Raw genomic sequence first — 55,269 nt, 5'->3', positions numbered from 1 at the left:
GATCGGCACCATCTCGGCCAATGGCGATGCCGCCATCGGCAAGATGATCGCGCAGGCGATGCAGAAGGTCGGCAATGAAGGCGTCATCACGGTCGAGGAAAACAAGTCGCTCGATACCGAAGTCGACATCGTCGAGGGCATGAAGTTCGACCGCGGCTATCTCTCGCCCTACTTCGTCACCAACGCCGAGAAGATGACCGCCGAGCTCGAGGACGTCTACGTGCTGCTGCACGAGAAGAAGCTGTCCGGCCTGCAGTCGATGCTGCCGGTGCTGGAAGCCGTGGTGCAGTCCGGCCGTCCGCTCTTGATCATCGCCGAGGACGTCGAAGGCGAGGCGCTGGCGACGCTCGTGGTCAACCGCCTGCGTGGTGGCCTCAAGGTCGCCGCCGTCAAGGCGCCCGGCTTCGGCGATCGCCGCAAGGCGATGCTGGAAGACCTCGCGATCCTGACCGGCGGTCAGCTGATCTCCGACGAGCTCGGCATGAAGCTCGAGAGCGTCACCGTCAACATGCTCGGCCGCGCCGGCAAGGTGGTGATCGACAAGGAGAACACCACGATCGTCAAGGGCGCCGGCAAGAAGAAGGACATCGAGGCCCGCGTGACGCAGATCAAGGCGCAGATCGAGGAAACCACCTCGGACTACGACCGCGAGAAGCTGCAGGAACGGTTGGCCAAGCTCGCCGGCGGCGTCGCGATTATTCGCGTCGGCGGCGCGACCGAAATCGAAGTGAAGGAGAAGAAGGATCGCGTCGAGGACGCCCTCAACGCGACCCGTGCGGCCGTTCAGGAAGGCATCGTGCCGGGCGGTGGCGTGGCACTGCTGCGCGCCAAGAAGGCGGTCGGCCGCATCCATAACGACAACTCCGACGTCCAGGCCGGCATCAATATCGTGCTGAAGGCGCTGGAAGCCCCGATCCGGCAGATCTCCGAGAATGCCGGTGTCGAAGGCTCGATCGTGGTCGGCAAGATCCTCGAGAACAAGTCCGAGACCTTCGGCTTCGATGCCCAGACCGAGACTTACGTCGACATGGTCGAAAAGGGCATCATCGACCCGGCCAAGGTGGTGCGCACCGCCCTGCAGGACGCCGCCTCGGTGGCCGGCCTGTTGGTGACGACCGAAGCCATGGTCGCCGAACTGCCGAAGGAGCCGGCTCCGGCGATGCCGGGCGGCGGTGGCGGCGGCATGGGTGGCATGGGCGGCATGGGTTTCTAAGCCCGTTAAACCCTCAACACCCGCTTAAACAGATAGAAGGCCGCCTCCGGGCGGCCTTCTTTTTGGTGATGTTGCAGAGGTTTGCTACTTAAGCCCCACCGATTCTGTCGTTTCAGGGAATTTCAAATGCGCGCGCTGATGCTTTGCCTGTTCGGTCTGGTAACAGTCTCTCCGGATTTCGCTTTCGCCCAGATGAAACTCCCCGCCAAGACCGCGCCGGGCTCGACCGAAGTCCGCTACTTCACCTCGATCGACGGCCTGATGGACGGCAATGCCGACGTGGTCCTGAAAGAAACGCGCCAGGGCAAGGCCGTCACCGCGGCCGTGCTCGACGTCTGCTACCCCGCCGAAAAAGGCTCCGACCGCAAGGACCGCTTCGTTGCCAACCTCGCCGTCAACGGCCAGAACCTGACCGGCACGACGCAGACCACCGGCGACAAGAAGCCGGTGACGGTCAAACTGCTGCGCAAGCCGAGCGGCGACAGTTTCGAATTCCGCGGCCAGATCACCATCGGCACCAACGTCACCGAGGTGACCTCATCAGATAATTCCGATCTCAGCGAAAAGGAATTTCTGGACAACCAGACCAGCGACGACGGCATCACGCCCCAGCCCAAGGACTTTACCGAAGTGTCGCCAGAATCGGTCGGCGTGCGGGTCAAGCTGGAGGCAGCTCTCGACTACCTGAAGAGCCTCCGGGGCGAAGGCGTCGAAGTTGGCCTCGGCAGCCTCGCGATCACCTGCGACGCGATGCGCGCCGGCGAGCAGACCATCAACCTCACGGTGGATCCCGAGCGCGCCGCGGCGCTGATCGCCAAGACCAAGTCGGCGCCGGGCGTGACCGCCGTGGGCTGGACCTCTGGCGCCGTCGAGATGGACCGCACGATCCGGTTTGCCGCCGGCGAGTGGCGCGATGGCGACAAGATCAACAAGGACAAGATCGCATCGGCGATTTCGGGCGTGCTGAGCAGGACGTTGTCGGCCAAGCCGGCCGGCGCCGACTGGAACGCCAACACCGGCAAGCTGAAGCTGACCTTGAAGCGCCCGAGCCAGACCTATCCAGCCCTCGGCCTGACCGAGAGCCTCGAAATCACCGCGCTGGTTTCAACGGACAAACCCGGCGCTTCCGACCGGCTGATGCTGTGGATTTCGAGCCCCGTCATCACGACCACGGATGAAAACGCGGGTCCGAAGCTGAACCTGTCGGAAGAGGCCGCCGGCGACGAGGAAGGCGGCGATCCCAAGGATGACAACGGTTCGGTCGAGGCGCTGGCCAAGGAATTCAAGGGCCAGCGCTGGGACGCCGACAAGTCGGTCTGGAAGTAAGGCACTTCCGTCGTCCCTGGCCTGGAGCCGGCCGTGCGCCGGCTGAGCCCTGCGCCTTACGCGCACAAAACCCATGCACCAGCGCATTTGACATGCCGCGCCCGAGCGGCAATGAACGGTTGCGATAAGTGCATGAGTTGCCAAGGATTTCAGCTCGAATGGCGCGTTATGATGTCGTAGTGATCGGCGCCGGCCTCGGCGGGCTGACGGCCGGCGCGATCCTGGCGCGCGAGGGCCGAAAGGTGCTCGTGATCGAGCGCAGCAATTCGGTCGGCGGTGCGGCCTCCAGCTACAAATCCGGCGAGCTGTTTGTCGAGGGATCGCTGCATGAAACCAGCGACCCGCACCATCCCCGCGACCCCAAGCACGACGTGCTGACGCGTGCGGGCGTGATCGACAAGGTGACCTGGATTCCCTGCGGTGCGTTCTATCAGGCGCGCGGCGGCCCGCTTCGCACACCGTTCCTGATGCCTGATAATTTCGACGCGGCACGGCAGGCGCTCGCCGAGCGCTTTCCGGAAGCCCGCAAAGGCATCGACCAGTTGCTCGGCGAGATGCAACGGATCGTTGCTGCTGCGGCGACGGTTTCGCAAGGCAAGGACGTGCCGGAAGATCCGAGCGAGGCTTTGCTGAGGCTGATTCCGGATGCCGGCGACTGGAGTTTGTCGCTGTCGCAAAAGCTCGACCTTGTGTTCGGCGACAACGAAGCCATCAAATGCGTGCTTGCCGCCAACCTGTCCTATTTCCATGACGACCCCACCACGATGTGGTGGATCTATTTCGCTTTTGCGCAAGGTTGCTACCTGCAGGGCGGCGGCCGCTACGTGCAGGGCGGTTCACAGCGGCTGTCGAGCGCGCTGGCCCGCGCCGTCAAGGCCGCCGGCGGCGAGGTCCTGGTGCGGCGCGTCGTCAGCGGCATTGCGCTGGACGGCGATACAGGGATCGTCACCCATACTGCCAAGGACGGCAGCGATGCCAAGACCGTCGACTGCCGGCGGATCGTCGGCAATGCCGCGCCGGCGGCACTGGCGCCGTTGATGGCAGCGGACGCCGCGGAGAAACTGAGCCAGGGTTACGCGCGGCAAATCCCGTCGGCATCGCTGTTCGCGCTGACGCTCGGGCTGTCGAAGCCGCCGCGCGAATTCGGCGTCACCGCCTACTCCACGCAATTGCTGCCGCCCTGGATAAAAAAACTCGCCGACTACGGGCAGGGCGCGGCGCTGATGGCGGAAGAGCCCGGCGAGCGCATGCCGCCGATGTCGGTGGTCGATTATGCGGCAATCGATTCCGGCGTGCCGTCGCCGCCTTACGTGCTGTCGGTGCTGGGCCCCGATCTGCTGTCGAACTGGGACCCTTCCGACATGGAGGCCTATCGCGAGAAGCGCGGCCGCTGGCAGGTCGCGATCGTGCGCCACCTCTCCTCATATTATCCGGGGCTTGGCGACGCCGTGGTGGCGTCCTCGTTCAACAGCGCGCTGTCGGTCCGGCAATATCTCAACGCCCCCGACGGCGCCGTCTACGGTTTTGCGCCGACGCCGCCGGCCTCGATCCGGCAAAACCCGTTCCGCTCGCCGCGCACGGCGATACCAGGGTTTTATCTGGCCTCAGCGTATTCCGGGTTCGGCGGCTACACCGGCGTGATCCAGTCGGCCGGCGCTTGCGCCGACATGATTTTGCGCGAGAGTTAGGGAGTGTGCTTCTTAATCCAGTCAATGCCAGTGGGGTGGCGATCCCGTATATCCCCCAAAGCGATCATGCCAATTTCAGGAAATGCAAAGATGAAGTTTGATGACGTTATTCTCGGCCGGCGAAGCATTCGCGGTTACAAGCCCGATCCTGTCCCGCAAGAATTGATCAAGGAAGTCCTGGCGCTGGCAATGCGCGCGCCATCGTCGATGAATACCCAGCCCTGGAATTTCTATGTCATCACCGGCGAGCCGCTGGATCGCATCCGCCGGGGCAACACCGAGCGCAACCTGGCCGGCGTGCCGCACTCGCGCGAGTTTCGAATTGGCCAGCCGTTCGACGGGGTGCATCGCGAACGCCAGATTGGCGTTGCCAAGCAGCTGTTCAGCGCGATGGGTATAGCGCGCGATGACAAGCAGCAGCGGCAAGACTGGGTCATGCGTGGCTTTCGCCAGTTCGACGCGCCCGTGTGCGTGATCATCACATATGATCGCGCGCTCGCGTCCAGTGACGATACCGCCTTCGACTGTGGCGCCGTGGCCACCGCGCTTGTCAACGCGGCCTGGGCGCGGGGGCTTGGTGCCGTGATCAACAGCCAGGGGATCATGCAATCCCCCGTGGTGCGCGAGCATGCCGGAATCGCGGACGATCAGGTGATCATGAAGAGTATCGCCCTGGGCTGGCCGGATCACAGTTTTCCTGCCAATGCCGTCGTATCCGAGCGCAAATCGGTCGACGAAGCAACGACCTTCGTGGGATTCGAGGGTGGAGGCTAGAAGCCCTCCGAACAGGAAGACTGATGCCCTCGTTCGGGACAAAGCCTTATCGCGACCGCTGCGCCAGATAGAATCCGAACAACACCGTCGCCAGTCCCGCCATCTGCAACGCCGTCGGCGGTTCGCCGAGCAATAGCCAACTGAACAGCAGCGTCAGCGCCGGCACAGTCGCCGGGAAAATCGCGGCGCGGGCGGCGCCGAGGTGCTGGATCGAGGCCGTGAAAAGATACATCGCCGCGGGCCCGGACAGGATGCCTTGCGCCACCGCCTGCAGGGCATTCTCGTGAAGACCGAACGTCACGATGCGGCTTAAGCCACCCGACAGCGCGTAAATCGGAAACAGCAACAGCGACAGCACGCTGATGACGACGGCGACCGACACCGCCGAGACACGCCAGTAACGCACCAGCGTGCCGAAGCCCGCGAACATCATGCCGGTCAGCACGAAGATCAGGTCGCCGCGAACGCCGTCGAGCCCGATATGCGCGATCGACTCGCTGCCGATCACCCCGAGGCCGGCGACGATGACAAGCGCGCCGACAATGCGCGAAGGTGCGATGCGTTCATGAAGCAGGAACGCCGCAAACAGCAGGCCGCCGAGCGTCGCGCAAGACGGCTGGATCACGCTGCCATGCCCGAGCGGCACGAACAGGAATCCGGCATAGCTGATCAGCGACATCACCGGTCCGCCCAGCACCATCAGCACCAGGCCGCGGCTCCAGCCGATGCCGCAGAGATCGCGCAGACCTGCGCGAAACACGAACGGCAGGAAGACAAGTCCCGACCACACGAAACGGTGCATCAGGAGGTCAGGCGGCGTGAAGCCGACCTTCAGGCCGTGCCGGGTCGCCACGAAGCCGAGCGCCCAGAACAGCGCAGCGCCGAGGCCGCACGCGACCCCAAGCAGGCCCGGTGTCGTGTCTGATTTTTGGACGGAGGCTTTGGTGCCGCTGCTCGGCTCGTGCATCGTGGACGGTTAAGTCAGTTCACACAGCGGTTCAACCCATGGAGATGCAGGGCTGGGGATGCAGGGCTGGGAAGCGCAAGGCTGGGGAGCGCAAGGGCGGCGCTGGACTTGGCGCGCCATCGGATTAAAACTCCGGGTAGAAGGAGACAGGTCCAGCTTGCCCCAGTGACATCACAACGGAGGTTCGTCATGCCGGTTGCTGCTGAAATGAAGGGTCACGTCTACAAGATCCTGGAGCTCGTGGGATCTTCCGAAAAAAGCATCGAAGACGCCATCCAGAATGCCCTGGCTCGCGCATCGAAGACCATTCGCGACATGAAATGGTTCGAAGTCACGCAAACCAGAGGCCATATCGAAAATGGCGCTGTTGGCCATTACCAGGTCACACTGCGCGTAGGATTTACACTAGAGGAGTAAATCTCGGCAAACACGCAGAGGCGATTTTGAAGCGCTGCGATGCGTAGCGGCATGCGCATTTGCTTCTGCACCAATGCGAAGCGTCGCGATGTTGGCTGCACGGCAGCCGTAGGCGGTACGTTCGCAGCAACGTCGTGAGCCGGAACGCTGGCGATGGACGACCGCGTGATCGAATGAACAGCCTCCGTCCACGCTACGCATCGGAGGCGATCGGCAACAGGGAGTGATCCATGAAAGGTAACCCCAAAGTTATCGACTACCTGAACAAGGCGCTGCGCCACGAGCTCACCGCAGTGAACCAATACTGGCTGCATTATCGCCTGCTGGACAATTGGGGCTACAAGGTGCTTGCAAGGCAATGGCGCAAGGAGTCCATCGAGGAAATGCAGCATGCCGACAAGCTCATCGAGCGGATCATCTTCCTCGATGGCAACCCCAACATGCAGACCCTCGAATCCCTTCATATCGGCAAAACGGTGAAGGAGGTGCTTGACCGCGATCTAAAGGCGGAAATGGAAGCGCGGGCGCTTTACCAGGAAGCGGCAGCCCACTGCCACGGTGTGAAAGACTATGTGACGCGCGACCTGTTTGAGCAGCTGACGCACGACGAGGAGCATCATATCGATTTTCTTGAAACCCAAATCGACCTCGTCGCCAGGCTTGGCCTTGAGCTCTACGCCCAACATCATATTGGCGAGCTCGACCAGATCTGACGACGAATGCATCGCAATCACCGGAGCAACCAGAGCGGATGTTGCCTGGGCCGCTGGATTTGGGGATTCGGGCCTAGTTCGTATTGATGCGAAACCGCAGCGTCTTGGCGCCGACGAACGAGACGAAATCGCCCTGCCGCTTCCAGGTGGCGGCGTCGGTCAGCGCCGCGATCAGATCGTCATCGGCCTGCGCCCGGTCCGGTGCGCAGGTGCGGTTTTCCATCTCGCCGGCGACGAAGATCACGGTGTTGCCGGCCACCGAAAACTGGCCCTTGCCGCCCTTGCACCAGAGTTCGAGCACGACTTCGCCGGCGTCGCCGATCTCGATGTTCGGAATCCGCTTGGAGCCGGGCTGACGCCCGACATCGAGCGTCATTTCGGTGCCGAACGGAAAACCGTCATCGGCCTGAGCAAGACTGAAATTCGGGGCAGCCACCATCAGCAACGCCGTTGCGACGCCGGCCGGCTTCAATAAACGCGCGATTGAAATCATAGAGCCTCTCGAATATCCGGGCAGCCAAAACTGCGCGCCGTTCTATTGAACAACGACGTGATTGGCTAGAGGCTTATCGGTTCTGCTTTGCGCGAGATCGCAGCCCGCCGTTATGAATCGGCGCCGGGCAGGGATTCGATCCATTCCACGAGGCGGATGACTTCGGGATAAAACGTGAATTCCTGTTCTCCGACCGCGACCCCGAGGAAGGCCCGGCCTTTTTCATCACGCATCGTCCGCCTCAGGCGTCGTGCAAAAAGCAGCAACTGGTCATTGGACGGAATTGGTTTTGCGGACGCGCGATCCGTTCGCCTGTCGAGCCCGGATCTTCGCTCCCCAAGCAACTGCTTCTCGCTCTCCGGACGCGTGTCGGTTCCGGATCGTCTTTCGCGATTAATCATCGTTCAGCCTCCCGTCCAATAGCGGCCTAATCGAACGCGACACCGATACGAAACTCCCTGCGCCAGACCACATGACACGGCAGCTTCAATTTTTCCTCAGTCAGTATCAAGTTGAAGGTCGCCGGGACGATCCCGGTGAGTTCGGAAATCTCCAACGCAGCGCCGGTGACCGATATGTCACGGATCGTGCAAGGCGTTTTCATGCCGCCATATTCGATCTTGGCCGGCTTCATGACACGATGCCGAGGTGCAATTCGGGTTTCGACCATCCGCCCCATTCCCCTACCAAGATCATTATTCCGAGAAATCGATCCAGCCGAAGCTGACGCAATCGAGGGCGGCGGCTTCGGTACAGCGGAAGCAAAAGAACAATCAAATCAAGCGGCATGCCAGCGGCACGCAATTCGTGCGGCAATGTGAAATAGAATTATATCAATCATGCAACGAGAAAATTAACGCGGGTTTAACGCCTATATTTCGGTCAGGATTGATGTCCCAATCATGGGAGCAATCATCGCGGCTCCCCCGAAAATGCGTGGCGCAGTGCCGACAGCCGATCGAGAGCCGCTTGCGGCAGCGGGCCTTTGCGGACCGCATCCAGGGAGTCTTCGAATTGTTGCGGTGTCGCCATACCGACCAGGATGCTTCCCATCGCCGGGTGCGACAGCGCAAACCGCGTGGCGGCTTCGGTGAGACTGGCGGCGAAGCCTTCCTTGACCAGCGGCATCAGACGGCGGGCGCGATCGATATCGGCATCGTAGCTCATGGCCGAACCGATCGGCTCCGGCGCCGGACTCGCAATCGGATGACGCTCGGCCGATCCCGACAACGCGCCACCGGCCAGCACGCGGATGCCGACGACGCCAACGCCGGCGGCCTTGGTGTGGTCGAACAGCCGTTGATAATCCTGCGCCGGATAGTTCGCCGGCAATTCCACAGCCGCGGACGGATTGAGCATGTTGTAGACGACCTGCGCGCTGTCGAAGACGCCGGCATCGATCACCTGAAGCAGCGCCGCCGTCTCGCCGACAGCCGTCAGCCCGAGGAAACGAATTTTTCCCTGGCTGCGCAGCCGTTCGAACGCCGGCACCACTTCATCGAGCACCTGCCGTACGCTCAGCGACGTTCCGCCGCCTTGCAACGTCACCGGGTTGTGCAGGTGAAAGATGTCGACCCGGTCAAGGCCCAATCGCGCCAGACTGCCTTCGAGCGACGCCGTGATGGTGTCGGCGATGCGGCCGAAGTCGGCGGGCGGTAGCCGGACCTTGGTGCCGACGGCGGCGTTGGCCGGCTTCAACCTTTGCAGGACACGGCCGAGATTCTTTTCCGATTCGCCGTCGCCGTACTGCACGGCGGTGTCGAAATAATTGACGCCGGCCTCAAGCGCCCGCGCGATGGTGCGTTCCTGGTCGGCCGGATCGCCGCGCACCATGAATCCGCCGACCGCGCCGCAGCCGAAGCCCAGCACCGAGAGCTGCATGCCGGTGCGTCCAAAGTTACGCAATTGCATCGTGTTTCCTCGATTGGCCGATGTTGATGCGATGGAGCAAGCAAAAATACGGCGCTGAAACGAAATCCCCGCGGCACCGCCGCGGGGATCCTCGATGAAGCGTTTCGCCGGCAATCCTATTTCAGGACCATCAGCGTGAACGGATAGACATAGGCCTGCAGCGTCACGAACAGGCCGACAAGGCAGGCCAGAACGATCGAATGCAGGAACACGTAACGCAGGATCGAGCCTTCATGGCCGTACCAGTTGGTCACGGTCGAGGCGACGACGATCGATTGCGCGTCGATCATCTTGCCCATGACGCCGCCGGAAGAGTTGGCGGCAGCCATCAGGATCGGCGAAATGCCGAGCTGTTCGGAAGTGATCTTCTGCAGGTTGCCGAACAGGATGTTGGAGGCGGTGTCCGAACCCGTCAGCGCCACGCCCAACCAGCCGAGCAAGGTGCCGAAGAAGGGATACAGCACGCCGGTCGCGGCAAAGGCGAGACCGAGGGTGGCGTCGACGCCGGAGAGCCGCGTCAGCGTACCGATGGCGAGCATCGCCGAGATCGTGATCAGCGAGATCGCGCACAGTTTGAGGGTGCGGCCGTACTCACCGATCAGCCTGGCGGGACCGACGCCCATCAGGAAGCCGGAGATGATCGCCGCGATCAGCATGCCGGTCCCGGTAAAGGACAGATAGGTGAACCCGAACACCGCGCCTTGCAGCGTCGGCTTGGCGGACACCGGCGGCATCACGTTGATCATCTTGTCGAGTTCGGGCACCGCATAATTCCAGGTGAAGATCGAGTTCGCCCAGGTCTTGAAGGCGCCATTGCCCCAGATCAGCATCACGATGCAGACGATGATCCACGGCAGCAGCGCGCTCCACAGCTCGCTCTGGGTCAACGATGTCTTGTCCATCGGCTTCGGCGCCGTCATGGTCGCGGCCGACTCGTCGTTGCCGCGCAGCGCCGGCGACAACCAGAGCTGCTTCGGCTGCCAGACCTTCAGGAACAGGATCAGGCAGCCCATCGAGATCAGCGACGCACCGATGTCGACGATCCAGGGATTGATGTAGTTCGAGATCACGAATTGCGGGATCGCGAAGGAAAGTCCGGTGACCAGAATAGCCGGCCAGACGTCCTTCATGCCCTTCCATCCGGCAAACGCCCACACCACCCAGAACGGCACGATCAGCGAGAACACCGGCAACTGCCGGCCGACCATGGCGCCGAGGATATAGGGATCGAGGCCGGTAACCTGCGCGAGGCCCGCGATCGGGGTGCCGAGCGCGCCGTAGGCGACGGGCGCGGTATTCGCGATCAGTGACAGGCCGGACGCAGCCAGCGGCGAGAAGCCGAGGCCGAGCAGGATCGAGCCGGTGATTGCGACCGGGGTGCCGAATCCGGAAGCACCCTCGAAGAACGCGCCGAACGAAAACGCGATCAGCAGCAGCTGCAACCGCCGGTCCTCGGTGACGCCGCCGACCGCGCGCTTCAAGAGTTCGAAACGGCCGGTCGATACCGTGACCTGATAGAGGAAGATGACGTTCAGCACGATCCAGCCGATCGGGAAGAACCCTGAGACGACGCCGAGCAAGGAGGCGCGGATCGACATGCCCGTGGGCATGTGGAAGATCGCGACGGTGACGATGTTGGCGACCACCAGCGCGACAATGGCCGCGATGTGCGCCTTGACCTTGCCGCTGGCGATCAGCACCAGCAGTACAATGACTGGAAGTGCGGCGGCAATCGTCGACAACACGGCGTTGTCGAGCGGATTGTATATCTGATTCCACATGAGCGGACTCTCCCCCACGCTATTATGCGACGCGTCCGCCTGCGTGAACGGTCAGGCGCGTCTAGCGTGATCGCGGGAGTCCCATCTCGGAAACGGTGCAAGATCGCCTGCGAATTAGGCAGAGCCAAAATCGCTCACAAGCTCGCGAACTTGGGAAGGCCCCCCGCCCCTCGCCATTGCCGGCATGCTAGGGTTGACTCGAACATCGGGACAAGACGACGCTGCACATGATACCTACGACTTTAGTCTAGTAATCCCGCTGATTACCCCGCTTTTTCAGGCCTTTGAGGGCCGCCCCCCGGAGACGGTAAATCTGTGAACAACATCCGCTCGACGCTCGCCACCGTATGGCGCATCGCCAGCCCCTACTTCCGTTCCGAGGATAAATGGGCCGGCCGCGGCCTGCTCGCCGCGGTGATCTCGATCGAACTGGCGCTGGTCGCGATCGACGTGCTGCTGAACCAGTGGAGCAGCCGCTTCTTCAACGCGCTGCAGGAGTACGACTTCGACGTCTTCGTCCGCGAGATCGGCGTGTTCTGCTTGCTGGCGACCTGCTTCATCGCGCTGGCGGTCTACCAGCTCTATCTCAATCAGTGGCTGCAGATCCGCTGGCGGCGCTGGCTGACCCGGCATTATCTCGGCGAATGGCTGCACCGCGCCAATCACTATCGCATGCAGTTGCAGGGCGACACCGCCGATAACCCGGACCAGCGCATCTCCGAAGACGTCAAGCTGTTCATCGAGCGGACGCTCGACATCGGCCTGAACCTGCTCAACTCGGTGGTGACGCTGCTCTCCTTCGTCGTCATCCTGTGGGGCCTGTCGGCAGCGGCGCCGCTGCATCTGTTCGGCAAGGACTTCGACATCCCCGGCTACATGGTGTGGGGCGCGCTGATCTACGCGATCTTCGGTACGGCGCTGACGCAGTGGATCGGTTCGCCGCTGGTCCAGCTCGGCTTCCAGCAGCAGCGCTATGAAGCCGACTTCCGTTTCAACCTGGTGCGCGCGCGCGAAAATTCCGAACAGATCGCGCTGCTGAAAGGCGAGAGCGCGGAGCGACAGGCGCTCTGGCAGCGCTTCAACAGCGTGGTCGAAAACTGGTACGGCATCATGAGCCGGACCAAACGGCTGACCGCGTTCACCGCGAGCTATTCGCAGGCCGCCGTGATCTTTCCCTACGTCCTGGTGGCGCCGGCCTACTTCGCCAAGAAGATCCAGCTCGGCGGCATGACCCAGACCGCTTCCGCTTTCGGCAGCGTCCAGAAGGCGCTGTCGGTGTTCGTCACCATCTATCGAACGCTGGCGGACTGGCGCGCCGTCGTCGCCCGTCTCGACGGATTCGAAACCTCGATCGCCCGCGCCGCTGCGTTTGCCGGCGGCGCCGGCTCGATCGGCGTGACGTCGTCCAGCGGCGGCAAGGCGATCGACCTGCGCGCCCTCGAGGTGCGGCTGCCCGATGGCAAGCCGCTGGTCGCGGCCGACGGCCTCAGCCTGCGCAGCGGCGAGCGCACGCTGCTGACGGGCCCATCGGGCTCCGGCAAATCGACGCTGTTCCGCGCCATCGCCGGCATCTGGCCGTTCGGCGACGGGTCGGTCGCCATCCCGGAGAACGCCTCTGTCATGATGCTGCCGCAGCGGCCGTATTTCCCGATCGGAACGCTGCAGGGAGCGATCGCCTATCCCGGCGAAACCGAGCGCTTCAGCGCCGACCAGATCAGGGACGCACTAACGCTGGTGGGGCTGCCGCAGCTCGGCTCTCGATTGGCAGAAGAAGCGCACTGGAACCGGATGCTCTCGCTCGGCGAGCAGCAGCGCCTTGGGCTCGCGCGCGCGCTGTTGCACAGACCGGACTATCTGTTTCTCGATGAGGCGACCGCTTCGCTCGACGAGCCCTCGGAAGCCGCGTTGTACAAGTTGCTGGCTACGAGGTTGCCGCAGACCACCGTGGTCTCGATCGGCCACCGCTCGACGCTGGAAGCCTTCCATCAGCGCAATATCGGCATGGTCCGCGACGGCGATCACTTCGCGTTGCGGGACGGCAAGCCGGCCTAACTACAACCATCGCCGCGGCCAGTTCTGGCGCCGCACCCAGCGGTGCCAGACAACGGCGAAGGCGGTCAACAGCACGGCGCCGGCCAGCACCGGCGCGAGCAGAAACGTCGCCGGCAGATTGCCCGACACCACCAGCAGCGGGTTGATGCCCGCCGGCGGGTGAAAGGTTCCGGTGAGGTACATCGCCAGAATGGAGAGCCCGACGGCGGCGGCCGCCGCCCAGGCTTGCGGTCCTGTCAGCTTCAGCACGGCGAAGCCGACCAGCGCCGTCACGAGATGGCCGCCGATCAAGGCGCGCGGCTGTGCCGGCTCGACATCGGGCGATCCGATCACCAGCACGATCGAGGTCGCGAACGGAATCACGGCCAGCGGATAGTGCGCCTCGACCGAGAGCCATTCCATGGCGCCGATGGCGATCGCGCCGCCGAGGCCGGCGACCGCACCCGCCAGCCAATTGCGATGGTCGTTGCGGGAAATCGCCTCACCCAGCGCGCGCCGCCAGCCTCGTTCCATCCGGCTCACCCCAAACGAAAAGGGGCGGCAGATTGCTCTGCCGCCCCCTGGTCTTCGAGAGGAAGATCTTACTTCAGGTTGGTCATCGCGGTCAGGTCAGCCGAGAGCTTGACGATGCCGGTCGCGCCGCACCAGCCGGAGCCGAACGCCGTCACGCCGTTGCCGGGGTTGATGTTGGTCACGAAAGCAGCGCTCGAATTGGTGGTGCTGTAGTCGGAGGTGAAGGCGTTGCAGTTACCCTTGGAGAGGTTGGTGTCGGAGTAACGCAGATCCAGCGTGAACACCTTGTAGGTGAAGCCGACGCCGATGTTCCAGGTGTTGTAGCTGGGCTCAGGAATACCGCGCGGGAACGGTCCGCCGAACGCAGTTCCGATGGTGGTGCCGTAGAAGGCATCCGAGGTGCCGAGCCACTGACGGCCGAACTCGCCGGAGACGTACATGCCGACGCCGGAGGAGCCGAAGGTGGTCGAGGGCGCGGTCCACTTGCCGGTGATCGAGGCGTAGTTGCCCCAGGCGCCGAGGTTCAGGAAGTTCGGCGAATAGTACTCGTTGAAGCCGACGGCGAACTGGTCGTTCAGGGTGATGTTCACCTTGCCGTAGACTTCATAGAAGCTGGCGCTCTTCTTGGCGAAGTTGCCGTTGATCGGCAGGCCGGCGCCGCCGCCAAAATCGATGCCCTGGCCGAAGGCCGCGCAGGAGTTGGTTGCGCCCGGTCCGACGCCGCCGAAGCACTGTCCACCCGGATAGAGGTAGCCCCAGGCACCGAAGTCGAAGGCGAACATGCCGACGGTCGGGCGGATACCGGCGTAGAAGTCGACTTCAGCCGCGGCCCGGTTCGGGAACGAGATGCTCTCGGCGGACATGCCGGCGTAGAGCTGGACGTCCTTGGTGACGTTGTAGCGCGGCTCGAAATAGGCGGCCACGGAAGCCTTGTGGTTGGACTGGGTGATGCCGCGGAACACGTAGTCGCTCATGATCGCGCTGCCGAAAGCGACGTCCCACGGATCGAATGCAGCCACCGGCGGAGCCTTCACGGCCTTGACAGCCATATCCGCAGCGAGAGCCGAACCCGAAACCATTGCCAGCGCCGTTGCTAACAAAGCCACTTTCTTCATGACGATCCCCATCACCTTCTAAGACAGTCCCGTTCCGGCGCCCCCCAAGGGCAAGCGATAACCGACTGCAACTAAATTTCTTAACGTGATTGCAATCTGGAACGCGGCACCCGACGCGTGAAGCAAAAAAGTCAAGCATCTGCCGCCTTTTTAGGCGTTTGGACCGTTTCAAAAAATGTTGTCAGCGGGTGTTGCATTCCGGGCACAATTTCGGCGGTTTTCGTGCCCCTTCCGGATGCATCTGGAACCCAAAATCCAGCGGAGACCGCGGCTGTCAGACCGCGATGTCACCGAATCAATTCACCGGAGAAACCCGGGTGCTGTGCACAAGAGAGGCGCTCAAACGAGAAGGGCCGCAGCAGTGCTGCGGCCCTTCGAGCGCGTGTCGCTGGCAGTGACCTAGTGCTGGTCGCCCCCGTTGGACGAACCCCATGACGGGGCCGACGGCTCCGGGGTAGCCCAGCTCGGGGCGGGCGCGGGTTCCGGTGCGGGCGCCGGCGCCGGAGCCGGGGCGGCTGCCGCCGGCTTGGGTGCCGCCGCCTTCTTTTTCTTTGCCGGGCTCTTCTTGGCGGCCTTCTTCGGCGCCGCTTTCGCGGCGGCTTTCTTGGCCGATTTTTTGGCTGATTTCTTCACGGCCTTCTTGGCTGTTTTCTTGGCAGCCTTCTTTGCCGATTTCTTGGCGGCCTTTTTCGACGACTTCTTTGCAGATTTCTTCTTCGCCGCTACCGCCTTCTTGGCCTTTTTAGGCTTCTTGCTTTTCTTGCTCTTCTTCCCTTTAGCCATTCGTGGTCCTCCTGTTGCCGCTGGTCCATGAGCCTGTTGTTGTGTCGGTCGTCTGTTGTGGAACGTCTGGTGTTGTAGATCGTCTGGGCATGGTCATTTCGGAAAACGGGTGCCCGCTGTTCCGGATCATGCTCGGGGGCCGATCGATCGGTTCAACCCCGATCAGTTCAATCCTGCCCCGCTCAATTCAGGTCTTGGACCTCCTGTCGCCCAATCGAGAAGCTCAATGGTGTGCACCACTGGAACTGACGTACCGCCGGCAATTTGAACCATGCACCCAATATTGCCCGCAGCGATCATGTCCGGTTTGACTGTCGCAATATTGGCGACCTTTCGATCGCGCAATCTGCTCGCAATGTCAGGCTGGAGAATGTTGTAGGTCCCCGCCGAACCGCAACACAAATGGCTCTCGGGTACATCTTTCACCACGAATCCATTCTTGGAAAGCAATTCTTTCGGAAGCTGCGTGATTTTCTGTCCGTGCTGCAGCGAACAAGCCGAGTGATAGGCGATCGTAACGTCGCCTCGCTGCGTCGACGGATGGAGATCGAGGCCGGCGAGATACTCGGTGATATCCTTTGCCAGCGCGGATATTTGCGCTGCGGGGCGTGCGAATTCGCGATCCTCGCGCAGCATGAAACCGTAGTCCTTGATGACCGTCCCGCAGCCCGATGCGGTCACCAGGATGGCGTCCAGGCCGCCCTGTTCCGCTTCCCTTTGCCACACGCCGACGTTGCCGCGGGCCCGCGCCAAAGCGTCGGCTTCCTGCCCGAGGTGATGGGTCAGCGCGCCGCAGCATTGCTCGTCCTTGACCAGCACGACCTCGATGCCGTGACGCGTCAAAAGGTTGATGGCGGCCTGGTTGATCCGCGGCGCCAGCACCTGCTGGGCGCAGCCCTGCAGCAGCGCGACCCGTCCCCGCCGCTCGCCGATGGCCGGAAAAACGCTTCCGCCAACGGGCCCCGGCGACGGCAGACGGCCAGGTGCCAACGCCAGCATCGCCTTGATCCGCCGCAGCAGCGACGGGGTCGCAGCAGGCTTTGGCGCCGGCAACAAAGCCGCGAACGGCCGGCCAAGCCGCGCCAGGATCATGCTGGCGCGAAACAGCTTTGGCCGCGGCAGCACCCATGCCAGCACCGCCCGCAGCAGCCGCTCCGGCAGCGGCCGGGAGTAATCCCGCTCGATCCGGACCCGCGCCTGATCGACCAGATGCATGTAGTTCACCCCCGACGGGCAGGTGGTCATGCAGGCCAGGCAGGAGAGGCAGCGGTCGATGTGCTTGACCACCTCCTTTGTCGGCGGCTTGTCCTTTTCCAGCATCTCCTTGATCAGGTAGATTCGGCCGCGCGGACTATCGAGTTCGTCGCCGAGCAGCACATAGGTCGGACAGGTCGCGGTGCAGAAGCCGCAATGCACGCAGGCCCGCAGGATCTTGTCGGCTTCGGCGATATCGGGATCGGCAAGCTGGGCCAGCGAGAATTCGGTTTTCATGAGCAAGATCCCCGCGTCAGCCGGCCGCGGTTGAGAATGGTTTTGGGATCGAAGCTGTGGCGCACCCGTTCGCTCAACAAAGCCAGTTCGCCCGGTTGCGGTTGAAACACATCGACATTGGATCGAACCAGTTCGGAGGCCCGGATCAGCATGGCGTGGCCGCCGGCGGCCTCGACGCGCTCGCGCACCAGCGCCGCCTGCGCGTCCGGCCTGGGCGGCAATGCCGCCCAGATCAGGCCGCCGCCCCAGTCGTAGATCACGTCGCCCCCGGTATCGCGCGCCAGCGCCTGGCCGAGCGCGCCGCCCGCGGCCGGCGGACAGACGATCCGCCACACCGGCCAGGCGCCGAGCGAGCCGCTCGCCGCGAACGGCTCGATATCGCGGATCGCGCGCCAGGCCGCGGCCGAGGCCGCATCCTGCAGGATCTCCACCGCCCCAAAGGACGCGAGCGTTTTGGACAATGAGCCGGCGCGATCGGCGACCGAGGCGGCAATGCCCTCGAGCCGCACCAGCGTCACCGCCTGGGCCTGAGAACCCGGGCTCCTGGACCCAAGGTCCGCCAGCGCGCCGCTGGCCGGCCGGAACGTCGAATTTGGCAGATGCGCCGCGCCGGAGACGTCGAAGGGCGAGCCGAGGGCTGCCGTCATCGCCCGGTTCGCGGTCAGATCGTCGAGGGAGCGCAGCATCAGCGTCCGCTCGCTTTCGGGCTTCGGCATCACCTTCAGCGTCACCTCGGTCATGACCGCCAGCGTGCCCCACGACCCCGTCAGCAATTTGCAGAGATCGTAGCCGGTGACGTTCTTCACCACCTTACCCCCGGTTTTAAAACTGTCGCCGAAGCCGGACACCGCATGCGCGCCCAGCAGGTGGTCGCGCGCGCCGCCCGCCTTGATGCGGCGGGGACCGGCGAGGCCCGCGCCGATCATGCCGCCGATGGTGCCGTTGCCGGACACGCCTGTAAGCATGGAGGTATCGATCGGCTCGAACGCGAATTGCTGGTTTTTGGAATCGATCAGCGACTGCACGTCGGCGAGCGGGGCGCCGGCCTGCACCGTGATGATCAGTTCGTTCGGCTCGTAGGCGGAGACCGCATTCAGCGCAGACAGATCGAGCAGCGCATTGGTCGCGATCGGCTGACCGATCTGGCGCCGTGTGCCATGGCCGATGATCTCGAGCGGCTGCTCGCTGGCAATCGCCGCCCGCACCACCTGTTCGACGTCTTTGGCGTCACGTACCTTGAGGGTGTCCACGCGCCTTGCCTAAAACCTTGGAAGTTCGGGAAATGCCAGCTTGCCGCCGTGCACATGGACACGGCCGAGCTCGGCGCAGCGGTGCAGGGTCGGAAACACCTTGCCGGGATTGAGCAGGCCCTGAGCGTCGAAGGCGCATTTCAGCCGCTGCTGCTGGTTGAGATCGATCTCGGTGAACATTTCCGGCATTAGGTCGCGCTTCTCGATGCCGACGCCATGTTCGCCGGTCAGCACGCCACCGAGTTCGACGCAGCAGCGCAGGATGTCGGCGCCAAAGGCCTCCGCCCTGTCCATCTCGCCGGGCTTGTTGGCGTCGTACAAAATGAGCGGGTGCAGATTGCCGTCGCCGGCGTGAAACACGTTGGCGACGCCGAGGCCGTATTTTTCAGACAGTTCGCGGATACGCGCCAAAGCCTTTGGCAGCGCGCCGCGCGGAATGGTGCCGTCCATGCAGAGATAGTCCGGCGAAATCCGGCCCACCGCCGGAAACGCCGCCTTGCGGCCGGCCCAGAACAGGTTGCGCTCCATCTCCGACGTGGAGATTTGCAAGGTGACCGACCCGCAGGCTTTTGCGATGGTTTCGACCCGGGTGATCAGCTCATCGACCTCGACGCTCGGCCCATCGAGCTCGATGATCAAGAGCGCCTCGACGTCGAGCGGATAGCCGGCATGGACGAAGGCTTCGGCGGCGTGGATCGCGGGCTTGTCCATCATCTCCATGCCGCCGGGAATAATGCCGGCGCCGATGATGCGGGCCACGCATTCGCCGGCGGCCTCGACTTCCGCGAAACCGACCATCAGCGCGCGCGCGGTCTCGGGTTTCTGCAGGATCCGCACCGTAATTTCAGTGATAACCCCGAGCAGGCCTTCGGAGCCGGTGATGATGCCCATCAGGTCGTAACCGGCATTTTCAGCCGCCTTGCCGCCGATTTTCAGGATTTCGCCGGACATCAGCACGATTTCGCAGCCGAGCACGTTGTTGGTGGTCATGCCGTATTTCAGGCAATGCACCCCGCCGGAATTTTCCGCGACATTGCCTCCGATCGAGCAGGCGATCTGCGACGAAGGATCCGGCGCATAATAGAACCCGGCATGCGCCACCGCCTGGCTGATGGCGAGATTGGTGACGCCGGGTTCGGTGACCACGACGCGGTTGTCGAAATCGATTTCGCGGATGCGCTTGAATTTGCCCAAGCCCAGCAGCACGCCGTCGGCCAGCGGCAGCGCGCCGCCGGACAGCGAGGTGCCGGAGCCGCGCGGCACCACCTTGATGCCCTGCTCCGAGCAATATTTCAGGACTTGGGAGACCTGTTCAGTGGTGTCGGGCAGCACCACGACCATCGGCGGCTGCCGATACGCCATCAGCCCGTCGGACTCGTAGGGGAGCATTTCGGCTGCGCTGTCGATCACGCCTTCGCCTGGCACGATCGCGCGCAAGGCGGCGACGATCGTGTCGCGGCGATCCAGCACCGCCTGATCGGAAGCCGGCATCATGATGGCCATGCGCGTATTCCTCCGGGCTGCCGGATTCCAACCGGTTGGATTCCGAGCCCACGCGTGATCGATTTGTGATGCCAAATCAAGCACGTCTGAGCAAGTTTGGGTAGGCCACCAAGGTCGGATTGCGTCGCCCTGCTGCGATGAGTTCTCTCTGGGACAAGCCCGCCGTCGTGAGACCTGTCAGGGTTTCACGACTTGTCCTGTGGAAGCCGGCCATGCCACAAGCGGCTACCGCCACATCACCGAAGAGACGAAGAGCACCCCATGATGAAATTGACCTTGAGCGCGCTGATGGCCCTCACCTCCCTGACTCTGGCGGCGTCGGGCGCGCTGGCTGATGACGTCGACCTCGCCGCCGGCAAAAGCTCGTTCAACAAGTGCCTGGCCTGCCACGCCATCGGCGACGGCGCCAAGAACAAGGTGGGTCCGGTACTGAACGGGCTCGACGGCCGCAAGTCCGGCACCGTGGAAGGCTATTCCTATTCGGACGCCAACAAGAACTCCGGCATCACCTGGAGCGAGGCCCAGTTCAAGGAATACATCAAGGACCCGAAGGCCAAGATCCCCGGCACCAAGATGGCCTTCGCGGGCATCAAGAGCGAGAACGAGATCAACAATCTCTGGGCCTTCGTTTCGCAATTCGACAAGGACGGCAAGGTCAAGTCCAAGTAGTTCTGCAACCAGCCAAGGCTGCCTATGAAAAGGCTACCTAGGACAAGGCAGCCTATGAAGAGGCTGCCTAGGACAAGGCTGCCCGGCGATTCCGTAAGCGAAGCGGAATCGCCCGCTGCCCCGGTCTCTGCGCCTCTACGCCAGCGTATGCACGATCACCGGCCCGGCCACCGCCGTCGCCGGCCCAGTGAGCAGTTGCTCAAGATCGTGCTCGATCCAGGCCAGCGCGCGCTTGTTGGATTCCTCGGCGCCCGCAAAATTGTTGAACAGGCTGATCGCGATCACCGTGTCGTCGGGCGTATAGACCACGTAATAGCCCATGAAGCCCTCGACCCCGCTGATCACGGGAATAGCCCCCTCCTTGATCCGGCGTGTCAGCTCTTCGACCTTGCCGGCCTTTGCCTTGCCTTGACGTATGGCGGCGTACATGGCGCTCTCCCTCGCGGTCGGCTGCCCGTAAACGCAATCTATCACGCGGTCGCAGCCGGGCGGAACGAGCAGCGGAATCCCGCAACAGTCGCGGTAGCGCAACCGACAGGCTACGCCGATCCCGCCAGGATGGAAGACTGCGGAAGCGGATTTCGTCCGCCCTCGGCTGGCACGACGCAAGCTTCGAAAGCGGCATCGATGATCGCAAGCTTCACGGCCTGCGCCGCATGATATTCGCGGCGAAAGCCCGCCGACACCCACAGCGGCGATCTGCCCCGCGCGCCCGACCAGCCCAGGCTTCCGAACGCCTCGGCTTCGGAAAATTTCCGACCGAGATGGGTCCGCGACAGATTGAGATGCCGCGCCAGTTCGGAAATCGACGTCACGTCGGTCGTAATCCGCTCGTCGCCGGCGGCGTCCTGTCGGCAACCGACGATCAGGCGGTCCATCACCAGGCCGCCTTCGTCGATCCAGGTGAACAGTTCGAAGGTCTTGGGCGGCTTGCGAATGTCGCCCGAGCCGATCAGGCCGTCGGCGATCAAAGGCTGGATCGCGCCGAGCAAGGCCGGCCGCGCGTGGAACGCCACCACCCTGCCGCCGTCGTCCAGTCCATCAAGGGTCGCAAGATGCAGCGCGTGCCAGTGGAACAGGGCCATCAAAACCGCCGGTGCGGGCTCGAACGGTGGGTGGCGCCTGCCCTCGCTGCCCGCGACGAAACGAACCATTTCGTATTTGTGCATTTCCGTGAGAAAGGCCGACGCCGTGTTGCGGCTCGCGAGGTCATGGCGCTCGACGCGTTCGAGGAAGCGCTCGGCCAGCAACCCCGCGCCCGGGTTGTCGGCCTCATTGCGAAAATACTGCGCCAACGCCGCATGCGCCATCAGCCAGCGCTGCTGGGTGGCAAACAGCGAGGCAATCCTTGGGCTCGTGCCCTGAATCGACAGTAACGATTGCGCCTGGCTCCGAACGCATCGTTCGAGCGCCGGATGTGCCAGGATGTCGGCGGCGGTCATGGGCATCGATCGACTACTTCGCGTCTGCCATTTTCCCGCACAGGATAATGGGAGTCCGGAAGGAAGTCCGTGGCGTTGAAAGCACACTTTCCGGCGCGGCGAGGCCCTATCCTGCGCTGACCTAGTTCGCCGCCGTCGCCCCTGCGCTCGGCATGGTTCTGCCGATCATCGCCTCGATCTCGGCCATCACGCGATCGGGCGCGGCGTTCTGCACCATGTGGCCGACGCCGGGCAGCACGATCAATTTCGCATTCGGTGCCGTGGCCGCCAGCGGCTGCGAATGAATACGGGTCGAGACTGTCTTGTCGGTGCCATCGCCGGAAATGATCGTGACCGGCGCCTTGATCTCGGCATAGCGCGGCGCCTGTTCGGCAACGGCCGCCTTCAGCGTCGCCAGGTCGTGCGCATTGGCGAGAAATTCGCGCGGCCGCAGCAGCAACATCGTCGCGGTATCGCTGACATAGCCGTCCGGCATCGCCTGCGGGAAAAACACGCCGCGCGCGCCGGGCTCGGCCAGGAGGACACCGAGCGGCAGCGTGATGGTGTAGGCCAAAAGCTGCCCGATCACCGGCATGGCCACGATCTTGTTGTAGCGTCCGACGCCGCCGGGCCACGGATAGGCTACCGGCGCCAGCATCACGAGGCCCGCCACCGCTTGCGGATAATCCAGCGCCATCCGCGCGCCCAGCACACCGGCCCAGGAATGCACCACGAGGATCGCCCTGGTGACGCCAAGCCTGGTCAACGCCTCCGCGATCATCCGGCCCTGGATTTCCGGCGTCGAGTCTCCCAGCCGCTCACGGGTGCTCCAGCCGTGCCCGGGACGGTCGATCAGGATCACGCGGTGACTTTTCGCCAGACCGTCGCCGAGCGGCCGCCGCATCGCTTCGAGATTGGAGCTGGCACCATGCAGCATCACGATCGCTGGACCGGCCGCATCGCGCGGGCCGAGTTCGACGATGTGAAGGCTGGCGCCGGCAACCTCGACCATGACGCCTGGCGCGGGATGCGCCCGCTGCACCAACAGCACGCCAGCCTGCGTGACCAGCGCCAGAATCACGAGCGCAGCCGCCACAATCAACGCCGCCATGGAAAATGCCTGAATGATCTTTCGCACCAATGAGCTACGGCCGCGGCCCGCGCGGGGTTTCGGAACGGTTATCCACAGGACGCCCGCCCTGTGGATAACGGGGTCATCCAGCCGTCATCGCCACTTTATACGAATGCGTCGACACTTTCGCCATGTGTCGGCGCGCCTGATGGGTGCCGACGCCCGAGACTGTACCCAACTTCCACAGGAACAGCGGCGGCGGCCGAAAATTTGTTCCAGAGTACAATCGGAGAACTGCCATGATTTCGAATGCAAGCGAAGCGGCCATCGACCAGATCGTGGCAAACTGCAACGGCGACATTCGCGGTGCGCTGAAGGCGCTGTTGCTGGTCAATGAGCGGCTCGAGGCGGAACTGGCGGAGTTCTACGCAGCCGTCGGGCTCGACGGAATGGCCCGCGGCAGCAACGCCGTACACTGACCTTCAGGCTTCAGGTTTCAATCGTCAGTCGTCCGCTTTGTTCGGGTCCTTCGCCTGCTCCGGCGGTTCCGGCGGGCATTCGCGTATCGTCGAGCGCGCCAGCTTGGCGTCGTCGTTCGACCGGTAGGGTCCGCTTCCAAACGTGACGTTGCCGCCGACCTGGCTGTCGACGACCGGATTACTGGTGACGATCTCGCATTTGCCGCTCGCGCGGTTGCCGGTCACCCAATAGCCTTGCGCGAAGGCAATGTTTCCGGCCGCGATCAAACTCGCGCCGGCCAGCAGCAATGACTTCATGGCTACGCTCCCAGGACGCTGAGAAAAACACGCTGAAAAACGACGCTGTGACGCTGGATAATAGCGCGTTGGCGGCCTGTGTTCCCGCGCCCCGAAGGCTGCCCGGGATTTAGGTTAACCCGGCTCTCTCTAATTGGGCATGATCTTATCGGAAAACCGGTACCCACTTTTCCGGATCATGCCCGGAATCAGATATCGCGGCCTTCGACCTTTTCGGTCAGCGTCTTGACCAGTTCCGGCACCTTCTCAAGGTGCGGGTTGACGGTGAGCGCCTTGCGGAACGCGTCAAGCGCGCGCTTCTCGTCGCCGATGTCCTGCATGATCATGCCGAGGCCGGCCAGCGCGCCGAAATGGCGGGGTTCGCGAATCAGCACCTCGCGGATGTCCTCGAGCGAATGCGCATAGTCGTTCTTCAGATAGAACAGCGTCGCGCGCCGGTTCCAGGCCTCGACGTAATCGGGGCGCAGCTTGACCACGGAATCCAAGAGCTTGAGCGCGACATCCATCTGCTGCGCGTCCATCGCGGCCTTGGCGCGCAGCATCAGCAATGCCGCGGTGTCGCTCGGGGTCTGCATCCACATCGCCCAGATCCGCGCTTCGACATGCTTGGCGCTGGCTTCGTCGGGCGCGGCCTTCAGCGCACCGAACAGGAAATCCAGTCCGCGGCTGCGATCGGCGCCGACCCTGGGCAACTTGCTCGGAGCTTCCGGCAGTTTCTTCTGGCTTTTCGGCGGGGGGATAACCCGCGGATCGCTTGGAGAATCGCTTTGGGCAAAAGCCGTCAGCGGCACGGCTGTCAGAACAGCGGCTAGTATCGCAATCCGGCAGTCCGGGAATCTCAAAGCCATGAGCCAAGTCTAGACGTGCAAAATCGCGCTGCAAAGCAGCGCGTCGTCAAAGACCTGTGAAAGGAGGGGCGCGCGGAGGCAATCGGCCGGGGCTTAACCCTGGCGGGCCTTGAAGCGGCGCTGCACCTTGTTGATCACGTAAACCCGGCCCTTGCGGCGGACCAGACGGTTGTTGCGGTGGCGGCCGCGCAGCGATTTCAACGAGTTACGGACCTTCATGGGACAATCCTGATGCTTCGAAAGGCCGTGTTGAAGGCCGAACCTGAATACCTGCCCGAGTGTGGCAAATGGGATTAACCCCGCCAGCGGCGATCCGCCCGGGATGCGCGGTTTCTAAGCCATCGCGGGGCTGGATGTCAATCAACCCTGCGCGTGTGCCTTCATCCGCTCTGCGGTTCCGCTATGGAACTGATTTTCCAGCGATTTTTGTCAAAAGAAAGCGTCAATTAGCCTCAGATTTTGAACCCCGAAGCCGCTTCGAACCGTCTAAGTCTATGAGGAATCAGGGGCCCGCAACGCGTTGGCCAGACCTCCCACGAAATGGACCCATCCCGGAATGACGACCGCTCCCCGGCCGATCGCAAAAGCTGCAGTACTTGATCCCACCGGCCTTTCCCCATCCCTGCCCTGCTCCCTGACGAACTCCCGGCTACCGCTGCCGGCGGGCGTGCGGCCGTTTCAGCTCAACTGGCCCTACATCGTCGTGATCGGCGCCTATCATGTGCTGGCATTGCTGGCCTTCCTGCCCGGTTATTTTGCCTGGAGCGGTCTCGTCCTCGCCGTCGCCGGCACGCATCTGTGCGGGCTGTTCGGCATCAACCTTTGCTACCACCGGCTCCTGACCCATCGCGGCCTGAACTGTCCGAAATGGCTGGAACACACGATGGTCGTGATCGCGATGTCGTGCCTGCAGGAAACGCCGGCGCGTTGGGTGGCGATCCACCGCCGTCACCATCAATTCGCCGACGAACAGCCGGATCCGCATACGCCGCTGGCGAGTTTCTTCTGGAGTCACGTCGGCTGGCTCCTGGTCCACCAGCCCGAACTGTCACGGCTCGGAATCTACGAGCGCTATGCCAAGGACATCCTGCGCGACCGCTTCTACGTCGCGCTCGAGCGCCATAACGGATTGGTCTGGATCAACCTGCTGCAGATGCCGTTGTTCTTCGCCCTGGGCTTCGCCACCGCGTGGCTATCGGGACAAACCGCGGGTGATGCGGCGCAGACTGGCCTCAGCATTCTGCTGTTCGGCGTGTTCGTCCGTACGGTTCTGGTTTGGCATATTACCTGGGCGATCAATTCCGTGACCCACGTGTGGGGCTACCGGAACTACGAGACCGACGAGGACAGCCGCAACAATCTCATCGTCGGCCTGATCTCCAACGGCGAGGGCTGGCACAACAACCACCACGCCGACCCGCGCTCGGCGCGCCATGGTCATCGCTGGTGGGAAATCGACAACACCTGGCTCACCATCCGCTTTCTGGCGCGTATCGGGCTTGCCACCGACGTGGTGGCGCCGAACGCGCTTCTCCCCGGACGGCCCAAGGGCAGCCGGCTGACGACACGCGGAACGATGGGCGTTCCGGCCGAGTAGAGGGTCCCGACCAAAATATCGAAAACAACCCCATGCAAAGTAGACCCGCAAGGGGATATCGCGCCGGGACAGCCAAGCGGCGCGGGCGTCGCGCAGCGGCACGACGCCCGACGAGGCCTCAAGCCACCTTTGAGGTGGCGGTTGCGGCCTCGAACAGCACGTGCATCGCCGTGCCCTGCATCGGCACCGCGGTGTAGAACTCCGTCTGACCCTGGATATGGAAGATCGAGAACCGGTGCACGGTCGTGATGCCCTCGGCGGTGATATTCGCGGAGCCGAACAGCCCATCCGGCAGGTTGACGTTCGGCAGCAGCACGCTGAACGTCGTCGAACCGGAGTCGACGGTCATGTGGATCGTGACCGTCACCAGCATGCCGATGCTGGTTTGCAGCGTCGTGATCTGGTTGCCGGCGAAATTCTTGACCTGAAGCGCATCCTGGTAGGTGAAATGCGGTTGTCCGGCGATGCCGCTCGTCGAGTAGGTGATGTGAATTCCGCCGCCGGAGAGCTGGTACAGATTGGGTTGATTGGCCATGGTCCTTACCTCTTGGCTGTGAACTCGTCCCCCGGGCCGCATGCTGATACCACGCTCAAGACAACACTATGAACTACTTCACAACTAAAGCGGGAAATCGCAAACGCGCGAGTTCGTGATCGCGCGGACTGGCGATCGAGGGTGTCATGACCCTCTCGGATCAGTCGTTCGGAAATTCCACCATGGCCTCGCCGGTCGCGACCTTGTCGCCGGCCTGGTTGCGCACCATGACGTCGATCAGGACCCAGCGCGAACTCTTGGTGACCTGCTTCGACTTGACGATCCCGGTAGGCTGGATGGTGTCGCCGGGCCGCACCGGCTTGACCCATCTTGTTTCCAGCCGGCGATGGACGGCGCCGAGCGGATAGGCCCAGTCGGTGATCATGCGGGAAATCAGCCCGAAATTGTTCATCCCGTGCATGATGATGCCGCCGAAATTGGTCTTGCCGAAGCTGCCCTTCATGTAGTCGTCGTCGAGATGCAGCGGGTTGTAGTCGAGCGAGGCGTCGCAAAACAGCCGGATGGATTCTCTGCTGACCGCGAACTGCGGTCCATCGATGGCATCGCCGGCAGTGAGATTTTCGAACGTGGTGGTCATCGCGCCCTCCCTAAACCGGCCGGATCGTCCAGCCGCGGCCGGAACAGATCACTTCATTACGCTGGTTGAAAAAGACGTTGTCGTGCACCACGAACAGCCGCTCGCGCTTGATGAACTTGTCGAGCGCGCGGGCCTCGAGCCGGATCACGTCGTTGGGACGCGCCGCAATGTTGTAGCTCCAGGACTGCCCGGCATTGACGGTGCCCGGTGAGCGCATCCAGTCATCCGCCGGCGTGCAGGAGAACATCAGGAGGATATGGATCGAGGGCGGCGCGATCAGCCCGCCATAGCGCGTGGTCTTCGCATACGCCTCGTCGAAATAGATCGGATGATCCTCGCCGACCGATTTGCAGTACAGCTCGATCGCTTCCTTGGTCAGCGTGTAGGGCAAGGTCTTGCGCGGCGCGCCGGGCACGATGTCGTCCCACGCCTTGCGCAGATTGGCGTCTTTCCAGAAATCGGTCTCGAAGGCCTCCGATTGAGGCTCGCTCTGGGCCATGCCGCACTCCCTGTTTTCAGCGTTTTGCTTCTGCCGCCTTGCGGAATTTGTTATATAGTATAATCAATTTTCCAGACCCAAAAATCAAGCCGCCGGGAACCCTTAAAATGCCCAAGCTCAAACTGCCCGATATCGAAAAAGTCGTTGCCATCGACATCCATACCCATGCGGAAGAACCCTGCGGCATGCATGGCGACGACGGCTATGACGATTTCCAGGCGCAGATGGCCGACTATTTCAAGTCGCCGAACAAACATCCGCCGACCGTGCCGGAAACCGCGGCCTACTACCGCTCCAAGAACATTGCGGCCGTGATCTTCCCGGTCGACGCCGAGCGCGAAACCGGTTTTCGCCGCTACAACAATTACGAAATGCTGGAGGCCGCCTCCGAGCATCTCGACGTCCTGATCCCGTTCGTCAGCATCGATCCGCACAAGGGCAAATTGGGCGTCCGCGAGGCGCGCAAGCTGATCGAGGAATACGGCGTTCGCGGCTTCAAATTCCATCCGACCATGCAGGGCTTCTATGCCAACGACCGCATGGCCTACCCGCTCTATGAAGCTATCAACGAGGGCGGCGCGATCGCGCTGTTTCACACCGGACAAACAGGTGTGGGAAGCGGCATGCCCGGCGGCATGGGCATGCGGCTGAAATATTCCAACCCGATGTATATGGACGACGTCGCGGCGGATTTTCCGGACCTGAAAATCATTCTCGCCCACCCGTCCTTCCCCTGGCAGGAAGAGGCGCTGTCGGTCGCGACCCACAAGCCCAACGTCTATATCGACCTCTCCGGCTGGTCGCCGAAATATTTCCCGCCGATTCTGGTCCGCTACATCAACTCGATCCTGCAGGACAAGATGCTGTTCGGCTCGGACTGGCCGGTGATCACACCGGACCGCTGGCTGGCCGATTTCGCCAAGCTCGATATCCGCGACGAGATCAGGCCCAAGGTGATGAAGGCCAACGCGCGCAGGATTTTGGGTATATAATAGAGACATCGCCATCGACGGGGGCTGTCGACGCGATGGAGGTCCGTCATGTACCTCGTCAAAGCGGTTGCCTTCGTTGCGGCGCTGCTGGCCGGAAGCGCTTCCGCCATGGCCGAGACCTCGGCCAGCGTCGTCGATTTCGAGACGCCGCTTTCCCGGCTACAACCGTTGCAGGGCTACCTGCGGCAGCCGGCGGGCGCCGGCCCCTCTCCTGCCGTGGTGCTGCTGCACGGTTGCGCTGGCCGCGCCCGGCAGCTCGATGAGCACTGGGGCCGGCAGATCGCCGCCTGGGGCTACGTGACACTCACCGTCGACAGTTTTGGGCCGCGCGGCCTGAAGAACACCTGCAGCAGCGGCGCGCCGGTCGATCTCGCGCTCGATGCCTATCGCGCGCTGGGTTATCTGGTGCAGCAGCGATTTGTCGATTCCGGCCGCGTCGCCGTGCTCGGATTCTCGCAAGGCGCCTGGCAGGCGCTGACTTCCGTCGAGCGCGGCATCGTCGAGCAGGCATCGCCTAACAAATTCCGCGCCGCCATTGCCTTCTATCCGCACTGCCTCGGCTTCAAGGGCGACATGACGGTGCCGACGCTGGTCCTGATCGGCGAGCTCGACGATTGGACGTTGGCTGTGGAGTGCCGCAATATGGTAGACGGCCGCGACGACTGGGGCATATCACGGCAGAAGGACCAGGGCGTTCCGATCAAGCTCATCGTCTATCCCGGCGCCTATCACGCCTTCGACGCGCCGGGCTTGACGACACCGATGCAACTGCTCGGACACCATCTCGAATACAATCCGTCGGCGACAGACCAATCGATCGGCGCGGTGCGGGAATTTCTCAAGGCGACGATGACGAGATCAGGCCCAAGGTGATGAAGGCCAACGCCCAGAAGATTTCGGGTATATAAGAAGGCGTCCGTCGCACGGCGGACGGTTGAGCAAGATGGTGGCCTGTGACAAGCCTCGCCAAAATCGCTGCCGTCGTCGCCGTCCTCTTGACCGGAAATGCGGTAGAATGCATTGCGGCCGAACCGGCCCCGATCGTCGTCGAAATCGAGAGCCCGCTTGACAGTCCACATCCGCTTCAGGGGTATCTAAGACATACCGGCGTTGCTGGCCCCTCGCCCGCGGTCGTCCTGTTGCATAGCTGCAATGGGAATTGGCGGCGGCTCGACGAACGTTGGGGAAAACGGATTGCGTCCTGGGGTTATGCAGCACTCACCGTAGACAGCTTCGGACCGCGTGGCATCAAAAGCTGCGGTGACAAATATCCGAATGATCTGGCCGCCGACGCCTACCGTGCCCTGAACTTTCTGGTGCGGGATCCAGCAATCGATCCTGCTCGTGTTGCGGTGCTGGGTTTTGCACAAGGCGGTCGGATGGCTCTCATGTCGGTCGAGCACGGCTTCACGGAGCAAACATCTCCAAACAAATTTCGTGCTGCCATCGCCTTCTATCCACCATGCCATGGCTTCAAGGGCGACATGACGGTGCCGACGCTGGTCCTGATCGGCGAACTCGACGACTGGTCGCTGGCGACGGAGTGCCGCAATATGGTAGACGGTCGCAATGACTGGGGCATATCAAGGCAGAAGGACCAGGGCGTTCCGATCAAGCTCATCGTCTATCCCGGCGCCTATCACGCCTTCGATGCGCAGGGCCTGACGACACCGATGCAGTTGCTCGGACACCATCTCGAATATAATCCGTCGGCAACAGACCAATCGATCGGCGCGGTGCGGGAATTTCTTAAAGCGCAGATTGGCGGGAACTAGGCCGTGTGCGCGTAAGATCGAGATCCATTGGCGCGGCTTGACCAATGTCCGCTATCCCACGGTGGTCTCAACCGGTCGACGCAACACTTTATCTTAGAGGGAAAAGATGGAGTGTGGGATGGAACGAAGATTTCATAGAGGTTTTACTGCGGCAGAGAAAACGGAGTTATGGGATCGCTGGAAGCGCGGGGAGTCATTGAAGGCGATAGGGCGAGCTTTTGGTAAGCAGTCATCGTCGATCTATTTTCTGGTTGCCCCGCATGGAGGGTTTCGTCCTGCGGAGCGGCGTCGCTCCAGGTTGGCATTGACGCATGCGGAACGCGAGGTGATTTCCAGAGGTGTTAGCGCACGTCGATCGGCCCGGTCTATCGCCAAACTGCTTGGCCGCTCACCCTCGACGGTGAGCCGGGAAATGAGCCGCAATGGCGGCTGTGATCGCTACCGGGCGACAGTTGCGGACGAGAATGCCTGGGCACGATCGCGTCGTCCAAAATGTTGTAAATTGGCGATCAATTCGCGGCTTCGGCAGGCCGTGGCAGGGAAGCTCAGATTGGATTGGTCACCCGAGCAGATAGCCGGTTGGCTGAAGAGAACGCATCCTGAAGACGAGTATAATCAGGTGTCACACGAGACCATCTATCGCAGCCTGTTTGTCCAAGCGCGCGGCGTGCTCAAGAAAGAGCTGCTTTGCCATCTCCGATCGAAGCGCTCGATGCGTCGCTCCAGGCCGGTTGATCCGAATGGCGATAGACGGGGGCATATGAAGGATGCCGTCTCAATCCGTCAGCGACCGGCTGCGGTTGAAGATAGGGCGGTGCCTGGCCATTGGGAGGGCGATCTGCTGTCCGGGCCGAACAACACCTACATCGCGACCTTGGTCGAGCGTCAAACGCGTTACGTGATGTTGGCCAAGGTGGCAGGCAAGGACACCCGGACGGTAGTCACCGCACTCATCAAGCAGGCGAAGAAGCTACCAAAGGAGCTGTATAAGTCCTTGACCTGGGACCGGGGCAAGGAACTGACGGCTCATCGTCGATTTACGTTGGCGACCAACATCGACGTCTATTTTTGCGATCCGCAAAGCCCGTGGCAGCGCGGGTCGAACGAGAACACCAATGGCCTGTTGAGACAGTACTTCCCTCAGGGCACCGACTTGTCGGTGCATTCGCAAGCCCATCTGAACAAAGTGGCTCGTCAACTAAACGAACGGCCACGTGAGACCTTGCAATTTGAAACCCCAGCAGAGAGATTTAACGCCTGTGTTGCGTCGACCGGTTGAGCCGGCACACGCTTTGCGGACTTAAACCGGACATCGCCGCAGGTCCGAAAAGTGCCATGAACGGACTCATGCACCGCAGCAAAAACCCGTCACAACGCGGAGCGCGTCGCAACGGGGTACTACTTAAGGGGAAGCGCGGCCAAACAGCCGCTCGGCGTCTGCTCTATGCCAGCAAAACAGAGCTATGCACAGCAGCAACCTGCTCATGGTGTTTGGCCGGGCTGCTCTAGAGGGGCTGTCCGCCGATGCCGCGGGGCTTGGCAAGGTACAGCGTCACTTTCTGCTAGTTCAAATTGAGCCAACCGGCGCTTGGCAGGGGCCACGGTGGCTGGGCATTTTGCACGGGCTGGACCTGTGCTTGTGTATTTTGCACGGGCCGGACCTGTACCGGTGCATTTTGCTCGCGCCGCATCTGTACTCGGGCATTTTGGACGGGCCGGACTATTGCTCGGGCATTATGCTCGGGCCGGATCTCTGCCTGCGCATTGTGTGCCGGCTTGACGTGTCGGTGCTTTTGCACAGGCCGGACCTGTGCTCGGGCATTTTGCACGGCCTGTGCTTGGTCATCTTGGACTTGGGCTTGGGCTTGGGCATCTTGTACGGACTGTTCGGGCCGGACCTGTGCCTGTGAATCTTCCTCCGCCGCCCAAGCCTGGAATTGCTTCAACAAGGCTTCTGCTGGTGGCTCACGGATTTCGGTCTCGCTCTGAACGGCATTTTTAAAAGCGGCAGCAATTTCTTCGCCCGTCGGGGCTTCGCTTGCAGTCGGCGGCAAAGCCTGAGCGTCGGCCGTTGATTGAATTGTTGGCATCGACTGAGTGTCATCCTGAGACGCCGATGTGCCGACCAGGGAAGCCGTGACGTTCGCAAGGAGCGCAATTGGATTTCCAACTAAAATCGCGAAGACGATCGCTGCCGCCGTTACAACCAAAATACTCGTCGTGAGGATTCGGAACGAAATAGCCGCTCTGTCCCAAGCTTTTCCGATACCCGGCTGCTCGGGTTCCTCGGTCTGAACGGAGAGAAAGAGAGGAATCGGCTGGTCAAGAGGGACGCTGTCTTTCGTCGCCATGTTTGATGCCTCCACGCTACAACGCAACAATCGGGCATCCTGGCATCAGCTTCTTATTGTTCTTGTTGACCGGCACCCTGCCCTCGGACCCCAAAAAGCAAGAATCACCGACACGAGTTAGGAGAAATCTTGATTTCATTGGGGCGATCGATCAATGGGGCCATAAATCGGCCGCAACCCAGCGGCGGGGCTACGTTCGTGATGCCGAGCTGTTCACGGATCATGCCGGGGCCGGGCTGCCTTGAGATTATTTTCATGTCCGCTCTTGAGCGCGTAACGGACTCAAGTCGGACATCAGGCCATTTCCGTTTTGTGCCAAAGCAGACATCGGCACCTGATCGATCACCTCGTTAGCACGCAGCAGGAGCGATCCGAGCGCGTCGTTGACGACGTAAAGTGCATCCGCGCGACCACTGAGGAATGAGCGGCACCACGTGCCGCAGCGGCGGTTGAGGCCCCCTCGGCCCGCGGGTGCGGCAACTCCTGCCAACCACTCAACGGAAATTTACTGGTGCGCCCCTTCGGCGTCGGCGGTCGCGGTGCCCATGTATTTCGATTGGAAATGAGCAACCCGCTCTCGCCACATTCCGACGAACGCCTCCGACGTCAGCTTTTCCACCGATTTCCACGCCTCTTTGACGGTCGGAAGCGTATTGCCCCAGATCGCGCGCCTGCACCATTTTTCGCCCTTCTCCCTGCCTTCGCTGGTGGCGCACATCGATTTCCAGGCGATGCGATTGGGTTGGCTGAGGTGCTCCGCGGCGCCTTCCCAGCCCTGCTGATGGATCAGGTAGAGATCGTTCAAGTCCGGCTTCCTGTGCGTCACCCACTCGAACAGAATGCCTTCAGTAATGATCTTGTAGGCTGCCGCAACGGCATTATCGCGGGGATTGAGAATGTCTCCGGAGCCGAATTTGCCGAACTCGTATTTGCTCAGCTGGAACAGCCCGATATACGACCCGGTGCGTTGCTTGGGGTCGAAACCGGACTCGACCTTGGCCACCGCCTTCATGAAAGTGAAATCCAGACCGAAAGCGTCGGACGCGCGCTTGATCTCTTCCACCGGCGTTCCGACCGGGATGTCCTTGAACGAACGCAAGACGATCGCAGCCGGCTTCTCGGCAGGCGGCAGTTCGGACCAGACATAACAAATGAGATACCGGAAATCCTGCGGCCCCGAGTTGGAGGCACCGCCGGATGCACCGCACGTTGTCGGCGCCAGTTGCGCGGCATCACGGTGGCCCGGGTCCACCGATTTCTGCACAGGCGGTAAATCGGCCGACAGCGTCTGCGACGGATCGGGCAACGCGGCCACGACCATCGTTTCCGGCTTATCCGAGGCCACCGTCGTGTCTGTGGCCGTCCCCGCCGCGGGTTCGGCGGCCGTCGCCACTTCGGCGCTAGCGACAGCGGCGTTCGCGACAATGGCGTTGGCCATTGCGATTGCCTGCGGTTCATCTGCGAGCCTGGCGTTGGCGGCGAGAGAGGCTGCGCGGTCCTCGATTGGCACTGCGCCGGAGTTCTCGATACTGGCCGTAGCGAAGCCAGGAAGCCGGGCGACGACCCAGACTGCGAGAATGACCGTTCCGCACAACGCTGCCGCCACTATCGCAAATCGCCGCGTGTTCATGATGCCGTCGCCTCCATAGGCTCCACCGGAGCCGTGTAGAAAAGCCAAGCATGCGAAGAGCCTCATTCTTGGGATCAATATGGGTCGCGCAATGGCGCAAACGGCCGCTCGTCAATTTTTCCAAAACATGTTGCCCGATTGCAACGCGTCGATCGCAAGCAATTGCGCCGGTCTCAACGGCACACCGTAATTGTGAGTACGGTCCAATTTTCGACCCACTGCGACCAGATTTGAAGGAGAGGCTTGGCGCGCTGTCGGGATGACGCATCAGGCGTCGGCTTCGCGCATCGTCTCGAAACGATGGAATCGCGGCTATGGGACCGGGCGATGTTCGCTAAGGGATTACCAACAATGCAGCGCGCGATAACAACGGCTGTATTCGCCATTTTCATGATCCCTGCGGGGATCGCACACGCTCAATTTCTGTTTGGACCCCAACACACGTTCTGGCCAGGCCATTACGCTCCGTTCAAACACAAGCACCACCACCGGCAGACAAACTCTGAATCTGCGAAGAACGCTCGGCCCGAGGACCCTCCGAAGGGCCCGCTCCAGATCATCATCTCGATCGCTGACCAACGGGTCTCGCTTTTTGACAACGGGGCCCTGATCGCACGCTCATCGGTGTCCACGGGAACTCAGGGACATCCTACACCCCTCGGCGTGTTCAGCGTGATCAGCAAACAACGATGGCACCGTTCAAATATTTATAGCGCTGCCCCCATGCCCTACATGCAGCGCATCACCTGGTCAGGGATTGCGTTGCATGCCGGTGTCGTGCCTGGGCATCCGGCGTCACACGGCTGCATCCGTTTGAAAAATGACTTTGCCATTCGACTCTGGCATCTCACGAAGCGCGGCACGCGCGTGATCATTGCGCACGACGATGTCCAGCCGGTCGAGATAACCAATCCGCACCTCTTTGAGCCGAAAGCCGTGTCCGGTTCGCCGGAATTTCAGGCTGCCACAGTCGCGGGTAAGAGCATTAGCACAGCTGCGGCAACGCATGGATCACTGGTGTCCAAGGCCGAGACTCCAGAAACCACTAGTCTCCAGGTTCCAAGCTCGGCTCCCGCTGAAGGCGCACCTAGAAAGATGGTTCCGATCTCCGTCTTCGTGAGTCGTAAGTTGAGCAAGCTGTTCGTGCGTCAGGGCTTCTCGCCGTTGTTTGATGTCGCGGTCAAGATCGAAAATCCGGAGGAGCCCCTGGGAACGCACGTGTTTACCGCAATGGAATTCCAGAGCGAGGGAGCGGCTATTCGCTGGACTGTCGTGTCGATTCCCGACGAATTTCCTCGCATCGGGGGTGCCATGAAAGAGCGCGGAGCGCCCGTGAAGCAATCCGCCCTATCGGTACCGTCGCCCGATAAAGCCAACGCTGTCCTCAACCGCATCGAAATACCGCAGGATACCGTTGAGAGGATCTCTAAACTTTTGACGCCGGCCTCTTCATTGATTATTTCCGACAACGGATTTAGCCATGAGACGGGAAAAGACACGGATTTCATCGTGGTAACGCATTGATGCGGCGGCGCGACCCACCAACACACGATGCCACTGCGCAACCCGCTGGAATTGTTCGACCGCAATTCTGGTGCAAAATTCTTGGTGTCCGCACCTAAGCCAAAGCAGCGCGAGTCCGTTCTGGGTCAATCGCGTCGATTTTGCCATACCTGGGAAATGTCCGCTATCCGGCGCATCTCGGACCTGTAATCTCGATGTTGCGAACTGAGTAGGCGCGATTCAAGCTGTCGAAATCAGGCGCGATGCTGCTCGCAAATTGAGGATATGACGCAGCCAGATCGCGCCATGATCGGCACGGCGCGTATGCGGCGGTCGTCATCGGCGTGCCCGCGATCTCGCCCGGTATCCAGGCGCAAGGCGTCAGCGTCGCGGTGCTGGTGATTCTGGCAATCTGCGTTGCCGCCAGTTCACACCGGCGTGGTTCCGAAGTAAATTGGTACATACCGGCAAACGAAGCTGGCCGCGGCCAACCGCAGCGCAATCAGACAGAAGAGTATCACTCGTGACGATCAAAGCCGTCGTGTTCGATGCCTATGGCACGCTCTATGACATTCAATCCGTCGCCACCGTGACCGAACAGGCCTTTCCCGGCTACGGCGAGATCATCACGCAGATCTGGCGCATCAAGCAGCTCGAATATACCTGGCTGCGTTCGCTGATGCGGCGTTACGAGGATTTTTCCGTGGTGACGCGGGAGTCGCTGGCTTACACGCTGCGCTGCCTCGGCCTGAAATACGACGAGCAGGCGTTCGCAGGCATCATGGACAAATATCTGCACCTCGATCTCTACCCTGACGCACTTGCCTCATTGAGCGCGATGAAGGACAGGAAGCTCGCGATCCTGTCCAACGGCAGTCCCGCGATGCTGAATGCGTTGGTGAAAAATTCTGGCCTCGACCGCGTGCTCGATGCCACCATCAGCATCGACGCCAACAAGATCTTCAAGCCGAGCCCGGATGCCTACACGTTGATTGAATCCACCCTTCACGTTTCGCCTGATGACGTGCTGTTCATTTCCTCCAACCCCTGGGATGTCTGCGGCGCCAAGGCGTTCGGCCTCAACGTCGCCTGGATCGAGCGGGTGACGCCGGAAGCGATGGTGCAGGCTTGTAACAAGAGCGATCTCGTCGCGCCCTTGACGATGTTCAAGGCGATCCGTACGCAAATGGATGAACTCGGGTTCGCGCCCGATCACCGCATCCACGCCCTCTCCGAACTGCCCGCATTGGTGGCCAAATCCTGACCCACAGGTCCTGACATATGAGCATCGAGTCCGTTCGCGCCTTCTTCGCCGAGAAGGCGCCCGACATTGCCGTGATTGAATCGACCATGAGTTCGGCCACGGTGATTCTCGCCGCCGAAGCCTACAGCGTCGAGCCGGCGCGGATCGCCAAGACGCTGTCGTTGCGGGTCGGCGACCGCGTGGTGCTGATCGTGGCCGCCGGCACCTCGCGGATGGACAACAAGAAGGTGAAGGCGGCATTCGGGGTAAAGCCGAAAATGCTCGGGCTCGAGGAGGTCGCCGAAATCACCGGCCATGAAGTCGGCGGCGTCTGTCCATTCGGACTGAAGACGCCGCTACCGGTCTATTGCGACGTGTCGCTGAAGGCATTCGACGTCGTGGTGCCGGCCGCGGGCTCGACCCACAGCGCGGTCCGCATCACGCCGTCGCGGATGGCGGAACTGACCGCGGCCGAATGGGTCGATGTCTGCGAGCACAAGCCTTAGAGCGCCGCTCCGATTCGATCGGCACGGGGCTCCAAGATTCTTGTTTTGACGCGTTTTCTACACGCGAACCGGTGTCCACCCACGGATCAAGTCCGAGGGCATGCTTCGCTTGAAAACGCTCTGAGCGGCTGCGCTACTCGTCATTATTGTAGGACGGCCTCGGCGGCGCGAGCGGTGCCGGCTGCGCGGCGCGCGGCCGCTGCGCCGTTGTCGGTGGCGCGACGCGCGCAGGCGACTGATCCGCGCTGGCGCTGGATTCGAACACCGCGCGGCAGGAATTGCCAAGCGACGGCGTGTTCTGCCGCAGGCACGCCACGATCCGGTTCACGTCCGGAATCTGATCGCTGCATAGCCGCATCACGTCGGGGGTGCAGGCCATCTGCTGCTCCCAGGTTCCGCGATATTCTTCAGACCAAGCCGGACTTGCAGCAGCGATTCCGATCATCGTCGCAAGGCCCAAGGAAGAGTTCAGGACAATCCGTTGCGTTGGCATGGACGGGCCTTTCGTAAGCATGTGAATTGACGCGGCTGGTTCCGCGCGGCGATGGGCGCGAGCCTGCCAAGGGAATGCGGAAGGGAATGCGGCCATGCCACGTTAACGCATACAAAAAAATGTGAAGCGGGTTCCCTACTCGACCGCCGCGCCGGGCTAGACCAACCGTCATTGCGAGCGCAGCGACTTGTCCGTCGAAGCTCAACGAGCGAAGGCGGAAGCAATCCATCTTGCGGTGGAAGGAAGAATGGATTGCTTCGTCGCGGAGCCTGTCATCGGGCGCGCATTCGCGCGACCCGTTGGCTCCTCGCAATGACGAAACGCTCTACTCCACCTTGCCGATCTTCTTCACCGCCGCGACCAGCCGCGCGCTGTCTTCGGCGACGAACTTTGAAAATTCCGGCGCGTCCTGATACGCCACCGGGCTGCCGGCGGTGTCGAACGTCTTGACCACTTCGGGCGCCTTCACCGCCTGCGCCATCGCCTCGCGCAGCCGCGTCATGATCGGCGCCGGCAAATTGCTTTGCGCAAACAATCCGGCCCAGATGTAGAACTCGACATCCTTGTAGCCGAGCTCCCTGAACGTCGGCAGATCGGGGAAACTCGCAACCCGTTCGGCGCCCCAGTTCGCCAGCACCCGCATCTTGCCGTCGTCGACCTGCTGTTTCAGCGTGCCCGGCGCCGAGGCCAGCGCCTGTACCGTGCCTGACAGTAGCGCGGTCAGTGCCGGACCCGCGCCGCGGAACGGCACGTGCAGCAGTTTGATGCCAGCGCTCGCCGCAAACATTTCCATCGCGACATGCAACGTGCCGTAGGGGCCGGACGAACCGTAGGGAATTTGTCCCGGGCGCTGCTTGGCATCGTCGACGAAATCCTGCAGCGTCTTCCATGGCGCCGAGGCCGGCACCGCCAGCAAGGTCGGATCGGCGAGCACGCGCGCGACCGGCGCAAATTGCGAAACTTCGTACGATATCGGCCGGTCGAACAACCGGTCCGCTTCCGGCAGCACCGCCAACGACGACAGCGTCATCAGCAGCGTGTAGCCATCAGGCTCGGCGCGCGCGGCCTGCGCATTGCCGACCGACCCGCCGCCGCCGCCAGCGCGGTTGTCGACGATGACGGGCTTGCCGAGGATCCGCTCCAGCGCCTGCGCCACCGGACGCGCCGCGAGATCGGCCTGCCCGCCGGGCGGAAACGGCACGATCATTGTGATGTTGCGCGAGGGATAGGGGCTTTGGGCGAAGGCCGTGTTGGAGAGCGCGGTTTGTGCAAGCGGCAGCGCGGCGGCGGCCTTGAGAAGTTCGCGGCGGTTCATCGGCAGTCTCTCCCCGGTGATTTTGTTTTGGTTATTGGGGCTAGCCTAGCCTGAACTCCGTAGGGCGCGCAAAGGCACCCTTTGTCGCCAGAAAGCAACAAGCGGCTCTGCGCGTATCCGCAACCGCTAACCGCGAAATGAAAAGATCGCTCGGAGAGTAACTGCCAATAGTTGCTCAAAATCATGGACGCTTTAGGCAAATGTCAGGGAGCGACATCACAAGTTCTGGAGCGTTCGAGTTGACGTACACTTAGTCACCCTCTTTGGTTTGTTCTTCTTAAAGTCGTTATCAGACGGAGCGTTCTCCGGCCCCCTGAAACACGAATAGCGGTTCCATTTCTCGTCACGATTGACTCAATAATAAGTACAGGCTAATCATTAGCTATGACTGATTATCGCGTGAAGGCTCGATTGATCGATTTGAATAGCAGCCCACGGGCTTCGGTTAGCCATGGCCAAAGATAGCCTGCAACTAGCTGCCCTGGGCGATCCTACTCGCAGAAGGATATTCGAGTTGGTGGGAGCGCGGCCTCGCACTGTGGCTGACATCACGCGAGAATTGACGGTCTCACAGTCGGCCGTCTCGCAGCACCTCAAGGTGCTCCGCGAGTCTCGTTTGGTTCGTGCTGAGCCGAAGGGTGCCAGCAATGTTTATCACATCGATCCAGCAGGGCTTGGTCAGATGCGTGCTTGGCTCGACCGTTTCTGGAGCGGCACGTTGGCAGCTTACAAAATAGCCGTCGAAAAACCGCGGGAGGAATAACAATGAGCACACGTCTGTCGGTCGCGCCCATCAAGCAGTCTATTGTGGTGGAAGCGTCAATCGAGCGCGCGTTCAAGGTCTTCACTGAAGATTTCGGCAGCTTCAAGCCGCCCGAGCACAATCTGCTCACCGTCCCCATCGCGGAGACCGTGTTCGAGCCTCGGGTAGGTGGACACATCTATGATCGAGGCGTCGACGGCAGCGAATGCCACTGGGCGCGCGTGCTGGCATATGAACCGCCAAATCGGGTACTTCTAAGCTGGGACATCAGCCCGACCTGGCAGATCGAGACCAACCCCGACAAGACCAGTGAATGGGAAGTCTGGTTCATCGCGGAAACGCCAAGTCGAACGCGGTTGGAACTGGAGCACCGCCACCTCGAGCGACACGGCGAAGGCTGGGAAGGCGTCCGTGCAGGCGTTGAGGGCGATCAGGGTTGGCCGCTCTACCTTCAACGGTTTGCCAGGATTATCGCTGGCGAGGCTTGACGCTCGCCTGTCCCCTCGACCGCGCGGAGATTCCTATGACGGCGTACTCATTCAGCATCGTCGGAGTACTTTTTCTCTGTCTCCTGTCAATCGTACTGGCGGTTCATTCGGGATCGTCCAAAGGAAGAGCCGGCGCGCTGTCCGGGCCTGTCTTGCCACCCGACGACGATAACCTGCTCTACCGCGTCGATCGCGTGCACATGAACGCGGTAGAGGCGCTGACTCCATTCGCTGTCCCGGCTGTGCTGGCGACAATGGTAGGTGTGAGTCCAACCCTACTTGCAACGCTGGTATGGGTCTACGTCGCAATCCGCGTGATCCACGTTGCGGTCTATTTGCGCGGCGGCAAGGCCGCCAAAGGCGGCAGCTTCAGAACCGTTCTCTACGTTTCAGGGGCGCTCGTTACCGTCGTACTTATTGCCACAACGGCGCTAGCGACCATCCACTGAATCCGCGAGGGAATCCCAGCGAGAGCTGAAAGCGCCCGGTGTTGGCACTTTGCGGGACATGGAGGCATGTCCGACTTGGGTTCGCTGTCCACACTCTAGCCCCTACCCCCGCCCCTTCCCCTTCAAAAATTTCTTCGCCAGAAATTCCGCCAGCACCTCGACGCGGGCGGGGCGCGGGCCGCCGGGCGGGGTGACCAGATGCACCGCGCCTTCCGGCTGCTTCCAGCCTTTCAGGATCACCTCGACCTCGCCGGATGCAATGGCGTCGCCGATGATGAAGTCCGGCAGGTCGGCAATGCCGAGACCCGCAACGACCGACGGCAACAGCGCTTCGCCGTTGTTGACCCGCAATTGTCCCGCAGGGCGCACGCTGGCTTCTTCTCCGGCGGCGTTGGTGTAGTGCCAGAGGTTGGGCGTCGACAGATAGGTGTAGCCGAAGCACTTGTGCTGGGCGAGATGCATCGGATGCGTCGGCCGGCCGTGACGCTTGAGATAGGAAGGGGCTGCCACCGTATAGCGCGGCATCGCGCAGAGCCGCCGCGCGATCAGGGACGAATCCGGCAGCCGCGCGATGCGCAGGCCGGCGTCGAAGCCGTCGCCGATCAGATCGACGGTGGCGTCGCTGAGGTGAAGGTCGATCGAGACCTCCGGATAGGCTGCGAGGAATTCCGGCAGCAGCGGCGCCACCGCCTTAACCCCGAACGTCATCGGCACCGCGAGCCGCACCAGCCCGCGCGGCGCTGATGATTGCGACAACGCCTCGTTTTCGACCGCCTCGCCGTCGGCCAGCAGGCGCGCGGCATGTCCGGCGAGTTTTTGCCCGGCATCGGTCAACGCCAGCCGCCGCGAGGTGCGGTTGAACAGCCGAGCCCCGAGCCGCTGTTCCAGCCGGCTGACCGCTTTCGACACCGTCGCCTTGGACAGCGCCAGTTCGGCCGCGGCTGCGGCAAACGACCGTAATTCCACGACTTTCGCGAAGATCGCGAGCGCTTCGAAATCCGGGAGTTTGGACATGCAAGGCACCCCTATTGTCTTTTTTAGAAACAATGAGTTTCCATAGTTTCTATTTCTATACCACAGCCGGAGGCATATCCAAGCGTCATCGGAATTCAAGCAACGGAGAAATCCAATGACCAAGAAACTCGCAGGCAAGGTTGCCCTCGTCACCGGCGGTTCGCGCGGCATCGGCGCTGCCAGCGCCCGCGCGCTCGCCGATGAAGGCGCCAACGTCGCCATCAGCTACGTCGCCTCGCCCGACAAGGCCGAAGCGGTGGTCCGCGAATTGAAGGCCAAGGGCGTCGAAGCCCGCGCCTACAAGGCCGATCAGGCCTCCTCAGTCGAGGTCGAACAACTGGTGAAGGACGTCGCCAGGCAATTCGGCCGGCTCGACATCCTCGTCAACAATGCCGGCGTCGCCGTCAGCGGCGCGGTCGACGATGCCAATGCCGATACCGCAGCGCTTGCCCGCCAGGATGCGATCAACGTTCACGGCGTCATTACCGCAATCCGCACGGCGTCGAAACTGATGGGTGAAGGCGGACGCATCGTCACCGTCGGCTCCGGTATCGCCACCCGCGCCTCGTTCCCCGGGCTTGCCGACTACGCCGCCTCCAAGGCTGCGATCGTCGGCTACACCAAGGGCGCCTCGCGCGACCTCGGCCCCCGCGGCATCACAGTCAACGTGCTGCAGCCCGGATCGATCGACACCGACATGAACCCGAAGGATGGCGGCGACTTCGCCGAAGCCCAGCGCACGCAGCACGCGCTGCAACGCTACGGCACCGCGGAAGAGATCGCAGCCGGCGTCGTATTCCTCACCAGCCCGCAAGCCTCGTTCGTGACCGGCACGGTACTCAACGTCGATGGCGGCTTCGGCGCCTAACTCAAACCCCGATCGCCGGGCGCGCTGCGCCCGGCCGCTCCACAAAACATTCAACCAAGGAATATCCCATGATCGAACTCAGACCCTTTGCAAAACTCGGCGGCGCCGATCACGGCTGGCTGAAGGCCAAGCACCACTTCTCGTTCGGCAGCCACTACGACCCCGATAATATGGGCCACGGCTCCTTGCGGGTTTGGAACGACGACGAGATCGCGCCGAACACCGGCTTTCCCGCCCATCCCCACGCCAACATGGAAATCATCACCTATGTCCGCGAAGGCGCGATCACGCACCAGGACAGTCTCGGCAACAAGGGCCGCACCGAAGCGGGCGACGTGCAGGTGATGAGCGCCGGCAGCGGCATTCGTCACTCCGAGTACAATCTGGAGCCGACCAAGACCCGGATCTTCCAGATCTGGATCGAGCCGACGACGAAGGGTGGCCAGCCGACCTGGGGCGCGAAACCGTTTCCGAAGTCGGATCGCTCCGGCAAGCTCGTCACCATCGCCAGCGGCATTGCCGGCGACAACGACGCGCTGCCGATCCGGGCCGATGCGCGGGTGCTCGCCACCACGCTGAAGGCCGGCGAGAGCGCCGAATACGACGCCGGCAAGGCGCGCCGCCTCTATCTGGTGCCCGCGGCCGGCAGCGTCGAAGTCAACGGCGTGCGCGTCAACGCCCGCGACGGCGCTGCGATCCGCGATGAGGCGAAGTTGACCATCACTGCACTGGAGGATTCCGAACTGGTGCTGGTCGACGCGGCGTAGGGATCACCACTCTCACCGTCATGCCCGGCCTTGTGCCGGGCATCCACGACTTTACGCGAAGCAAGACGTGGATGGCCGGGACATCTAGTGCGAAGACGTGCTTCGCACTTCTGCCCGGCCATGACGGCGGATTTTTTGTCTCGAACAACTCACTCAATCCCAACACCACAGGAGAGCCATCATGGCCAAAGTACTCGTGCTCTATTATTCCGCCTACGGTCACATCGAAGCGATGGCGAATGCCGTCGCCGAAGGCGCCCGCGAAGCCGGCGCCACGGTCGACATCAAACGCGTGCCCGAACTGGTGCCCGCCGATGTCGCCAAGGCGTCGTATTACAAGGTCGATCAGGCGGCTCCGATCGCCAAGGTCGAGGAACTCCCCAATTATGACGCCATCATCGTCGGCACCGGCACCCGCTTCGGCCGCATGTCGTCGCAGATGGCCAACTTCCTCGACCAGGCCGGCGGCCTCTGGGTCAAGGGCGCCCTGCACGGCAAGGTCGGCGGCGCCTTTGCCTCGACCGCGACCCAGCATGGCGGCCAGGAGACCACGCTGTTTTCGATCATCACCAATCTCTTACACTTTGGTATGACGATCGTCGGCCTCAACTATGGTTTCGCCGGGCAGATGAAACTCGACGAAGTGACCGGCGGCGCGCCCTATGGCGCCACCACCATCACGGGCGGCGACGGCAGCCGTCAGCCGAGCGAGAACGAGCTCGCCGGCGCGCGCTATCAAGGACGTGTGATCGCGGAGACCGCGAAAAAACTGCATGGCTGATGCGATATCGGCGGCGTTCTCTTCGGAGAATGCCGCCATATCTGTCCGTCGGGGACGATGGACATCGGCATGATCGAAATTCTTTTTATGGCGCAGGCCGTGCGCAATCCGCTGCAGGCGATTGCGCGGCGCTGGTGGTGCTGGAGCCTCTTCCGCGCCACGCGCGGCCAGCGGCGTTGCGCTGGATGCACGAAATCGTGAGGCGCTAGCGCGCCGGGTCGTGGCCCGGCAGGCCTTCAGGCCGGCGCGGAAAATCCGTGATACGCTTCTGCCTTCACGATCAATACGTACGGGGTTCAGGCATGAGCAACCATCAGCAAACCCCGTGGCCGGAATTGCCGACCGCGGCGTGGCGTGACACCGCTGCGACGGTGCAGCTCTGGACCCAGATCGTCGGCAAGATCCGGCTGACCAAGTCGCCCTGGCTCAATCACTCCTGGCACGTGACGCTCTATGTCACCCCGCGCGGCTTGACGACCTCGCCGGTGCCGGATGGCACACGAACGTTCCAGATCGACTTCGATTTCATCGACCACGTTTTGCACATCGCGACCAGCGACGGCGCGCACCGGCAGTTCGCGCTGGCCGGGCACTCGGTCGCGAGCTTCTACGCCGCGACGCTGGCAGCGTTGGCAGACCTCGGCATCGCCGTCAGCATCGACGAGATGCCGAACGAAATCCCGGAGCCGGTGCGATTCTCGCTGGACACCGTGCATGCGTCCTACGATCCCGATGCGGTGCGGCGCTTCCTGCAGATCCTGGTGAATTGCGATCGCGTCTTCAAGCAATTCCGCACCGGCTTTCTCGGCAAGGCGAGCCCGGTGCATTTCTTCTGGGGCAGTTTCGATCTGGCCGTGACGCGCTTCTCGGGCCGCCGCGCGCCGCGCCATCCCGGCGGCGTGCCGCATTTGCCCGATGCGGTCGCCTGCGAAGCCTATTCGCATGAGGTCTCGAGCGCCGGCTTCTGGCCGGGCGGCGGCGCCATCGATTATCCCGCGTTCTATTCCTATGCCTATCCCGAGCCGGCGGGTTTTCGCGCCGCGAAGGCAAAGCCCGATGCGGCGTTCTTCAGCGAAGAACTCGGCGAATTCATTTTGCCCTATGATGCCGTACGCACGGCTGCCGATCCCGACAAGGCGCTGCTCGATTTCCTTGAGAGTACGTATCAAGCCGCGGCGGTGGCCGGAAAATGGGATCGCGATGCGCTGGAATGCGACCAGGGCCGGCCGGGCGTGGTGCGGCAGATTTAGCTTGGAGGTTTCGTAGGGTGGGTTAGGCGCAGCCGTAACCCACCAAGGCTTAAGCAAGACGGTGGGTTACGGCTGCGCCTAACCCACCCTACGAAGTAACGTATCAATGCTTGACGACCGTCTGCTTTATTTCCGCGCCGCAGTCGGCGCATTCATAGGTGAAGTCGATCTTCGCCATGCTCCAATGCGGCTCGACGTCGCGCACGAACATCGGAAGTCCGACGCAACTCGGACAAATGACGAAAGCCGGCTCGATGTCGTCGTGATGATGGATGTAGGCTGGCATGTCGGTTCTCCCCAAGGAAGCATTCACCAGTAAGCCCGTGACCCGACTCACAGCATACGCCCGCGCCGCAAATCCGATCATGAACTCTGGCGAACACAGGAAGAACGGCGGCACATTTCCGGTACATGTGACCGATTTGCACAACCGTGTCCGTGCAGCCACAGCGTGTTAACTCATTCTTAACCAGGCGCCGGGCTTGCGTTCAGCTCAACGTTGCCGGACCGCTGGAATTAGATCGAATTAACGGTGTCGGTTGAGTTCTCTCAGCCCGCATTGTCACTGTGGCCGAAACATGATTTGTTGCTTTTTTGTCGCACCACACATGTCGAACTGATCGCAGGCGCGGGCTCGTGCACGGCAAGGTATTGCTCCTATCGCAGCGCCGGATTTCCGATCTGGTCGCGTTCTGCCTCGCCTATGAGTTCGAGGATACGTTCCAGGCCGTGACAGGCGCCGAGCGCATCGACGCTGTCGATTTACCCGCCATCGAATTCTCCCGACGCGCCTACAAGCTGGCGCGCGCCGCGACCGGGTCGTCCCGCGCGGCACTTCGGCTTGCACCCTCGCCACGGAGCAAGGTGACGCTGGAGCGCGATTACGAACTGTTCTTCCCGGTGTTCAGCAACGCCTTCGAACTGTATGCGCTGGCGACTTTACCGAACTGGCGCCAGCGTTGCCGCAAGGCCGCCTGCTTCATCACCGAGGTGTGGACCGATCAGCTGCCGGAATATCTGCTCGAGCTGCTGTCCGAATTCGATCATATCTTTCTGGGCTTGCAGCATTGCGTCGACGACGTGGCGCGCATCACCGGCCGGCCCTGCAGCTATCTGCCGCTGGCGACGGACGTACTGCGTTTCGCGCCGGCGACGCTGGATCAACCGCGGCCGATCGACGTCTGCAACATCGGCCGCCGCTCGGAGATCACGCACCGCGCGCTGCTGGCGGACGCCGAACGACGGCAGTCCTTCTACTATTACGACACGGTGGCCGCGAGCGGCTCGGACCTGAAGCAGCGCACCTTCCGCGTCGACAACGCTGGGGAACATCGGCTGATGCTGGCCGCGATCCTCAAGCACAGCAACTTCTTCATCGCCAACCGCAGCCACGTCAACAATCCCGAGTTCACGGCCGGCCGCGACGAGATTTCCGCACGCTTCTACGAAGGCGTCGCCGCGGGCACGGCGATGATCGGCGAGGCGCCGCGCACCGATGAATTCAAGCGGCAGTTCGACTGGCCGGACGCGGTGATCCACCTGCCGTTCGATTCCCCTGATGTCGCCGATATCCTGGCCGACCTGAACCGAGACCCGGCGCGGTTGCAGACGGTTCGCGCCCGGAACGTCCGCGAAGCCGCGGGTCGGCACGACTGGCTGCACCGCATCCGCATCGTGTTCGATGTTCTCGGCCTGCCGCCTGCCGACGGCATGGACGCTCGCGCCGAGCGGCTCGACCGGATCGCGTCGCAGGGATAGCTCCATCTCTCGTTCAAATTCCGCCAACGCATGCGTTTTCGACGCAGCCTGCGCCGGAAAGTTAATGAACCCTCGAAACATATGGTTAACGAATTCGTGGAATTGTGGAGCAACGGACGGCCGGCTCCTTACTTCCGGTGACAGCCCCAATTTTCGGGACTGACACAGCCTCGACGTCCCTGTGTTTCTGGGGTTTGCCGTGAAGCGTAATCTGTACAGTGGCGGTCATCGCAGGCCGGGTCCCGAGGCTGACCTTCAGCAAGGGGCAACCGCGCCATATCGGCCAGCGCCGCGACGGCATCGGGCAGATCCTCAACGCCGCGAACTCCATGCCGCCGCTGACGAGCGCAGCCCGGGTGCGCAAGAGCGCAGCCCGGACTCCTTCTATTCCTATTCGTCAGATCGGCCGCGCCGCAACGGCGGCATCGAACACGACGATCAGCTTCGCACCGCCGAGCAGCATCAGAAGGTCGAACTCCAGCGTCTCCGCGAGGAGGTTCTCGATATCGCGCGCGAACTGAAGGGCATGCAGCGCCTCGACACCGGGCGTTCCGGCGCCAAGGGCTTTGATGGGCCAAGCGCGCGGGAGTTCGGGATCAGGACCAAGTCACCCGCTGTCTCGCACAACGTTCGCCCGACGCCATCCCAGGTCCGCCCGCCGGAGCTGCGACCGCAGCCGGCCCAGCCAGACCTGCGCGCCGGCACCGCCGAAGCGAAGACCAAGGCCGCGCCGGCACGCGCGAAAACGCCGCCGCCGTTGATCGTTCCCGGCGTCAGGAAACTCGCTAACAAGCCTGCCACCCGCGCCAAAGGCGTTCGCCTGAATCTCGCCGCCAAGGCCGCATTGGTTGCGGTGCTGATGCTGGCCGGGACCGCCTTCATCACCATGAAGCTTTGGGGCGAAATGCCCTGGCTGACGCCGGCGCGCCAAAAAGTCGCGGATATGCTGGTCCACGTCTCTTCGCAGGTCTCTTGGCCGGTGGCGAAGGCAGCGCCGGCGGCGCCATCGAGCGCCGCGCCGGTCGCCCGCCAGATGCCGGCATTCGCGGCTCCCGACACCTACGGCGTCTACGCCGTCAGCGACGGACAACTGACGCCGCTCGAACCGTTGCCGATCCGCGTTCCCGATGCGCGCGTGTCGATTTCGAGCACGATATCGAAACCGGCTCCGGCGCCGCTCGCCAACGGACACCTGTCGTTCGTCGTCTACCACCGTGAACTGGCTACCAGCGTCCCCGAAACCGCTTCGGTGCGCATCGTTGCAAAGGTCATGCAGGCGACGGCGTTCGCCGGCGGTAAGCCGAAGTCGATCACCGTCGAGGACACCTGGGCGGTGCGCGGCGGAGCCGTCGATCTGCGGATTGCGCCGGTGCCGGCAAACAGCGAGATGATCGTGATCCGGGCAGCCGATCCGAATTTCACGCTGTCGCCAGGGCGTTACGTTCTGATGTTCAAGAACCAGGCCTATGACTTCAGCGTCGCGGGCACGGTCAGCGACACCGCGCAATGCCTGGAGCGCGCCGACCTGCAGGACCGCTCGGTCTATTCCGAATGCCGCGAATTGCCGGCGCAGCCGGTCAGCTTTTAGCCAGCACTTGTTTTAGCAAGGACTTGCGCTTTTAGCTGCGGCGCTGGCGGCGCCGCATTGATCTTGCGCCAGATCAGAAGACCCGCGCCGCCACCCATCAGGCAGATCGCCGTCAACAGCCATTCGCCGGTTCGCAGCCCGCCGCTAACGGCCGCATAGGGCAACAGGCCGAGACCGACCCAGAACAGTTTTTGCCACTGGTAGCAGTCATATTTTTTTGCGATCTGGCGACGATCGAGCCAGATCTGTTTTGCCTCAGCTGAAAACGGCAAAGCCTTCCGCAGCACGGCCGGACCTACGCGAAGTCCGATCAACAGTGCGAGGAATAAAGCCAGGTCGATCCAGATCCGGTCAGCGCCCCCAGACAACGCGCGAAACAGCGGCGGAATGCACAGGCCCAGCGCCACGCGGGACACCGCGCCCGACGCGCCGCTGTCAAGGTCGACAAGAAATCGTTCGAAATGTTTCATCGGAATGCCCAACGTCTTGGATCAGGAACTAACGGGTGAACGAACGGCACGAAAGTCGCGCAGCACGGAAAGGACCAGCCGCAGCGGATCGGTGACCCTGAAGACACCGATCACCACGGCGAAATAGGCCACCGCGCAAACCATGGCGGAGAGGAAAACGCGCATGAACTGGGACAGCTCGCGGAGAAATTCCTGTTGCACCACGAAGCCCACGGCAACGGCGGTGAGCGCCGCGACCGTCTGGGGACCGACGGCCTGCAACACATCTTTTGTGCCGATGCCGACCGGACGTCCGGCATAGACCAGCGCCGGGACGAACAAGACAAACATTGCGATCGTATAGCTGATGGCGACACCGGTAACGCCGAACGGCAGACCGGCCGCCAGGGCCATCAGCTGGAACACGGCGCTGTAGACGCCCCACCACATCCAGCGGTCGGCGCGTCCGGCCGCGACATGAAGCCATCCCATGGTGCGCTCGACGCAATGGGCAATGCCGCGCACCGCGAAGATGCACAATAGCGGGCCGGCAGGTGCCCATTTCTGCCCCAGCAACAGCACCACGAAATCCTGCCCGGTCACCGCGAGCACCGCAAAGGCGGGCGCGGAAAAGAAGTTCAACGTCGACAGCGCCAGCGTCCAGGACCGCTTGAGTTCGTCGGCATCGTTGCGGAGCTTGCTCAGACTCGAGGCCGCGATGTTGTGCAGCGGCTCGGTGAGAATGCTGAGCAGGTTGCTGTAGATCGTGAACGCGTTCTGGAAATAGCCGAGCGGGCCTGCGCCGAGGAAATAGCCGATCGCAATCCGATCCGCCGATTTCGCCAGATAGTCGGTCATGGTAAAGCCGGTCACGCCCAGTCCGAAGCCGACCAGTTCCTTCACATCAGATGAGAAACGCGGCCGTCCGGGAACCCAATGGCAGCTCATCCAGACGAAGACGACGGTCAGCGCCGCGGTCACGATCGGCTTGGCGACCAGCGACCAGTAGCCCCAGCCGGTCAGCGCCATCGCGACGCTGACGATGCTGCCGATCAGATTGGCGGAGATATCGATCATCGCGATGTGACGGAACTGCATTGCCCGTCGCATCAGCGCGTAATGCTGGGTCGACAGCGCCGTCAGGATGAACGTGCCCGACAACACCAGCGCGATGCCGGTCAGGGACGGCTCGCCAAAGAACACCGCAACGGCGCTGCTGCCACCGGCGAGCAGAACGGTGAGGACCAGCGCTACCGCGATGTTGAGCCAGAACAGGGTACTGATGTCGGCCTGGGTAATGTGGGTCTTCTGCGTCGACGCTTCGCTGGTGCCGAGATCGATCAGCATCGGCGCGAAACCGACCAGCGCAATCACCATCGCCACCAGACCGAAGTCATGTGGACTAAGAATCCGCGCCAGCAAAATCGTCGACGCCAGTTGCACGAAGATATTGGCGCCGCGCGCGGCGATGAAGATCACGCCGCTGTGCAGCGACGCCCGGCCAAGGCCGGCATAGGCCTTGTTTTCCGTGAAATATTTGTCGGCGCCGGGCTCAGCCAAAACGATCGTTCCTTAAACGTTATCCGCCTTGATCGCGGTCTTGGGCACGCGCTCCAGCCAGATTTCGCGCCAATAGGGATAGATCGCGCGCGGACAGAAGCGGCGGCAGATCGCATAACGGGCTTCGCAGACGGCATCCTTGAGGATGATGGCGTCGGTCTTGAACTTGATCATCTTGCCGGAGGCTTCGTCGATGATCTGCTTCTGCCGGCGCTCCACTTCATATTCGCGCTCGGTGAACGGCACCATCTCGGCATCGAAATACAGGCCGCGGTTCCGATAGGTGGAATCCAGCGTTTTCAGGATTTCCTTGTAGGGCTTGACGCGAACCTTCTCGCCGACTTCGAGATCCAAGGTCGCGCGCGGCACCGGCGTGCCCTTCGGCACGCCGTAGGGGCGGATCGGATACGGCACGCCGCCGATCGCGCGCTGGAATTGATCGTAGGCCCAGCGCATCGCAGAACCGACGCCGACGCCGGCTTCCGCGACCGTACGGTACATCGAGTACAGCAGACCGATCGCGAGTTCGGTCAGGCGCACATTGCCCGAGGTGTAGTCCTCGATGTACTGGCGCACGTCCCACCAAGGCAGCGGTTGGGTGGCGAACTTGATCTGCGTGTTCTGACAGACATAGAGCTGATCGGTCTCGCCGGGCGCCATCGGAACCCGGATGCTCGAATGCAGCACTTCTTCGGTGCATCCGGCATTGCCGGTCGGTGCGAGCGGCGCTTCCGCAGCTTCAACCTTCGCCGGTTTGGACCCGATCGGATTGAGCCACTCTTCCTTCCAGAAGATCAGGCAGCCGGCCTCGCAGCCGTCATGGGCCGCGCCGTTGCAGCGGATGTTCGACAGATGGACGGTGTTGGCCATCTTGCGGCCGCCGATCCCGAGTGCGGGATCGCAGGTCTTGTGCGCGCGCTTGCCGACTTTCACCCGGGCGCCGCAATATTTCAGCATCTCCGGCATGAACGGCAGTTCGTCGAGCCGGCCATTGGCATCCAGCGTCGCCAGGATTTCCTCCTTCGACTTGACCTGGACCCACTCGTCGGCGTGGATCTGCGGGGAATGTTCGTTGCACATCGCGCTCTACTCGCAAAAAAATTGAGTCTCTGGGCATTTCACCAGCGCGAATTCCGCACCGGGACTTCAAATCAAGGCAAGCTTGCGTCCGAAAAAGGCTTCGGCGTAACGCTCCGGTGCGCAGCACTCCATGCCCCTGATCCGCGCCAAACCCCGAAAGGTCTCGTCGTCGAACCACTTCTTGGAACGCTGGCTTCCGAAATGCGAAATCAACAACTCGATCTTGCGCTTCAGCGCCTCAGCCGACACCGGCACGTAAACATTGGGCTGGCCGATATCGCCGTCCCACTTCGGAATTTCATATTCGAGGATCTGGTGATCCCGGAAAGTATTCCACGTCAGCTGGCAAACCTTGCGATGGTCCTGATGCGCATCGTCGCGCCGGTGAGTCAGAATCAGATCCGGGTTCACCCTGAGCTTCAGTTCCTCGAACCATTGCTTGATCGCCTCCCCCTGCTCGGGGAAGAAACCGTCACGGAACGACTTCACCTCGACCTCGGCCTTGGCGGCTTTGGCGAGAAAGTCCGCCGCGGATTTCCGGGCTTCGTCCTCTCGGATGCCGCCGCCACTCAGCACGCACCAGTGCACATCGAGCTGCACCCCGCGTTCCATCAAACTCAGCAGCGTGCCGCCGGCGCCGATCTCGATATCGTCCGAATGCGCTCCAAGACAGAGAACCGAGAGACGCTCGCCCGGTCTGGCAAGCTGCAGCCCTTTCATCACGCGGCCTTGATATCAGGCAGCGTCTGCTGAATCCGCCACGGCGTATCGCCACGCTCCACCATGTCCTCGAGGACCTGCCGGTCGCGCAGCGTATCCATCGCGCGCCAGAAACCTTCATACTTGTACGCCATCAGGTGGCCGCCCTCGATCAGGCGATTGAACGGCTCCAGCACCAGTTCCTCGCCTTCCTGGATGAAGTCGAAGATCTCCTTGCGGAAAATGAAGAACCCGCCGTTGATCCAGATGTCCGATTCCTGGCTCGAACGAATCCGCTGCACCGAGCCGTCTTCGTCGAATTCGGTCAGGTGGAAGCTGATCGGCGGATGGATGGCAATGAAGCAGGCGATCTTGCCGCTGGCCTTGAATTTCTCGATCATCTCCGGCAGCGGCGCGTCAGTCAGACCGTCGCTGTAGTTGGCGAGGAAGATTTCCTCGTCCTTGACCAGATGTTTGACCGCCATCAGGCGTTCGCCGATGTTGCGCCAGGTGCCGGTATCCACCAGCGAGACGCGCCAATCCGGCGGCCGGTCGCCAAGGATCTCGACCTTCTTGCCGAACTCCGAAATGACGCAGTCGCTGTTGGCGGTCTGCCGGTAGTTCAGGAAGTAGTCCTTGATGACGTTGGCCTTGTAGCCGAGGCAAAGGATGAAATCGTCATGCCCATACTGGCTGTAGTACTGCATGACATGGCACATGATCGGCTGATGACCGACCGGCACCATCGGCTTCGGAATGCTCTCCGAATATTCCCGGATGCGGGTACCAAGCCCGCCGCAGAACAGGACGACCTTCATTTCGAAAGCTCCTTGAATTCCTTTGATAGTTCCTTGGGATCGATGACGTGAACGGTCGGGACCGGCACGATGAACTTGCCGCCCCAATCGCCGATATGGCGCATCTGGGCGACGATCTCGTTCTTCAGGTTCCAGGGCAGAATGAAGAGATAATCCGGCTTGACCTCGTTGATGACCTCGACCGGATAGATCGGAATGTGCCTGCCCGGCGTGTAGCGGCCGTGCTTGTAGGGATTGCGGTCGACGGTGAAGTCGAGGAAGTCGGTGCCGATGCCACAGTAATTGAGCAGCGTGTTGCCCTTGCCCGGCGCGCCGTAACCGCAGATGCGGGCGCCCTTTTCCTTCGCCTGGATCAGGAACGACAGCAGCTTGCGCTTGGTGTCGTGAACGCCGGCGGCGAAGCGTGCGTAGGTCGCGATGTCCTCGAAGCCGATCTGGCGTTCGTGGGCCAGCAATGCGGTGACCTTCGACGTAACGGCATGCGCGGCATCGTCGCGGCAGAGATAAACCCGCAGCGATCCGCCGTGGGTGCCGATCTCCTCGACGTCGAACACCTTGAGGCCGTGGCGCTTGGCCATGCGGTCGATGGTAACCAGCGAGAAGTACGAGAAGTGCTCGTGATAGATGGTATCGAACTGGTTCTCGTTGATGAGTTTTTCGAGGTGCGGAAACTCCAGCGTGATCACGCCCTGCGGCGCCAACAGATGCGCCATGCCCGCGGTGAAGTCGTTGAGGTCAGGCACCTGCGCCAGCACGTTGTTGCCGATGATGAGATCGGCGGTCTTGCCTTCGGACGCCAGCCTCTCGGCCAGGCTGAGACCGAAGAACTCGACCAGCGTCGGGATGTTCTTCTTGCGCGCCACTTCGGCGACGTTGGCCGCCGGCTCGATGCCGGTGACGGGAACGCCGAGCGGCAGGAAGTGCTGCAGCAGGTAGCCGTCGTTGCTGGCGATCTCGTAGACCCGGCTGTTGGCGCCGAGCGCCAGGCGGGCCTTGATCATTTCGCAGTAGCGCCGCGCATGCTCGACCCAAGAGGTCGAGTAGGACGAGAAGTAGGCATACTCGGTGAAGATATGCTCGGGCTGGACGTATTCCTTGAGCTGCACCAGAAAGCAGCTATCGCA

General features: G+C 62.2%; 60 protein-coding genes (2 of these 60 cut by a window edge). 28 read left to right on the top strand and 32 right to left on the bottom strand.

The genetic code is table 11. The features are described from left to right. The 4 genes from groL to BLS26_RS24885 all read left to right on the top strand — a co-directional run. Positions 1-1,213 carry the 3' portion of a chaperonin GroEL gene (gene groL, locus BLS26_RS24900; RefSeq protein ID WP_092515236.1) on the top strand. The gene continues 437 nt to the left of window position 1, outside the view, so the window shows 1,213 of its 1,650 coding nt (coding positions 438-1,650); its start codon lies beyond the left edge, outside the window; it ends in the stop codon at positions 1,211-1,213. A gap of 126 nt (positions 1,214-1,339) precedes the next feature. Next, the gene (locus BLS26_RS24895; RefSeq protein WP_092515235.1) at positions 1,340-2,539 is read left to right on the top strand and encodes a hypothetical protein; all 1,200 of its coding nucleotides are present in this window, start codon (positions 1,340-1,342) and stop codon (positions 2,537-2,539) included. A gap of 158 nt (positions 2,540-2,697) precedes the next feature. Further along, positions 2,698-4,227, top strand: coding sequence for an NAD(P)/FAD-dependent oxidoreductase (locus BLS26_RS24890; RefSeq protein ID WP_092515234.1), 1,530 nt, complete (start codon positions 2,698-2,700; stop codon positions 4,225-4,227). Between the two features lie 90 nt (positions 4,228-4,317). Continuing rightward, entirely contained in the window at positions 4,318-5,001 is a 684-nt protein-coding gene (locus BLS26_RS24885; RefSeq protein WP_092515233.1) for a nitroreductase, read from the top strand. A gap of 46 nt (positions 5,002-5,047) precedes the next feature. Here BLS26_RS24885 and BLS26_RS24880 read toward each other — a convergent pair whose 3' ends face one another. Next, positions 5,048-5,968 (bottom strand): DMT family transporter, encoded by a 921-nt coding sequence (locus tag BLS26_RS24880; protein ID WP_092515232.1) that lies wholly within the window; start codon positions 5,966-5,968, stop codon positions 5,048-5,050. A gap of 207 nt (positions 5,969-6,175) precedes the next feature. On the opposite strand from BLS26_RS24880, the gene BLS26_RS24875 reads away from it, so the two are divergent. Together BLS26_RS24875 and bfr are read left to right on the top strand one after the other, a co-directional pair. Continuing rightward, positions 6,176-6,385 (top strand): dodecin, encoded by a 210-nt coding sequence (locus tag BLS26_RS24875; protein WP_092518532.1) that lies wholly within the window; start codon positions 6,176-6,178, stop codon positions 6,383-6,385. Positions 6,386-6,615: 230 nt separating this feature from the next. Further along, the gene (gene bfr / locus BLS26_RS24870) at positions 6,616-7,098 is read left to right on the top strand and encodes a bacterioferritin (protein WP_092515231.1); all 483 of its coding nucleotides are present in this window, start codon (positions 6,616-6,618) and stop codon (positions 7,096-7,098) included. A gap of 73 nt (positions 7,099-7,171) precedes the next feature. On the opposite strand, the gene BLS26_RS24865 is transcribed toward bfr, so the two are convergent. The 5 genes from BLS26_RS24865 to BLS26_RS24850 all read right to left on the bottom strand — a co-directional run bounded on the left by BLS26_RS24865 (position 7,172) and on the right by BLS26_RS24850 (position 11,283). Next, positions 7,172-7,591 (bottom strand): META domain-containing protein, encoded by a 420-nt coding sequence (locus BLS26_RS24865; protein WP_092515230.1) that lies wholly within the window; start codon positions 7,589-7,591, stop codon positions 7,172-7,174. A 110-nt stretch (positions 7,592-7,701) separates the two neighbouring features. After that, positions 7,702-7,992, bottom strand: a complete 291-nt coding sequence (locus BLS26_RS35970; protein ID WP_157676584.1) for a hypothetical protein — start codon at positions 7,990-7,992, stop codon at positions 7,702-7,704. Between the two features lie 26 nt (positions 7,993-8,018). Next, positions 8,019-8,261, bottom strand: coding sequence for a PilZ domain-containing protein (locus tag BLS26_RS24860; protein WP_092515229.1), 243 nt, complete (start codon positions 8,259-8,261; stop codon positions 8,019-8,021). Between the two features lie 242 nt (positions 8,262-8,503). Further along, complete coding sequence (locus BLS26_RS24855) at positions 8,504-9,502, bottom strand: aldo/keto reductase (protein WP_157676583.1); 999 nt, start codon at positions 9,500-9,502, stop codon at positions 8,504-8,506. A gap of 116 nt (positions 9,503-9,618) precedes the next feature. After that, entirely contained in the window at positions 9,619-11,283 is a 1,665-nt protein-coding gene (locus tag BLS26_RS24850; protein ID WP_092515227.1) for an L-lactate permease, read from the bottom strand. Between the two features lie 315 nt (positions 11,284-11,598). Here BLS26_RS24850 and BLS26_RS24845 point away from each other — a divergent pair, with 315 nt between their 5' ends. Then, positions 11,599-13,335, top strand: a complete 1,737-nt coding sequence (locus BLS26_RS24845; protein WP_092515226.1) for an ABC transporter ATP-binding protein/permease — start codon at positions 11,599-11,601, stop codon at positions 13,333-13,335. On the opposite strand, the gene BLS26_RS24840 is transcribed toward BLS26_RS24845, so the two are convergent. Together BLS26_RS24840 and BLS26_RS24835 are read right to left on the bottom strand one after the other, a co-directional pair. Continuing rightward, positions 13,336-13,848 (bottom strand): HPP family protein, encoded by a 513-nt coding sequence (locus tag BLS26_RS24840; protein WP_092515225.1) that lies wholly within the window; start codon positions 13,846-13,848, stop codon positions 13,336-13,338. Between the two features lie 68 nt (positions 13,849-13,916). Further along, complete coding sequence (locus BLS26_RS24835; RefSeq protein ID WP_092515224.1) at positions 13,917-14,963, bottom strand: TorF family putative porin; 1,047 nt, start codon at positions 14,961-14,963, stop codon at positions 13,917-13,919. A 418-nt stretch (positions 14,964-15,381) separates the two neighbouring features. Here BLS26_RS24835 and BLS26_RS35965 point away from each other — a divergent pair, with 418 nt between their 5' ends. Continuing rightward, positions 15,382-15,777 carry a hypothetical protein gene (locus BLS26_RS35965; protein WP_157676582.1) on the top strand — a complete coding sequence of 132 codons (396 nt, stop codon included), beginning with the start codon at positions 15,382-15,384 and terminating at the stop codon, positions 15,775-15,777. A 131-nt stretch (positions 15,778-15,908) separates the two neighbouring features. On the opposite strand, the gene glcF is transcribed toward BLS26_RS35965, so the two are convergent. Genes glcF through BLS26_RS24815 form a run of 3 tightly spaced genes read right to left on the bottom strand, consistent with a single transcriptional unit; the run spans position 15,909 to position 19,990 of the window. Beyond that, positions 15,909-17,237 carry a glycolate oxidase subunit GlcF gene (gene glcF / locus BLS26_RS24825; protein ID WP_092515222.1) on the bottom strand — a complete coding sequence of 443 codons (1,329 nt, stop codon included), beginning with the start codon at positions 17,235-17,237 and terminating at the stop codon, positions 15,909-15,911. Next, a complete protein-coding gene (locus BLS26_RS24820) occupies positions 17,234-18,487 on the bottom strand; it encodes an FAD-binding protein (RefSeq protein WP_092515221.1) in 1,254 nt (417 codons plus the stop codon). The genes glcF and BLS26_RS24820 overlap by 4 nt, the downstream gene beginning before the upstream one ends. A gap of 9 nt (positions 18,488-18,496) precedes the next feature. After that, positions 18,497-19,990, bottom strand: a complete 1,494-nt coding sequence (locus BLS26_RS24815; protein ID WP_092515220.1) for an FAD-linked oxidase C-terminal domain-containing protein — start codon at positions 19,988-19,990, stop codon at positions 18,497-18,499. A 261-nt stretch (positions 19,991-20,251) separates the two neighbouring features. Between BLS26_RS24815 and cycA the strand changes: the two genes are divergently transcribed. Next, positions 20,252-20,659: a cytochrome c-550 CycA gene (cycA, locus tag BLS26_RS24810; RefSeq protein WP_092515219.1), complete on the top strand. Its 408-nt coding sequence runs from the start codon at positions 20,252-20,254 to the stop codon at positions 20,657-20,659. Positions 20,660-20,794: 135 nt separating this feature from the next. On the opposite strand, the gene BLS26_RS24805 is transcribed toward cycA, so the two are convergent. The 3 genes from BLS26_RS24805 to BLS26_RS24795 form a co-directional block, all read right to left on the bottom strand. Then, complete coding sequence (locus tag BLS26_RS24805; protein WP_074823716.1) at positions 20,795-21,088, bottom strand: antibiotic biosynthesis monooxygenase; 294 nt, start codon at positions 21,086-21,088, stop codon at positions 20,795-20,797. Positions 21,089-21,198: 110 nt separating this feature from the next. Continuing rightward, a complete protein-coding gene (locus BLS26_RS24800; protein WP_092515218.1) occupies positions 21,199-22,107 on the bottom strand; it encodes a hypothetical protein in 909 nt (302 codons plus the stop codon). A gap of 115 nt (positions 22,108-22,222) precedes the next feature. Next, a complete protein-coding gene (locus tag BLS26_RS24795; RefSeq protein ID WP_092515217.1) occupies positions 22,223-23,191 on the bottom strand; it encodes an alpha/beta fold hydrolase in 969 nt (322 codons plus the stop codon). A gap of 260 nt (positions 23,192-23,451) precedes the next feature. Here BLS26_RS24795 and BLS26_RS24790 point away from each other — a divergent pair, with 260 nt between their 5' ends. Beyond that, entirely contained in the window at positions 23,452-23,631 is a 180-nt protein-coding gene (locus BLS26_RS24790; RefSeq protein ID WP_074823710.1) for a hypothetical protein, read from the top strand. A gap of 24 nt (positions 23,632-23,655) precedes the next feature. Here BLS26_RS24790 and BLS26_RS24785 read toward each other — a convergent pair whose 3' ends face one another. From BLS26_RS24785 to ykgO, 3 genes are all read right to left on the bottom strand, one after another. Beyond that, the gene (locus tag BLS26_RS24785) at positions 23,656-23,928 is read right to left on the bottom strand and encodes a hypothetical protein (protein WP_092515216.1); all 273 of its coding nucleotides are present in this window, start codon (positions 23,926-23,928) and stop codon (positions 23,656-23,658) included. A gap of 188 nt (positions 23,929-24,116) precedes the next feature. Continuing rightward, positions 24,117-24,776, bottom strand: a complete 660-nt coding sequence (locus BLS26_RS24780; protein ID WP_092515215.1) for a tetratricopeptide repeat protein — start codon at positions 24,774-24,776, stop codon at positions 24,117-24,119. Positions 24,777-24,869: 93 nt separating this feature from the next. Continuing rightward, positions 24,870-24,995, bottom strand: a complete 126-nt coding sequence (gene ykgO / locus BLS26_RS24775; RefSeq protein WP_002718645.1) for a type B 50S ribosomal protein L36 — start codon at positions 24,993-24,995, stop codon at positions 24,870-24,872. Positions 24,996-25,332: 337 nt separating this feature from the next. On the opposite strand from ykgO, the gene BLS26_RS24770 reads away from it, so the two are divergent. Beyond that, the gene (locus BLS26_RS24770) at positions 25,333-26,373 is read left to right on the top strand and encodes a fatty acid desaturase (RefSeq protein ID WP_092515214.1); all 1,041 of its coding nucleotides are present in this window, start codon (positions 25,333-25,335) and stop codon (positions 26,371-26,373) included. A gap of 118 nt (positions 26,374-26,491) precedes the next feature. On the opposite strand, the gene BLS26_RS24765 is transcribed toward BLS26_RS24770, so the two are convergent. From BLS26_RS24765 to BLS26_RS24755, 3 genes are all read right to left on the bottom strand, one after another. Further along, positions 26,492-26,908, bottom strand: a complete 417-nt coding sequence (locus BLS26_RS24765; protein ID WP_197681277.1) for a hypothetical protein — start codon at positions 26,906-26,908, stop codon at positions 26,492-26,494. Positions 26,909-27,068: 160 nt separating this feature from the next. After that, positions 27,069-27,506: a MaoC family dehydratase gene (locus tag BLS26_RS24760; protein ID WP_092515212.1), complete on the bottom strand. Its 438-nt coding sequence runs from the start codon at positions 27,504-27,506 to the stop codon at positions 27,069-27,071. Between the two features lie 10 nt (positions 27,507-27,516). Beyond that, entirely contained in the window at positions 27,517-28,005 is a 489-nt protein-coding gene (locus tag BLS26_RS24755; RefSeq protein WP_092515211.1) for a MaoC family dehydratase N-terminal domain-containing protein, read from the bottom strand. Positions 28,006-28,112: 107 nt separating this feature from the next. Between BLS26_RS24755 and BLS26_RS24750 the strand changes: the two genes are divergently transcribed. The 4 genes from BLS26_RS24750 to BLS26_RS24735 all read left to right on the top strand — a co-directional run bounded on the left by BLS26_RS24750 (position 28,113) and on the right by BLS26_RS24735 (position 32,051). Next, positions 28,113-28,997, top strand: a complete 885-nt coding sequence (locus tag BLS26_RS24750) for an amidohydrolase family protein (RefSeq protein ID WP_092515210.1) — start codon at positions 28,113-28,115, stop codon at positions 28,995-28,997. 48 nt (positions 28,998-29,045) lie between these two features. After that, a complete protein-coding gene (locus tag BLS26_RS24745) occupies positions 29,046-29,870 on the top strand; it encodes a dienelactone hydrolase family protein (RefSeq protein ID WP_092515209.1) in 825 nt (274 codons plus the stop codon). Between the two features lie 80 nt (positions 29,871-29,950). Further along, positions 29,951-30,772, top strand: a complete 822-nt coding sequence (locus BLS26_RS24740; protein WP_092515208.1) for a dienelactone hydrolase family protein — start codon at positions 29,951-29,953, stop codon at positions 30,770-30,772. 118 nt (positions 30,773-30,890) lie between these two features. Next, complete coding sequence (locus BLS26_RS24735; protein WP_092511988.1) at positions 30,891-32,051, top strand: IS30 family transposase; 1,161 nt, start codon at positions 30,891-30,893, stop codon at positions 32,049-32,051. A 283-nt stretch (positions 32,052-32,334) separates the two neighbouring features. Here the strand turns inward: BLS26_RS24735 and BLS26_RS35960 are convergent, their stop codons facing one another. Both BLS26_RS35960 and BLS26_RS24725 read right to left on the bottom strand, forming a co-directional pair. Further along, complete coding sequence (locus BLS26_RS35960; protein WP_157676581.1) at positions 32,335-33,123, bottom strand: hypothetical protein; 789 nt, start codon at positions 33,121-33,123, stop codon at positions 32,335-32,337. A gap of 505 nt (positions 33,124-33,628) precedes the next feature. Continuing rightward, positions 33,629-34,753, bottom strand: a complete 1,125-nt coding sequence (locus BLS26_RS24725) for a transglycosylase SLT domain-containing protein (RefSeq protein ID WP_244541680.1) — start codon at positions 34,751-34,753, stop codon at positions 33,629-33,631. A gap of 327 nt (positions 34,754-35,080) precedes the next feature. On the opposite strand from BLS26_RS24725, the gene BLS26_RS24720 reads away from it, so the two are divergent. From BLS26_RS24720 to BLS26_RS24710, 3 genes are all read left to right on the top strand, one after another. Next, on the top strand, positions 35,081-36,277 hold the full coding sequence (locus BLS26_RS24720; protein ID WP_244541679.1) for a L,D-transpeptidase: 1,197 nt from the start codon (positions 35,081-35,083) through the stop codon (positions 36,275-36,277). Between the two features lie 502 nt (positions 36,278-36,779). Then, positions 36,780-37,520, top strand: coding sequence for a haloacid dehalogenase type II (locus tag BLS26_RS24715; protein WP_092515204.1), 741 nt, complete (start codon positions 36,780-36,782; stop codon positions 37,518-37,520). 17 nt (positions 37,521-37,537) lie between these two features. After that, entirely contained in the window at positions 37,538-38,005 is a 468-nt protein-coding gene (locus BLS26_RS24710; RefSeq protein WP_092515203.1) for a YbaK/EbsC family protein, read from the top strand. Positions 38,006-38,138: 133 nt separating this feature from the next. On the opposite strand, the gene BLS26_RS24705 is transcribed toward BLS26_RS24710, so the two are convergent. Both BLS26_RS24705 and BLS26_RS24700 read right to left on the bottom strand, forming a co-directional pair. After that, positions 38,139-38,384, bottom strand: coding sequence for a hypothetical protein (locus BLS26_RS24705; protein WP_371360664.1), 246 nt, complete (start codon positions 38,382-38,384; stop codon positions 38,139-38,141). 439 nt (positions 38,385-38,823) lie between these two features. Then, a complete protein-coding gene (locus tag BLS26_RS24700) occupies positions 38,824-39,813 on the bottom strand; it encodes a tripartite tricarboxylate transporter substrate binding protein (RefSeq protein WP_092515202.1) in 990 nt (329 codons plus the stop codon). A 451-nt stretch (positions 39,814-40,264) separates the two neighbouring features. On the opposite strand from BLS26_RS24700, the gene BLS26_RS24695 reads away from it, so the two are divergent. From BLS26_RS24695 to BLS26_RS24685, 3 genes are read left to right on the top strand one after another with little or no spacing between them, the layout of a single operon-like run. Next, the gene (locus BLS26_RS24695; RefSeq protein WP_092515201.1) at positions 40,265-40,576 is read left to right on the top strand and encodes a helix-turn-helix transcriptional regulator; all 312 of its coding nucleotides are present in this window, start codon (positions 40,265-40,267) and stop codon (positions 40,574-40,576) included. A 2-nt stretch (positions 40,577-40,578) separates the two neighbouring features. Then, positions 40,579-41,064, top strand: a complete 486-nt coding sequence (locus tag BLS26_RS24690) for an SRPBCC family protein (RefSeq protein ID WP_092515200.1) — start codon at positions 40,579-40,581, stop codon at positions 41,062-41,064. 35 nt (positions 41,065-41,099) lie between these two features. After that, entirely contained in the window at positions 41,100-41,513 is a 414-nt protein-coding gene (locus tag BLS26_RS24685) for an MAPEG family protein (RefSeq protein WP_092515199.1), read from the top strand. 102 nt (positions 41,514-41,615) lie between these two features. Here BLS26_RS24685 and BLS26_RS24680 read toward each other — a convergent pair whose 3' ends face one another. Next, on the bottom strand, positions 41,616-42,527 hold the full coding sequence (locus tag BLS26_RS24680) for a LysR family transcriptional regulator (RefSeq protein ID WP_092515198.1): 912 nt from the start codon (positions 42,525-42,527) through the stop codon (positions 41,616-41,618). 115 nt (positions 42,528-42,642) lie between these two features. Here BLS26_RS24680 and BLS26_RS24675 point away from each other — a divergent pair, with 115 nt between their 5' ends. From BLS26_RS24675 to BLS26_RS24660, 5 genes are all read left to right on the top strand, one after another. Beyond that, complete coding sequence (locus BLS26_RS24675; RefSeq protein ID WP_092515197.1) at positions 42,643-43,395, top strand: SDR family NAD(P)-dependent oxidoreductase; 753 nt, start codon at positions 42,643-42,645, stop codon at positions 43,393-43,395. A gap of 68 nt (positions 43,396-43,463) precedes the next feature. Further along, positions 43,464-44,162, top strand: a complete 699-nt coding sequence (locus BLS26_RS24670) for a pirin family protein (protein WP_092515196.1) — start codon at positions 43,464-43,466, stop codon at positions 44,160-44,162. A 181-nt stretch (positions 44,163-44,343) separates the two neighbouring features. Beyond that, the gene (wrbA, locus tag BLS26_RS24665; protein WP_092515195.1) at positions 44,344-44,943 is read left to right on the top strand and encodes an NAD(P)H:quinone oxidoreductase; all 600 of its coding nucleotides are present in this window, start codon (positions 44,344-44,346) and stop codon (positions 44,941-44,943) included. Positions 44,944-45,000: 57 nt separating this feature from the next. Then, complete coding sequence (locus BLS26_RS36355; RefSeq protein WP_172804509.1) at positions 45,001-45,144, top strand: hypothetical protein; 144 nt, start codon at positions 45,001-45,003, stop codon at positions 45,142-45,144. A gap of 101 nt (positions 45,145-45,245) precedes the next feature. Continuing rightward, complete coding sequence (locus tag BLS26_RS24660; RefSeq protein WP_092515194.1) at positions 45,246-46,193, top strand: DUF5996 family protein; 948 nt, start codon at positions 45,246-45,248, stop codon at positions 46,191-46,193. Positions 46,194-46,296: 103 nt separating this feature from the next. Here the strand turns inward: BLS26_RS24660 and BLS26_RS24655 are convergent, their stop codons facing one another. Further along, positions 46,297-46,479 (bottom strand): hypothetical protein, encoded by a 183-nt coding sequence (locus tag BLS26_RS24655; RefSeq protein WP_092515193.1) that lies wholly within the window; start codon positions 46,477-46,479, stop codon positions 46,297-46,299. A gap of 350 nt (positions 46,480-46,829) precedes the next feature. On the opposite strand from BLS26_RS24655, the gene BLS26_RS24650 reads away from it, so the two are divergent. Beyond that, positions 46,830-47,951 (top strand): glycosyltransferase, encoded by a 1,122-nt coding sequence (locus tag BLS26_RS24650; RefSeq protein WP_092515192.1) that lies wholly within the window; start codon positions 46,830-46,832, stop codon positions 47,949-47,951. Positions 47,952-48,150: 199 nt separating this feature from the next. Continuing rightward, a complete protein-coding gene (locus BLS26_RS24645) occupies positions 48,151-49,539 on the top strand; it encodes a hypothetical protein (RefSeq protein WP_157676580.1) in 1,389 nt (462 codons plus the stop codon). On the opposite strand, the gene BLS26_RS24640 is transcribed toward BLS26_RS24645, so the two are convergent. The 6 genes from BLS26_RS24640 to BLS26_RS24615 all read right to left on the bottom strand — a co-directional run. Continuing rightward, positions 49,536-50,009: a hypothetical protein gene (locus BLS26_RS24640; protein WP_092515190.1), complete on the bottom strand. Its 474-nt coding sequence runs from the start codon at positions 50,007-50,009 to the stop codon at positions 49,536-49,538. The genes BLS26_RS24645 and BLS26_RS24640 overlap by 4 nt on opposite strands. 21 nt (positions 50,010-50,030) lie before the next feature. Then, positions 50,031-51,548, bottom strand: coding sequence for a lipopolysaccharide biosynthesis protein (locus BLS26_RS24635; RefSeq protein WP_092515189.1), 1,518 nt, complete (start codon positions 51,546-51,548; stop codon positions 50,031-50,033). Between the two features lie 12 nt (positions 51,549-51,560). Next, on the bottom strand, positions 51,561-52,628 hold the full coding sequence (locus BLS26_RS24630; RefSeq protein WP_092515188.1) for a hypothetical protein: 1,068 nt from the start codon (positions 52,626-52,628) through the stop codon (positions 51,561-51,563). Between the two features lie 66 nt (positions 52,629-52,694). Next, entirely contained in the window at positions 52,695-53,348 is a 654-nt protein-coding gene (locus BLS26_RS24625; protein WP_092515187.1) for a PIG-L deacetylase family protein, read from the bottom strand. Further along, positions 53,348-54,145 carry a sugar phosphate nucleotidyltransferase gene (locus BLS26_RS24620; RefSeq protein WP_092515186.1) on the bottom strand — a complete coding sequence of 266 codons (798 nt, stop codon included), beginning with the start codon at positions 54,143-54,145 and terminating at the stop codon, positions 53,348-53,350. The genes BLS26_RS24625 and BLS26_RS24620 overlap by 1 nt, the downstream gene beginning before the upstream one ends. After that, positions 54,142-55,269 carry the 3' portion of a class I SAM-dependent methyltransferase gene (locus BLS26_RS24615; protein WP_092515185.1) on the bottom strand. Its footprint extends 183 nt past the window's final position, so 1,128 of the gene's 1,311 nt are visible here — the last part of the coding sequence; its start codon lies beyond the right edge, outside the window; its stop codon occupies positions 54,142-54,144. Before BLS26_RS24615 ends, BLS26_RS24620 begins: the two co-directional genes overlap by 4 nt.

Origin of the sequence: Afipia sp. GAS231 (genome assembly GCF_900103365.1) — a bacterium.
In the GTDB taxonomy this organism is placed as follows: Bacteria; Pseudomonadota; Alphaproteobacteria; order Rhizobiales; family Xanthobacteraceae; genus Bradyrhizobium.
This window is presented reverse-complemented; position numbering and strand designations above follow the sequence as displayed.

Coding starts and splice junctions, on each gene's coding strand:
- BLS26_RS24895 (WP_092515235.1), top strand. CDS start 1,340: ATGCGCGCGCTGATGCTTTGCCTGTTCGGTCTGGTAACAGTCTCTCCG.
- BLS26_RS24890 (WP_092515234.1), top strand. CDS start 2,698: ATGGCGCGTTATGATGTCGTAGTGATCGGCGCCGGCCTCGGCGGGCTG.
- BLS26_RS24885 (WP_092515233.1), top strand. CDS start 4,318: ATGAAGTTTGATGACGTTATTCTCGGCCGGCGAAGCATTCGCGGTTAC.
- BLS26_RS24880 (WP_092515232.1), bottom strand. CDS start 5,968: ATGCACGAGCCGAGCAGCGGCACCAAAGCCTCCGTCCAAAAATCAGAC.
- BLS26_RS24875 (WP_092518532.1), top strand. CDS start 6,176: ATGAAGGGTCACGTCTACAAGATCCTGGAGCTCGTGGGATCTTCCGAA.
- bfr (WP_092515231.1), top strand. CDS start 6,616: ATGAAAGGTAACCCCAAAGTTATCGACTACCTGAACAAGGCGCTGCGC.
- BLS26_RS24865 (WP_092515230.1), bottom strand. CDS start 7,591: ATGATTTCAATCGCGCGTTTATTGAAGCCGGCCGGCGTCGCAACGGCG.
- BLS26_RS35970 (WP_157676584.1), bottom strand. CDS start 7,992: ATGATTAATCGCGAAAGACGATCCGGAACCGACACGCGTCCGGAGAGC.
- BLS26_RS24860 (WP_092515229.1), bottom strand. CDS start 8,261: ATGGTCGAAACCCGAATTGCACCTCGGCATCGTGTCATGAAGCCGGCC.
- BLS26_RS24855 (WP_157676583.1), bottom strand. CDS start 9,502: ATGCAATTGCGTAACTTTGGACGCACCGGCATGCAGCTCTCGGTGCTG.
- BLS26_RS24850 (WP_092515227.1), bottom strand. CDS start 11,283: ATGTGGAATCAGATATACAATCCGCTCGACAACGCCGTGTTGTCGACG.
- BLS26_RS24840 (WP_092515225.1), bottom strand. CDS start 13,848: ATGGAACGAGGCTGGCGGCGCGCGCTGGGTGAGGCGATTTCCCGCAAC.
- BLS26_RS24835 (WP_092515224.1), bottom strand. CDS start 14,963: ATGAAGAAAGTGGCTTTGTTAGCAACGGCGCTGGCAATGGTTTCGGGT.
- glcF (WP_092515222.1), bottom strand. CDS start 17,237: ATGAAAACCGAATTCTCGCTGGCCCAGCTTGCCGATCCCGATATCGCC.
- BLS26_RS24815 (WP_092515220.1), bottom strand. CDS start 19,990: ATGGCCATCATGATGCCGGCTTCCGATCAGGCGGTGCTGGATCGCCGC.
- cycA (WP_092515219.1), top strand. CDS start 20,252: ATGATGAAATTGACCTTGAGCGCGCTGATGGCCCTCACCTCCCTGACT.
- BLS26_RS24805 (WP_074823716.1), bottom strand. CDS start 21,088: ATGTACGCCGCCATACGTCAAGGCAAGGCAAAGGCCGGCAAGGTCGAA.
- BLS26_RS24800 (WP_092515218.1), bottom strand. CDS start 22,107: ATGCCCATGACCGCCGCCGACATCCTGGCACATCCGGCGCTCGAACGA.
- BLS26_RS24795 (WP_092515217.1), bottom strand. CDS start 23,191: ATGGCGGCGTTGATTGTGGCGGCTGCGCTCGTGATTCTGGCGCTGGTC.
- BLS26_RS24790 (WP_074823710.1), top strand. CDS start 23,452: ATGATTTCGAATGCAAGCGAAGCGGCCATCGACCAGATCGTGGCAAAC.
- BLS26_RS24785 (WP_092515216.1), bottom strand. CDS start 23,928: ATGAAGTCATTGCTGCTGGCCGGCGCGAGTTTGATCGCGGCCGGAAAC.
- BLS26_RS24780 (WP_092515215.1), bottom strand. CDS start 24,776: ATGGCTTTGAGATTCCCGGACTGCCGGATTGCGATACTAGCCGCTGTT.
- ykgO (WP_002718645.1), bottom strand. CDS start 24,995: ATGAAGGTCCGTAACTCGTTGAAATCGCTGCGCGGCCGCCACCGCAAC.
- BLS26_RS24770 (WP_092515214.1), top strand. CDS start 25,333: ATGACGACCGCTCCCCGGCCGATCGCAAAAGCTGCAGTACTTGATCCC.
- BLS26_RS24765 (WP_197681277.1), bottom strand. CDS start 26,908: ATGGCCAATCAACCCAATCTGTACCAGCTCTCCGGCGGCGGAATTCAC.
- BLS26_RS24760 (WP_092515212.1), bottom strand. CDS start 27,506: ATGACCACCACGTTCGAAAATCTCACTGCCGGCGATGCCATCGATGGA.
- BLS26_RS24755 (WP_092515211.1), bottom strand. CDS start 28,005: ATGGCCCAGAGCGAGCCTCAATCGGAGGCCTTCGAGACCGATTTCTGG.
- BLS26_RS24750 (WP_092515210.1), top strand. CDS start 28,113: ATGCCCAAGCTCAAACTGCCCGATATCGAAAAAGTCGTTGCCATCGAC.
- BLS26_RS24745 (WP_092515209.1), top strand. CDS start 29,046: ATGTACCTCGTCAAAGCGGTTGCCTTCGTTGCGGCGCTGCTGGCCGGA.
- BLS26_RS24735 (WP_092511988.1), top strand. CDS start 30,891: ATGGAACGAAGATTTCATAGAGGTTTTACTGCGGCAGAGAAAACGGAG.
- BLS26_RS35960 (WP_157676581.1), bottom strand. CDS start 33,123: ATGGCGACGAAAGACAGCGTCCCTCTTGACCAGCCGATTCCTCTCTTT.
- BLS26_RS24725 (WP_244541680.1), bottom strand. CDS start 34,753: ATGAACACGCGGCGATTTGCGATAGTGGCGGCAGCGTTGTGCGGAACG.
- BLS26_RS24720 (WP_244541679.1), top strand. CDS start 35,081: ATGTTCGCTAAGGGATTACCAACAATGCAGCGCGCGATAACAACGGCT.
- BLS26_RS24710 (WP_092515203.1), top strand. CDS start 37,538: ATGAGCATCGAGTCCGTTCGCGCCTTCTTCGCCGAGAAGGCGCCCGAC.
- BLS26_RS24705 (WP_371360664.1), bottom strand. CDS start 38,384: ATGGCCTGCACCCCCGACGTGATGCGGCTATGCAGCGATCAGATTCCG.
- BLS26_RS24700 (WP_092515202.1), bottom strand. CDS start 39,813: ATGAACCGCCGCGAACTTCTCAAGGCCGCCGCCGCGCTGCCGCTTGCA.
- BLS26_RS24695 (WP_092515201.1), top strand. CDS start 40,265: ATGGCCAAAGATAGCCTGCAACTAGCTGCCCTGGGCGATCCTACTCGC.
- BLS26_RS24690 (WP_092515200.1), top strand. CDS start 40,579: ATGAGCACACGTCTGTCGGTCGCGCCCATCAAGCAGTCTATTGTGGTG.
- BLS26_RS24685 (WP_092515199.1), top strand. CDS start 41,100: ATGACGGCGTACTCATTCAGCATCGTCGGAGTACTTTTTCTCTGTCTC.
- BLS26_RS24680 (WP_092515198.1), bottom strand. CDS start 42,527: ATGTCCAAACTCCCGGATTTCGAAGCGCTCGCGATCTTCGCGAAAGTC.
- BLS26_RS24675 (WP_092515197.1), top strand. CDS start 42,643: ATGACCAAGAAACTCGCAGGCAAGGTTGCCCTCGTCACCGGCGGTTCG.
- BLS26_RS24670 (WP_092515196.1), top strand. CDS start 43,464: ATGATCGAACTCAGACCCTTTGCAAAACTCGGCGGCGCCGATCACGGC.
- wrbA (WP_092515195.1), top strand. CDS start 44,344: ATGGCCAAAGTACTCGTGCTCTATTATTCCGCCTACGGTCACATCGAA.
- BLS26_RS36355 (WP_172804509.1), top strand. CDS start 45,001: ATGGACATCGGCATGATCGAAATTCTTTTTATGGCGCAGGCCGTGCGC.
- BLS26_RS24660 (WP_092515194.1), top strand. CDS start 45,246: ATGAGCAACCATCAGCAAACCCCGTGGCCGGAATTGCCGACCGCGGCG.
- BLS26_RS24655 (WP_092515193.1), bottom strand. CDS start 46,479: ATGCCAGCCTACATCCATCATCACGACGACATCGAGCCGGCTTTCGTC.
- BLS26_RS24640 (WP_092515190.1), bottom strand. CDS start 50,009: ATGAAACATTTCGAACGATTTCTTGTCGACCTTGACAGCGGCGCGTCG.
- BLS26_RS24630 (WP_092515188.1), bottom strand. CDS start 52,628: ATGTGCAACGAACATTCCCCGCAGATCCACGCCGACGAGTGGGTCCAG.
- BLS26_RS24625 (WP_092515187.1), bottom strand. CDS start 53,348: ATGAAAGGGCTGCAGCTTGCCAGACCGGGCGAGCGTCTCTCGGTTCTC.
- BLS26_RS24620 (WP_092515186.1), bottom strand. CDS start 54,145: ATGAAGGTCGTCCTGTTCTGCGGCGGGCTTGGTACCCGCATCCGGGAA.